The organism is Rhodococcus oryzae (assembly GCF_005049235.1).
GTDB classification, from domain to species: domain Bacteria; phylum Actinomycetota; class Actinomycetes; order Mycobacteriales; family Mycobacteriaceae; genus Rhodococcus_G; species Rhodococcus_G oryzae.
Genome location: NZ_SUMD01000005.1, coordinates 1 through 57,671 on the forward strand (window position 1 = coordinate 1; position 57,671 = coordinate 57,671).

Here is a 57,671-nt window from a genome sequence, read left to right on the forward strand (position 1 = left end):
TCGAGGCGGAGGTCGCCTCGTTGCTGGCCGACGTCGCTGCTCTCGACGAGGTTGCCTGGTCGTGTCGGGCGGAGAATCGGTTGGCGGCGCGGAAGGTGTTGGCGGCGGGCCGGTTCTGGGAGTCGTGGATCGAGCGCGACGTCCGGTTGGGGTCGGGTGACATCGTGGACTGCGGCAATGGTGCGGTCGCGGAGTTGGCGGTGCGGATGGGCTGCTCGAAGACGGTGGCGGAATCGTATGCCTCGCTGGGCATGGACCTGCGGTTGCGGCTGCCCCTGGCCCGTGCCGCGTTCGTGGCCGGTGAGTTGGATCTGCCCCGGGTGCGGGCGATCAGCCGCGAGACGACGGGACTGAAGCCGGAGACGGTGGCGGCGTTGGAGCCGGGGATCGTGGCGGCGGCACGGCGGCTGACGCCGGGCCCACTGGCCGGTGAGATCGGCCGGCTGGTTGCGGAGTTTTCGGCGGAGGAGGCGGCCGCGCAGCGGGAAACGGCGCAGGAGTTGGGGCGCCGGATCGTCAAGCGTTCCCGCGGCAGCATCTGGACCATCGAGGTGAATGTGTCGCCGGAGGAGGCCGAGCAGGTGATGCAGCTGGTCGCGGAGTTCGCGGCCACGGTGTGTCCGCATGACAAGCGCGGTAAGCAGTGCCGGTTGGTGGATTCGGTGTTGGCGATGATGCACGGCGAGCCGTATCTGCGGTGTAGTTGCGGACGCGGTGACTGCGCGCAGGCGGGCCGGGCCGCGTTGCCGGGTCGGCGGGCGCCGCTGACGCAGATCACGATCGATGTCGCGACGCTGGTGGGGTTGTTGTCCGAGCCGGCGTATCTGCATGGGCACGGGTTGATCGATCCGGAGCTGGCGCGCAGGCTGGCGGCGGACGGAACGTGGCAGGCCCTGCTCACCGAGGCACTCAACCTGGCCGAGGAACTCGGACTGATCAGCCACGACGAGAACGAAAGCACGTCCACCAGAGCCGGTAGTGACGCTGACAAGAAGGACCGCTGCCCTGGCGACGGCACCGAGCAGGACGACAGCGGGCCCGTAGGACCGGTCGCCGACATCGCGGCGGAACCGGAAGCGGATGCGGACGCAGCTGAAGTCAAAGCGACGGCGGACAAGTCTGCCCACCCCGCGACTCACTCGCACACCGCCAGGGCGCCAGAACCTCCGCGGTTCTGCCTGCGCTCGTTCCTCGCCCGAGGCAGTCGCCGAAAAGCCGGGTATGTCCCCGAATTCGGGACACTTCCCGTGCCGCGACCCTGCATCGCATCACCCCCGCGGAACGCGCACCAGCACACGGCACCGTCGGACGGCAGTGCCTCGCCGATACCTCCCGGCCGACCGGCCCCGACCAGTATCGGGACCATCACCGACGCGATCCTCGCCACCATCGATGCCGACCCCACCCTGGCCCGAGCGCAACACCCCGACGGACACGGCGGCCTGACCGCCCCACCCGACGGCGCCCTCACCTACCGCCCCGACGCCGCCACCACCGCACTCGTCCACGCCCGCGACGGACACTGCCGATTCCCCGGCTGCACCCGCCCCGCCGCCGGGTGCCAACTCGACCACATCATCGAATACCGGGCCCACGACCCGATCACAGGTGGCTGGACCATCGTCACCAACCTGCACTGCCTCTGCCAGTTCCACCACCAACTCAAAACCCTCGGCCTCTGGACCGTCACCGCACTACCCGGCCACGCAATGCTCTGGACCTCCACCACCGGCACCACCGCCCTCACCCTCCCCACCGGCGCCCACGGCAGCCACACCCTCACCACCCCAACCCCACGCATCACCGGCCGCCGCGGCCACACCCCACCACCGCTACCTGCGACATCACCGGATCCGCCACCGTTCTGAGACCGAAAACGCGCCCGCAGCGACTGCACCACGCCGTCTGGTGCGGCATGCTGGGGCAATGGCTTCCGTGCATCGTTTCGAGGTCTGGGCACCGATCCCGCAGAAAGTGCAGCTGCATCTCGACGGGGAGCTGCATCCGATGTCGCGGGACGAAGACGGCTGGTGGCGCGCCGCTGTCCCCGCGAAACGGGACAGCCGCTACGGCTTCGTCCTGGACGACGATCCCACGGTGCTCCCCGACCCGCGTTCGCCGCGCCAACCCGACGGCGTGCACGCGCCCTCACAACTGCACGAGGTGGACCCGGACGCCTGGACTGATCGCGGCTGGACCGGTCGCAGGCTCGCGGGCAGCGTGGCCTACGAACTGCACATCGGAACCTTCACCCCCGAGGGCACCTTCGACGCCGCCATCACCCACCTCGACCACCTCGTGGACCTCGGTGTCGGGTTCGTCGAACTGATGCCGGTGAACGGGTTCAACGGCGAACACAACTGGGGCTACGACGGCGTCCTCTGGTACACCACGCACGAGCCCTATGGCGGGCCCGACGGCCTGCAGCGGTTCGTCGACGCCTGCCACCGTCGCGGACTCGGGGTGATCCTCGACGTCGTCTACAACCACCTCGGCCCGTCCGGCAACTACCTCGACCGATACGGGCCCTACCTCGCGGATACCGAGAACCCTTGGGGCGCAGCGGTCAACATCGCGGGCCCGTTCTCGGGCGAGGTACGTCGCTACATCATCGACAACGCACTGCGCTGGCTGCGTGAGTTCCACATCGACGGACTACGCCTCGACGCCGTGCACGCGCTGGTCGATCTGACCGCCACCCATCTGCTCGAAGACCTGTCCGTCGAAACCGAAACGCTGTCAACGCATCTGCGCAGGCCGCTGACCCTGATCGCCGAGAGCGATCTCAACGATCCCGCCCTCATCGCGCCCCGGTCAGCGGGCGGCCACGGCCTCGACGCGCAGTGGAACGACGACATCCACCATGCCGTTCACGCCGCGGTGTCCGGCGAACGGCAGGGGTACTACGGCGATTTCGGCTCGATCCAGTGCCTCGCCACCACCCTGCGTCAGGGTTTCTTCCACGCGGGGACCTATTCGAGCTTCCGGGGCCGTACCCACGGCCGGCCGCTCGACGTGCGGCTCACACCCGCCAGCTCGCTGCTGGCGTACACGTGTACGCACGACCAGGTGGGCAACCGCGCGACCGGTGATCGTCCGGGGCACTACCTGAACTCGGGCCAGCTGGCCGTCCGGGCGGCACTGGTGCTCGGCTCGCCGTACACGCCGATGCTGTTCATGGGCGAGGAATGGGGCGCGGGTACGCCCTTCCAGTACTTCACCTCACACCCCGAACCAGAGCTCGCCGAAGCCACCGCCACCGGTCGCAGGCGCGAGTTCGCCGAGCACGGCTGGCAGGTCGGCGCCATCCCGGACCCGCAAGACCCTCAGACGTTCCTGCAGTCGAAGCTGAACTGGGACGAGATCGCGGCGCCCGAGCACCATCGCCTTCTGGAGTGCTATCGCGCCCTGATCGCGTTGCGAGCCGCACGATCGGACCTGACCGATCCGTGGCTCGAGCACCTGATCGTCGACTACGACGAGGACGAGCGGTGGATCGTGCTGCACCGCGGCAGCATTCGGATTGCCTGCAACCTCGGTCCGGACCCGGTGACGGTCCCGGTCGGCGGCCACCCACTGTTGTGGTGGGAGCCGCCGACCCAGGATGCCACCGGGTCGGCGACCGTCGTCCCCGGACATTCCTTCGCCATCCTCGACGCGGGCAGCGCCGACTAGCGCGAGCGCATCATCCGGTACACCAGCACCGCGTTGGCGAACAGGATGATCGCGGTGGCGGCCGCCGCCACGTGCATGCCGCTGACGAAGGACAGGTGCGCGGAATCGAGCAACTGCGCTCCCACCAAGTCCGGGGCGGACTTGGCCACACTCACCGCGCCGCCGAGGGTTTCCTGAGCGGAGTGAGCGTCGTCCGTGCCGAGCGCCGACACGTCGAGCCCCTTGCGGAAGATGGCCAGCACCACGCTGCCCAGGACCGCGACACCCAGTGCGACACCGAGCTCATACGCAGTCTCGGACACCGCCGACGCCGCACCAGCGCGCTCCGGCTCCACCGAGCCGACCACCAGGTCGGAGGTCAGTGTCAGCGCGATGCCGACACCGGAGCCGGTCAGCATGAACGCGACGATGAACAGTCCCGCGCCGCCGTCGGCGTGTAGCCACAGCATCGTTGCCGCACCGATCGACGAGACCGCGAGGCCGATGCTGAGCACCACGCTCGGCTGCCAACGACGGACGAACCAGGCGGCCGCCAGCGAGAAGACGACGCTCATGGCCGTGCCCGGCAGCATCAACAGGCCCGCCTGCAACGGCGTCTTACCCAGGACCAGCTGCAGGTACTGCGACCCGAAGAACAGCACGCCGGACAGCGCGAACACCGAGAGCAGGTTCGTGACCACCGCGGTCGAGAACGCGGGACGCGCGAACAGGCTCAGGTCGAGCATCGGATCCGGGAGGGTGCGCTGCCGATGGATGAAGGCCCATCCGGCGGCCACGCCCACCGCGCCGATCGCTGCGAGGACCATGGTCGGGCCGTGCACGACCGACTCCTTGACGGCGTACACCAGCGGGATCATCGCCAGCATCGACAGACCGGCACTCACCAGGTCGAAGCGGCCCGGGTTGGGGTCCTTCGCCTCCGCGATCACCATCGGACCGACGACGATCAGCACCGCCATCACCGGGATGTTGATCAGGAACACCGAGCCCCACCAGAAGTGCTCGAGCAGCCAGCCGCCGACCAGCGGCCCCGCGGCTGCACCACCACCGGCCATCGCACCCCACACGCCGATCGCGGTGGTCCGCTGACGCGGGTTGACGAAGATGGTGCGGATCAGGCCCAGCGTCGCCGGCATCAGCGTGGCACCCGAGATGCCCTGCAGCACGCGGGCCGCGATCAGCATCTCCGGGCTCACCGACCAGGCGGCGATCATCGACGCGATGCCGAAGCCGGCGGCGCCGATCAGCAGCAGCCGACGCCTGCCGATCCGGTCGCCGAGGGTGCCCATCGTGATGAGAAGGCCGGCGAGCACGAACGAGTAGACGTCGATGATCCAGAGCAGCTGTGTGCTGCTCGGCGCGAGGTCCGCGCTGATGGACGGCATGGCGAGGTCCAGGACCGTCGCGTCCACCGAGATCAGCAGGACGGAGAAGGCGAGAACGACCAGACCGAGCCAGTCACGGGCACTCGCCCGCACCTCTGTCGGATCGAACGTCGGGCCCTTGCCCGCGATGACAGACACGATTACTCCCAAAAGTATTGATTAACGAAACTGACTGCACCGTCCAGCCGGTACAGTCGCTCACTCAGGTTAGCAGCCAACCGTCCAGCCGGTACAGTGATCCTCGTGACAGACAAGGCGGCAACTGGAACCCGCGACCGCATCCTCGACGCGCTGGAGCGCCTACTCCTCGAACGCGGCCTCTCCCAGATCACCCTCGAGGCCGTGGCCGCCGAGGCGGGCGTCTCCAAGGGCGGACTGCTCTACCATTTCCGCAGCAAAGACGCCCTGCTCGCGGGCATGGTCCGTCGCCTCGGCGAGCGCTCCGACCAGCAGCTCGCGGAGGCGGGCACCTCGGTCTCCGAGTGGTACCTGCAGACCGTGGACGCCAACACCACCAACGAGCTCGCGCTCTTCCAGTCCACGATCGCCGCGCTGCGCTCGGTGGACGGCCAGCCTGGCGAGATCCAGCAGGCCGTCATCGACATGATGCGGTCCTGGGACGAGGGCCTGCGCGCCGAGTTCGACGACCCGGTCCAGGCCGAGATCGTGCGGCTCGTCGGCGACGGCATCTACCTCGCGGCGCTCCTCGGCCTGCCCCAACCCGACCCCGAGTTGTATCGCAAGGTCGTGGACCGCCTCCTCGGCCGAGAAGGCAACGCCGAGCCTTCCTGAAGATGGCTTTCACTCACCTCTGCGCCGCGACGTCCGCCTCGCCCGACAGCGCCGGGGTGTCCCGGGTCAGGGTGCGGCCCAGGAAAAAGTCCGGCTGGCGGAGCCGCATGATCAGCATCAGCACCGCGCCCAGCAGCAGCACACCGAAGCCCATGAAGAACACCAGCCCGATGCCGCCGATCGACGCGCCGCTGCCGTTGTCCGGGTCCATGCTCTCCCCCACCGAGATCACGAACACCGTCGCCAGCATGATGCCGCCGAGGAGCGGGAACAGGAACTTGAACACGACATTCCTGGCGCTGGTGAAGAGCTCGTGCCGGAAGTACCAGACGCAGGCGAACGCCGTGATGCCGTAGTACCAGCAGATCATGATCCCCAGCGCGGCAATGGTGTCCAGCAACGCCCGCTCCGACAGCAACGAGACGACGGTGTAGAACACCGCGGTCACCACGCCCGCCACCACCGTCGCATAGGTCGGCACCAGGAAGCGCGGGTTCACCTCGGCGAGCTTGCGCGGAAACGCCCGGTACGCGCCCATCGCCAGCATCGTCCGCGCGGCAGGCAGGAACGTTGTCTGCAGGCTCGCGACCGAGGACGCGAACACGGCCAGGAACAGCATCAGGCCCGCCCAGTGGCCGAGTACCGGTTCGGCCAGCGCCCCGAACACGTTCTCGGAGTTGTCCGGATTGCCGAGACCGAGCCCCTCCTCGCCCACCCCGGCGTACATCATCACCGCGACGGCGACCAGCAGGTAGGTCACCAGGATCGACACCACGCACAGCAATCCCGCCCGGCCGGGGGTCTTCTTCGGATCCTTCGACTCCTCGCCGAGGGTGAGGCAGGTGTCCCAGCCCCAGAAGGCGAAGATCGAACCGGTGACCCCGACCACGAACGCCCCGAGGGCGAGCCCGCTGAACGGGTTGAACCAGGACGGGTCGAACGCCAGACCCGCGGGCGCCGAACCCGAGGCCACGTGCACGAACGCGGCGACGACGAAAACAAGGAGCACCACCATCTGAAAGCCGACCAGCACGAACTGGATTCGCTGACTCGTGGTGATGCCCCGACCCGAGATCCAGGTCGCCAACGCGAGGAACACGAGGGTGGTCGCGATGTTCACGGCCTTGTTGTCCGCCAGGTCCCCGATCGCCGGTGCGTCGAAGACCCGGGCCAGGAACAGGTAGAAGAACTCCACCGCGATCGCGGCCAGGTTGGACAGCACGACGATGGTCGCCATCACCATGCCCCACCCGCACATCCAGCCGACGTAGGGACCGAATGCCTTGGTGGACCAGGTGAACGACGCGCCGCAGTCGGGCGATTCCGAGTTGAGCTCGCGGTACGCGTACGCGGTGAGAAACATCGGGACGAAGCCGGCGATGAAGATGGCGGGCATCTTCAGGCCCACCGCGGCCACGATCAGGCCGATGCTCGCGGTGAGGGTGTATCCGGGTGCCACGCAGGAGATCCCGATGACCGCCCCCGAGAACGTACCGATCTTCCCCGGTGCCAGACCCTTGGCGACCAGGCCACCCGACGCGGGCCGCTCCGCTTGATCGGTCATGGTCGTCAGACCTCCTCTTTCGGCACGACGATCATCGGAACCGGGACGACCCGGAGCATCTTGGACACCGTCGATCCGAGGAACAGGTGACGCGGGTGGGCAAGACGGCTGGAACCGACCATGATCAGATCGCCGTCGCTCCATTCGAGCTTGCTCACCGCCGACTCGACGTTCGCACCGTCCGCGATCACCGAGTCGACCGTGACGTCCTCGGGCAGGCCAGATCTCGCGGACTCGAGGACCTCGGCTGCGTGCGCGATGGCCCGTTGGCGGACCGACTCCGGCGTGTCCGAGCGCCTGCGCCGGGACATGTCGAGGGCCACCAGCGACACCAGCCGCAGCGGGGCCATCGACCGCCTGCTCACCCCCACCGCCTCCCGCAACAGCAGCCCGGCGCCCGCGCGGGTGCCCACCGCGCAGGTGACGCTGCGGATCGCCTTTGCGGTCGAATGCCGCATGCCCCGCGGCGCGAGCGCCATGGGCAGGTGCGCGCAGTGCAACAGTTCGCCGGTGACCGACCCGATCGAGTGCCGCCCCAGCAGCCCGTCCCCGGAAGCCCCGATGACGATCATCTCCGCGTCGAGCTCGTCGGCGATGTCGAGCAACCCCTGGGCGAAGGACTCGTTGGAACGCAGGTGGGTCCGAACGGTGATGTCATCGGGAACGGTCGCGCGCGCCTCCACCAGCCAATCCACCGCCTGATCGGAGAGCAACTCCTCGTAGGCCGAGTCGACGGGGATCCTCGTGGGCACCGGCTCCTCGTCGGGTAGCACCAGGCAGATGTCGATCTCGGCACCGAGACTCCGGGCCAGCAGAACACCGAGCGCGAGACCGTCCGCGCCGCTGGGAGTCGCGAGATACCCCACTACCAATCGCATGTCGGCCACCAATCGTCGGTGAGCGGTCAGGAACTTCAGCAGTGCACGATCACGCCTCCCCCTCGGGATGGCCGCAGTGGTCGTCCGCGGCGGCGTGGCAGGCCTTCGCCGGCGTCGGCACCACGTCGAGCGCCGGGTTGCGGTCGAAGAAACCGACCGGCTTGAGCCAGAAGCTCACCGTGTCCGCCGGCATCACCGGCCAGTCCTCGGGCCGGGTGATGTGGTGGATCCCGAAGACGTACCAGAGCACGACATCGGTGTTCTCGATGGAGCGGTTCGCCTTGGTCCACTCGGGCAGTCCGTGGTCGACGCCACTCTGGTTGACGAATTCACCCGAGGGCCAACGCTCGTCCGGCTCGTTCGGCGTCACCCAGAGGGTGTGTCCGATCACCTGGCTGCGCTGGAAGATCGGCGACGACGGATCGAACATCGAGGGGAACGCCCCGCCGGGGACCAGCTTGTACGACGGCGCGGTGCCGAGCCCGTTGGTCGTGTTGTCGTTGACCACCTTCCAGGCCCGCTGGCTCTGCCAGTCGTAGTCCTGCTTGCCCTCGTCCTCGGTGCGCAGCGGGGTGTTGCGCTGCCGCAACGACAGCCCGTACGGATTGTCGGGGCCCATCGGGACCATCTCGGTCTCGGTGGCGTACACGGTGTTCTCGGTGCCGTCGACGTCGAGGTCCATCCGGGCGACCAGGAAATGCTGGTGGTACGGCGCATAGGTGCGCTCGTCCACGAGGGTGCCGTGCGGGTGCGCTGCCCCCTGCTCGAAGTGGCTGACCACCATGATTCCCGTTGCGCGGACCTCACATTCGATGTTTCCGTCCTGGTAGAAGCGCCAGTAGGTGAGGTACTCGTAGTTCGCCACGGTGACGTGGAAGGACACCGTGAGCCTGCGCATCCGGCGCACCTGCGCCCCGTCGTGATCTACGTGCTTCCAGAGGACCGCGTTGTCCTCCTCGTGGATACAGATCGCGTTCTTGATCGTGTACGGCTCGCCCTTGCTGTTGTGCAGCACGGCGTCGAGGTACCGGATCTCGCCGAGGCAGTCGCAGCCCAGCTCGAGTGAGGTGGTCATGAACCCGATGCCCCACTCACCGATGTCGAAGGCGGTGCGGCGGTAGTGGTCCTCGCAGTGGTCGCGATACGGCACGACCATCTCCGCGAACGAGAGCCGGTTGGCGATCGGCCGCTCGCGACCGTTGTCGTCGTAGGTGATCGCGTGCAGCGTCATTCCCTCGCGGTAGTTGAAACCCACCCGCAGCGACCAGTTCTGCCAGGTCAGCTTGTTTCCCTCGAGGGTGAAGGAGGGCCCGTCCGGCTGGGTGATCTCCAGCGGCCGCAGCGGCTCGCGGGTGCTGGCGTTCCTGATCCGCTCCGGAATGTGCCGCGGCACGTACTCCCCCATGGTCTCCGGCCGGTCCACGGAGAAGGTGTCCTCGATCTCCAGCAACTCCATGCTGTTGACGTCGATCACGCAGTGGAAGCCGTTCACCGGTCCCGCATAGGGATTCGCGCCCTCGGCGGCCTTGACCCAGGTGTCCGACCAGCCGAGCCTGCGCCCCTTGTACTTGTCGGGGATGACGGCCTCGCCGTAGGTCCAGGTGTCCATGAACACCAGGCTCATGTCCGTGATCCCCCGCTTCGCCAACGCGGCGACGACATCCGGGTGAGTGCGCAGGACCTCGTCGCACTCCTCCCACTCATCGACGGTGAAGTTGGCCTGCACCCCGGGAACATGTCGCCACGTGAGCACCGCGTCCGCGGTGAGCGAGACCAGTGCCCTGTAGGTCTTGTTCGCGGCACGCTCGAAGCACACCACGTGCGCGCGGCGGTCCGGTGCCGTCCCCGTCGCATCGAACGCGACGACATCGGCCTTCGACGGCTCGGCGAGCTCGATCGAGGCGTACCGCCAGCCCGGTCCGACCCCGTGCTCACCGGCCAGCAACCCGGCCACCGCGCGGAACTCCTCGGCCGACAGCGGGTCGAGAGGATGGAAGGCGGCCGCTGCCGGCGGCGTCGTCGATGGTTCAGCCACGGTTTCTCCCTGCCAGAGATCGGATGATGGTGTCGAGCACGTCGAGGGCCTCGCCGAGCAGTTCCTCGCCGATCACCAACGGCGGGACCAGCCGGATCACGTTGCCGTAGGTACCGCAGGTGAGCACGATGACGCCCTGCTCGAGCGCCTGTGCCGCAATGGCCTTGGTGATGTCAGGGTCCGGCTCGACGCCGCCCGGCCGGACGAACTCCATCGCCTGCATGGCCCCGCGGCCCCGTACCTCGCCGATCACGTCGACCTCGGCCGCGAGCGCCCGCAGCCGGCGCTGCGCCAGCTCCCCGATCTGCCGGGCCCGTCCGGGCAGGTCCAGCTGGCGCATCGACTCGATCGCGGCGAGCGCGGCCGCACAGGCGATCGGGTTGCCGCCGTAGGTACCGCCGAGCCCGCCGGGATGCACCGCATCGAGCAGCTCGGCCCGGCCGGTGATCGCGGCGAGGGGCAGGCCGCCCGCGATGCCCTTGGCCATCGTGATGATGTCCGGCACGATGGCCTCGTCCTCGCTGGCGAACCAGGCGCCCGTGCGGGCGAAGCCTGTCTGCACCTCGTCAGCGATGAAGACGACCCCGTTCGACCGTGCCCACTCGACCAGCGCGGGCAGGAATCCCGCTGCGGGCACGATGAATCCGCCCTCGCCCTGGATGGGTTCGATGATCATCGCCGCCACCGTGTCGGCACCGATCTGCTTCTCGATCTGGCTGATGACCCGGCGAGCCGACTCGCCGCCACCGAGTCCGGCCTCGTCGCGGAACGGGTACGACATCGGCATCCGGTAGATCTCCGGGGCGAACGGACCGAAATTCGCCTTGTAGGGCATCGCCTTCGCGGTCAACGCCATCGTCAGGTTCGTGCGTCCGTGATAGGCGTGGTCGAAGCAGACGACGGCGTTCCTGCCGGTGGCCAGCCTCGCCACCTTGACCGCGTTCTCCACCGCCTCCGCGCCGGAATTGAACAGCACCGAACGCTTGTCGTGGGTGCCGGGGGTCAGCGCGGCCAACGCCTCCGCGACCTCGATGTACCCCTCGTACGGGGTGACCATGAAACAGGTGTGCGCGAAATGCGCGGCCTGCTCGGAGACTGCCTGTGCGACCGCGGGGTTGGAGGCGCCCACGCTGTTGACCGCGATGCCGGCCCCCATGTCGATGAGCGAGTTGCCGTCCACATCGACCAGCACGCCGCCGTCGGCGTCCGCCGCGTACACGGGAACGCTCGACCCGACCCCCGCCGCCACCGCGACCCTTCGGCGCGCGGTGAGGGCCTGCGATCTCGGCCCGGGCAGCGGGGTCCGGAGGGTCCGTTCCTGCGGCAGTCGGTACCGGAGTGCGTCCATGGTGTCGGTCCTCGAGTGTGCGGGGGCGGGGGAATCGCGCTCAGTCGTGGGCACTCATGACGTGCTTGATCCGGGTGTAGTCCTCGACCCCGTAGGCCGAGAGGTCCTTGCCGTATCCGGAGTACTTGAAGCCGCCGTGGGGCATCTCCGCCACCAGCTGGATGTGGCAGTTGATCCACACCGCCCCGAAATCGAGTGCGGCGGACATCCGTTGGACCGTCCCGTGGTCTCTGGTCCACACGCTCGAGGCCAGACCGAACCGAACGTCGTTGGCGAGGTCGACAGCCTGTTGTTCGTCGGTGAAGGTCTGGACGGTCAGTACCGGCCCGAAGGTCTCCTCCTGCACGATGTCGTCGTCCTGTCGAACGCCTGTGACGACGGTCGGTTCGAGAAAGAAGCCCTGCTCCCCCAGCCGCTTTCCCCCGGTGACGATCCTCGCGTGCGCGGGCAGCGCGTCGATCTTGCGGGTCACCGCGGTGAAATGGTTGACGTTGTTGAGCGGCCCGTAGAAGGTGTCCGGGTCGGTGGGCAGCCCGGTCTTGAGGCCCGTCGCCTTGGCCACCAGCGCATCGACGAACTCGTCGTGGATCGACTCGTGCACCAACACCCTCGTGACGGCCGTGCAGTCCTGGCCCGCGTTGAAGAACGCCGCCTCCGCGATCCCACCCGCGGCCTTGTCGACGTCGACGTCCGCGAACACCACTGCCGGAGCCTTGCCGCCGAGTTCGAGGTGGGCACGCTTGACCTGCTTCGCCGCCGAGACCGCCACCGCGATACCCGCGCGGACCGACCCGGTGATCGAGACCAGACCGAGGTCGGGATGCTCGACGAGGGTCGCGCCGGTGCCGCCGTTGCCGAGCACGACGTTGAACACGCCGTCGGGCAGGATCCCCTTCGTGAGCCGGGCCAGAACCAGCGTGCTCTCGGGGGTGGTGTCGCTCGGCTTGAGCACCACCGTGTTCCCGGCGGCGACCGCGGGCCCGATCTTCCAGATCGCCATCAGGAACGGGTAGTTCCAGGGCGTGACCTGACCGACGACGCCGATCGGCTCGCGCCGGATGTACGAGGTGAACCCGTCCATGTACTCGCCCGCGGACTTGCCCTCGAGCATGCGGGCCGCGCCCGCGAAGAACCGGAGCTGATCCGCGCCGACCTTCACCTCGTCGCGCGCGATGACCGCCCTGGGCTGGCCGGTGTTGCGGCACTGAGCGTCGACGAGCTCGTCGCTGTGCGCCTCGATCGCATCGGCGAGGGCAAGCAACGCGGCCTGCCGGACGCCAGGAGTGGTCCGCCCCCACGACGTGAACGCCTCGCCGGCCGCGGCGACGGCGGCGTCGATATCGGCCTTGGTGGAGATCGGCGCCCTCGCCACCACCGTCTCGTCCACCGGATTGACCACTTCGATCGATTCCGTTGCCGTGGAGGCGACGAAGCGGCCGTTGACGTAGTTCTCGAGCAGTTCGACTGCCATGGATTCCCACACCTCCGGAGACGGTTGCGAGTTCACGAGATGGGACAAGTGTGCGCCACATCACCGTGTCCGCGCAGGCGTACCGGGCCTGGCCGGCAACGCTGTCCGCCGGCGGGTGCACTACCGGGCGATGGCGAATGTCCCCGGGTCAGCTGAGACGGGTTGCCCTCTGCCCGTTCATCTTCGGTGAGCACGCGGAGTTCCGGGCCGGCGGCGCACCCTCGCCGGCAGTTATGACAGGAGCCCGTTCGGGCATCAGATGCCGCCTCCTGAGTCCCATCACAGTAGCCGGGATTGCACTGCTCAGAGGCGGTTTCGGCAGATAACGTCGCCGGCCGCGATCGCGATCGTGGTCATCTGGAGGATGGCTATTCGGGCAGGTCGGCGGTTATCATTCGAAGCGATGTTCCGGACGGTCTTAGACCAGATCGGGGCCGTCTCCTTGGAATGAGAGGAGCCCCCAAGTGAAACTTCACAAAGGTACGACGCTCTCCGTATTGGTCATCGCGACGATGGGGATCGGCGCCGGTACTTCCTACGCCGCACCGCCACCCCCGGATGACACGACCATCACCTACCAGGCCCCCGAGAGCCCGGATCCATTGACCGGTGTGCTCGAACCCCACGAGGTGTACAGCCAGGAAGCCTACGACAACCTGGTCACGCAGTTCGAGATCGGCTGGATGGGTGGCGGAAACATCAACGCGAACATCGGGGCAGGCATCGGAGCCGTGGTCGGCTGCGTGCTGTTCCTGTTCGTTGGATGCATCCCCGGGGCCGTGATCGGCGGCGCGGCAGGCGCCATCAGCGGTTCGAGTAACGCGAACCCCGCTTTGGCACCCGCCTTCTTCGACTTCGTGCGAACCCTCCCCTGACCCGACCGTCAGCCCGACTCACGCCCTGCCTACGTGAGGTAGCGGTAGGCAGGCGAGCCGGGCTCGAGCTGCTCGACGTGCATGCCGGATCCGTGCATTCGCTCCAGGAGCGAGTCCAGGCCCGATGCCGAGCCGAGCTCGATGCCCACCAGGGCCTCACCGGTCTCGCGGTTGTTCCGCTTGACGTATTCGAAGAGGGTGATGTCGTCCTCAGGACCGAGGACCTCGTCGAGGAACCGACGCAGCGAACCCGGCTCCTGCGGGAAGTCCACAAGAAAATAATGCTTGAGCCCGAGGTGGACCAGCGAACGCTCGAGGATCTCGCCATACCGCGACACGTCGTTGTTGCCGCCTGAGATCAGGCAGACCACCGTGCTCCCCGGCTCGACCTTCACCAGTTCCAGTGCCGCCACCGACAGCGCACCCGACGGTTCGGCGATGATGCCCTCGTTCTGGTAGAGGCCCAGCAGCGCAGTACAGACCGCACCCTCGTCGGTGTGGATCATCGCGAAGGTACCTTCGCCCGGGATGCCGGAACGCGGCTGGGCCATCAGCGGCAGCGAGCCGTGCGAGACGATGCCCGCGCCCAGCGCGGCCATCACCTCGAACGGCAGGTCGCCGATCCGACGGACGGCCGTTCCGTCCACGAAGGGGTCGATCTCGGGCAGCGTCACCGGCCCGCCCGCGACGAGCGCGGCCGTCATCGATGCGGCGCCGCTCGGCTCGACGCCGACGATCGCGGTGTGCGGCGAACGCTCGTGCAGGTAGGTGGCGATTCCCGCGATCAGTCCACCGCCGCCGACCGGGACGATCACCGTGCCCGGCTGCTCGCCGAGCTGTTCGACGATCTCGGCGGCGATGGTGCCCTGACCGGCCGCTGTCCGCGGGTCGTCGAAGGGCGGCACCATCGTCGCGCCGGTCCGCGCGACATCGTCCTTGGCCGCTGCCGCGGCGGCGTCATAGGTCTTGCCGGTGGCGATCAACTCGACGAACGAGCCGCCGTGCGCCTTGATCCGGTCCCGCTTCTGCCGCGGCGTGTTCGCGGGCACGTAGATCCGGCCGCGGATCTGCATCGTCCGGCACGCGTAAGCCACGCCCTGTGCGTGGTTACCCGCGCTGGCACACACCACGCCCGACTCCCGCTCCTGCGCCGTGAGCTGGACCATCAGGTTGTAGGCGCCGCGCAGCTTGAACGACCGGACGACCTGCAGGTCCTCGCGCTTGAGGTACACCTTGGCGCCCGTGGCCGCCGAGAGCCGCTCACTGAACTGCAAAGGGGTCACCGCGACGACGTCGGAAATTCGCCTCTGGGCAGCATCGATCTCATCCGCATCGAGCGGCAGAGTGGCCATCAGGTCGGCGAGTTCCGGGGATTTCGACACCTCAATATGCTGCCACCTGCGCCCGCGGGTCGGCGACCCGACCCGGCATCTCAGCCCCGGGGGTCGAACTGGGAGGGCCTCGGGATGTTCCGCAGATTGGATTTCGCCATCTGAACGGCCTCACCGACCCCGCCGTTCATCACCATCTTCGACATCGCGAGGGCGAAGCCCTTGACCTGCCCGCCGGTGATCGTCGGCGGCAGTGACAGCGCGTTCGGATCGGTCACGAGGTCGACCAACGCAGGCCCCGGATGCGCCAGCGCCTCCCGCAGTCCGGTCTCGATGTCCCCCGGGTCCTCGATCCGCCGGGAGAAAATGCCAAGGGCGTTCGCGACGGCGGCGTAGTCGACCGAAGGCACGTCGACACCGAAATCGGGCAGCCCGTCGACCAGCATCTCGAGCTTGACCATCCCGAGGGTCGAATTGTTGAACACCACGATCTTGACGGGGATCCGGAACGACGCGACGGTGACCAGCTCGCCGAGCAGCATCGACAGCCCCCCGTCACCCGACACCGAGATCACCTGCCGATCCGGCGCGGCGAGCTGCGCTCCGATCGCGTGTGGGAGCGCGTTGGCCATCGAGCCGTGCAGCGCCGACGACAGGAAACGCCGCGACCCGTTCGGGTTCAGATAGCGCGCCGTCCACACGTTGCACATCCCGGTGTCGGCGGTGAACACCGCGTCCTCCGCCGCGAGGTCGTCGAGGATCGACGCCGCGTACTCCGGATGGATCGGCGTGCGCTGCTTGACCGGGCTGGTGTACGCCCCGACCACCTTCTCCATCAGGGTGCGGTGCCGATCGAGCGACCGTTCGAGGAACTCCCGGTCGGTCTTGCGGTGCACCAGTGGGTTCAGCGCCCGCAGCGTGCTGACCGTGTCGCCGTGCACCGCGAGATCGAGGCTCGTGCGCCTGCCGAGCTTCTCCCTGGCGACATCGATCTGAGCGGTGCGGACGTCGTCGGGCAGGAACTGGTCGTACGGGAAGTCGGTGCCCACCAGGAGCAGCAGGTCCGCCCCGTGCATCCCGTCGTGCGCGGCGCCGTAGCCGAGCAGTCCGGTCATGCCGACGTCGAACGGGTTCTCGTACTGGATCCACTCCTTGCCGCGCAGCGTGTGGCCCATCGGCGCGGCAACGGTGTCGGCGAGCGCCAGCAGCTCGTTCCTGGCCTCGCGAACTCCCGCGCCTGCGAAGATCGCGACCCGCTCGGCGTCGTTGATCGCGGCGGCGAGCGCCCGGACGTCGGCGTCGGCGGGCACGACCGCGGGTGGCCCCGTCATGACCAGCGTCGGCGGGGTGCCCGCGGCCGGATAGTCGGCGACGTCGCCGGGCACCGTGATCACCGCGACTCCCGACCGGCCGAGCGCGTGCTGCATCGCGGTGTGCACGATCCGCGGCGACTGTGCGGGGGTGCTGATCATCTCCGCGTACTGGGAGCAGTCGACGAACAGCCGGTCCGGGTGGGTCTCCTGGAAGTAGCCCGTACCGATCTGGGTGCTCGGGATGTGCGAGGCGATGGCGAGCACCGGCGCCCCCGACCTGTTCGCGTCGTACAGCCCGTTGATCAGGTGCAGGTTGCCGGGCCCGCAGGATCCCGCGCAGACAGCCAGCTCGCCGGTGATCTGCGCCTCGGCTGACGCCGCGAAGGCCGCCGCCTCCTCGTGCCGGACGTGGATCCAGTCGATTCCGCCCGAGCCCGCGCCGCCGGTGCGGCGGACCGCGTCGACGATCGGATTGAGGCTGTCACCCACGATGCCGTAGATCCGGCGGACGCCCGCCGCGACGAGCTGGGACACGATCTGGTCTGCAACGGTCTCCGCGGCCACGGCGGCCCTCCTGTTACTGAGGGGTGAGCACGAATACGGGGATCTGGCGGTCGGTCTTCTTCTGGTACTCCGCGTAGTCGGGCCAGACCGCGACGGCACGCTCCCACCACACGGCCTTCTCGTCGCCGGTCACCTCGCGGGCGATCATGTCCCGCGTGACCGGGCCGTCCTGCAGTTCGACGTGCGGATCCGCGATCACGTTGTGGTACCAGACCGGATGCTTCGGTGCGCCGCCGAGCGAGGCGACGATCGCGTACTCCCCCTCGTGCTCGACGCGCATCAGAGGCGCCTTGCGGAGCTTGCCCGATCTGGCACCCTTGGTGGTGAGCAGGACCACCGGTTTGCCCTGCATGGTGGTGCCTTTGGTTCCGCCGGAGCTCTCGTACAGCGCGGCCTGATCGGCGGACCACTTCGTCGGACTGGGCTCGTATTCTCCTGTCAGCGGCATGCAATCCAGTGAACACCTCCGGCCACCGCGGTGCAGCCCGACCGGCCGAAATCAGCATGTCGAACTCAAGTGTTCGTTGGACCGAACTTCGATCTCCCGGTAGCCTGAACTCATGACCACCGCCGACTTCGCCACCACGCCGCACCGAAGCGCGCGCGGCCGTGGCGCCTCGGTGAATCTTGCGGGTACCGAATGGCCGCTCTACAAGCTCGAGGCGCTCGCCGCGGGCCTGCTGGTGTTCGTCGCCCTGCTCGTCATCACCCAGGCGATGCAGCCCGCCGTGCTGGCGGCAGCCGCAGCCACCGTCGTCGTGTGGTGGGCGCGCCGCGTGTACTGGGTTAGCGACCGGGTCACGCGGTCCGGCCGCTAACCACCGCCACCTCGGCCGAGCGATTGCGCTCGATGCCGTCCAGCAGCACGTCGAGCCCGACGGCGAAGTTCTCGGTCGCCTCGTCCTCGAGATCCGGCGCCCGACCGCCTTCCAGGAATGCGTCCCGCTCCTCCGCGGCGGCCTCGACCCCGAGCCGCACCAGCATCGGAAAGCGCTCGGCGAAGTCAGGGGCCACCTGCTGCAGGAGGGCGGACCGCGTCGACCACCACTGCTCGTCCGACATCCCGGTCGCGACGGCCGCCCTCCGCGAATCGGCGACGGCCGCGGCGGCGCCGCGCACGAAGTGGAACAGCGCGCCGACGACGCGGCGCAGGACCCGGGCGGACAGTCCGGCCTCGAACAGGATCCGCACCAGCGCCTCGAGGACGGCCTGCTCGTCTGGCCCGAGCACCGGGCGCGCATAGGAGACCGTGAGTGTCCACGGATGCCGGATGTAGAAGGCCCACAGGTCCCTGGCCCACGATGTGACGGCCGGCCGCCAACCAGCCGCGAGGTCGTAGTGGGTCGGCAGCTCGCCGTGCGCCCGGTCGTACATCAGGTCCACCAACTCGGCCTTGCTCGGCACGTAGGTGTAGAGCGCCATCGCCGTGCGCCCCAGCCGGGCGCCGACCGCCCGCATGGACAGACCGGCCATCCCGGCCTCGTCCGCCACCTCGATCGCGGCCGCGACGATCTCGTCCACGGTGAGCGCCTGCCTCGGACCCGGCACCGACCTCGGGGCCTCTGGCGCCCGCCACAACAGCGCCATCGATCGAGCGGCATCGCCGTGACCTGCAACCACACTCATCGAACTCAACTCCTTACGGGGTAAGCAATCGCGATCATTATTGCCTTACGCCGTAAAGGGATACGGAACGGCCCGCCGAAATGCGACGTTCCCCCGGTCCGGCTCAGCCGGCCAGGCAGCCCGGTCCGAGCAATGCCTTCAGGTCACCCATCAACGCGGAGGACGGCTCCACTCGCAGGCTGTCGTCCAGCTTGAGGGTGGTGATGCGGTCGCCACTGATCAATCGCAGGTGTACGTCCGAGGTGCCCGGGTGCCGGGTCAGCACCTGCTTGAGTGCGCCGACCTTGTCCTCGGTGCACAGCCGCGTCGGCAGGCTCACCGCCACCGGCTTGGCCACCCCGACCGCGGACAGGTCCGGCACCGCGAGGTCGTTGCCGATCAGCGACATCCGATCGTCACGGATCGAGACCCTCGCCTTCACCAACACGATGGCGTCTTCCGAGATGTCCATGCCGTACACCGAGTAGGCCTGCGGGAAGAACAGCACCTCGATGCCGCCGACGAGGTCCTCGAGCTGGATGATGGCCCAGGTCAGACCATTCTTGTTCACCCGCCGGTCCACGGAGGCGATGATGCCGCCCAGAGTCACCTGGGCGCCGTCCTTGACCTCGCCCTCGAGGATCGAGGCGATCGAGGTGTCGGACTGCTGCCGGAGGATGTGCTCGACCCCGTTGAGCGGGTGCCCGGAGACATAGAGCCCCAGCATCTCCCGCTCCAACGCGAGGCGGTGCTTGGTTTCCCACTCCTCCTCCGGGACCCGGATCGCGAACACCGACGACAGCGACTCATCGGCACCGCCCGCGTCCCCGAACAGGTCGAACTGCCCGACCGCCTCGGCCTTCTTGGTGCCGAGGACCGACTCGATGGCGTCGGTGTGGATCAGGAACAGGCCCTTGCGGGGATGCTCGAGCGAGTCGAACGCCCCCGACTTGATCAGCGACTCGGTGACCTTCTTGTTGCAGGCGATCACATCGATCTTGTTGAGATAGTCGGAGAAATCGGTGAATTTCCCCTTCTCGGTGCGCGCGTTGATGATCGAGGCCACCACGTTGGCGCCGACATTGCGCACCGCGCCCATGCCGAACCGGATGTCGCTGCCTACCGAGGCGAAGTTGACCGCCGACTCGTTCACGTCCGGCGGCAGCACCGTGATGCCCATCTTCCGGCAGTCCGCCAGGTAGATCGCGGACTTGTCCTTGTCGTCGCCGACCGAGGTGAGCAGACCGGCCATGTACTCGGCCGGGTAGTTGGCCTTGAGGTACGCCGTCCAGTAGGAGACGAGGCCGTAGCCCGCGGAGTGCGACTTGTTGAACGCGTAGCCGGCGAACGGCAGCACCGTGTCCCACAGCGCCTTGATGGCGGCCTCACCGAAACCGTTGTCGAGCATGCCCTGACGGAATCCGGCGTACGCCTTCTCCAGTTCCGAGAGCTTCTTCTTACCCATCGCGCGGCGCAGCAGGTCGGCCTGGCCCAGCGAGTACCCCGCCACCTTCTGCGCCAGGTGCATGATCTGCTCCTGGTAGATGATCAGGCCGTACGTCTCCGAGAGGATGTCCTTGAGCGGCTCCTCCAGCTCCGGGTGAATCGGGCTGACCTCCTCAAGCGCGTTCTTGCGCTTGGCGTAGGAGGTGTGCGCGTTCATGCCCATCGGCCCGGGACGATAAAGCGCGAGGGCAGCGACGATGTCGCCGAAGCCGGTCGGCTGCATCAGCTTCAGCAGCTCGCGCATGCCGCCGCCGTCGAGCTGGAAGACGCCGAGGGTGTCCCCGCGCGAGAGCAGCTCGAAGGTCGCCGGGTCGTCCATCGGGATGGTGTCCAGGTCGAGGTCGATGCCCCGGTTCGCCTTGATGTTCTCGAGCGCGTCACCGATGACCGTCAGGTTCCGCAGACCCAGGAAGTCCATCTTGAGCAGGCCGATGTCCTCACACGACGGGTAGTCCCAGCCCGTGATGATCGCGCCGTCCTGCGCGCGCTTCCACACGGGGATCGCGTCGGTGAGCGGCTCGGACGACATGATCACCGCGCAGGCGTGCACGCCCGCGTTGCGGATCAGGCCCTCCAGTCCCTTGGCGGTCTGATAGATCTTCGCGACATCCGGGTTGGAGTCGATCAGCGCGCGGACCTCGACGGCCTCCTTGTAGCGCTCGTGCTCCGGGTCGGTGATGCCCGAGACCGAGATGTCCTTGGCCATGATCGGCGGCGGCAGCGCCTTGGTGATCTGATCGGCGATCGCGAAGCCCGGCTGGCCGAACTGGACTCGGGCCGAGTCCTTGATCGCGGCCTTCGTCTTGATGGTGCCGAAGGTGATCACCTGGGCGACGCGGTCGCTGCCCCACTTCTCGGTGGCGTAGCGGACCATCTCACCGCGGCGGCGATCATCGAAGTCGATATCGATATCGGGCATCGAGACGCGCTCGGGGTTGAGGAACCGCTCGAACAGCAGCCCGTACGGGATCGGGTCGATGTTGGTGATGCCCATCGCGTAGGCGACGAGCGAGCCGGCCGCACTGCCACGGCCGGGGCCGACCCGGATGCCGACCTCCTTGGCATGGTTGATCAGGTCGCCGACCACCAGGAAGTAGGCAGGGAAGCCCATCTCGTTGATGACGTCGATCTCGTAATCGGCGCGAGCCAGATACTCCTGCGGCGGGCCGCCGGGGAAGCGGCGGTCCAGTCCGGTCAGCACCTCCTTCCGCAGCCAGCTAGCCTGGGTTTCACCCTCGGGCACCGGGAAGATCGGCATCCGGTCGCGGTGCTGCCAGACATCGTCGTAGGGCTGGATGCGCTCGGCGATCAGCAGAGTCGAGTCGCAGGCGCCCGGGACCTCGTCGTCCCAGATCGCCCGCATCTCCTCGGCCGACTTGAGGTAGTAGCCGTCACCGTCGAACTTGAACCGGGTGGGATCGCTGAGCGTCTTGCCGGTCTGGATGCAGAGCAGCGCCTCGTGGTTCTCGGCGGCGTCCTTGGTGACGTAGTGGCAGTCGTTGGTCGCGAGCGGCGGGATGCCCAGCTGACGGCCGATGTCGAGCAGCCCCTCACGCACGCGGCGCTCGATGGACAGGCCGTGGTCCATCAGCTCGAGGAAGAAATTGTCCTTGCCCCAGATCTCCTGCCACTTCGCAGCGGCCTCGAGGGCCTCGCGGTCGTGGCCGAGACGCAGCCGGGTCTGTACCTCGCCGGAGGGGCAACCGGTGGTCGCGATGATCCCCTCGTGGTGCTCGGCGATGATCTCCTCGTCCATCCGGGCCCATTTGCCGAGCTGGCCCTCGATCGAGGCGCGGGAGGAGAGCTTGAACAGGTTCCGCACGCCGGTCGCGTTCTCCGCGAGCATGGTCATGTGGGTGTAGGCGCCGCTACCGGAGACGTCGTCGGACTTCTGGCTCCGGTCACCCCACAGCACGCGCTTGGTGTTGAAGCGGGACTCAGGGGCGATGTACGCCTCGATCCCGATGATCGGGGTGATGTCGTGCTTCTTGGCCTCGTTGTAGAACTCGCTCGCTCCGAACATGTTGCCGTGGTCGGTCATCCCCACCGCGGTCATGCCCAGCCGCTGAGCTTCCTTGAACATCGGACCGACCTTGGCCGCACCGTCGAGCATCGAGTACTCAGTGTGATTGTGCAGATGCACGAACGAGTCAGCCACGCGCGCCTCTCTAGCTCTCGAAGGACTGGAGCGCCCCGATGTTTTCAGCGACCTGAGTGTAGGCGCTGGGGCCGACAGCTTCGGTCACCCGCGCCGGGACGGAGCGCGGCGGACGGTGTGTTGGTCACGACCCCTCACCTGGATCGGAGATACTGGCGCCCGGCGCGCCCGACCACCACCGAGGAGAGCCTGTGACCATCGACACCCAGAGCGAATCGCCCTCCCCGAGCGCCCGACCGCGCTCGCGATGGAGGCGACGGATCCTCTGGGTCGTCGGCATCCTCGTCGCGCTCGTCCTGGCCGCGGTCCTCGCCTTCGCGCTCAGCCCGTGGCCCGGCGCCATGGTCGTCCGCTTCGTCTTCGACCGCGGCGCGGCGAGCACCACCAGCGCCCTCGAGAAGCACGCCCCGCAGGGCATCGCCTCGATCACCGATCAGCAGTACCGGGACGGCGACTCCGACGCCCTCCTCGACGTCTACTTCCCCGAGACGGCCACCGAGTCGCTGCCGACCGTGATCTGGACCCACGGCGGCGCCTGGATCTCCGGCAACAAGTCGCACTACGCGGCGTACTACCAGCTGCTGGCGGAGCGCGGGTTCACCGTCGTCTCCCTCGACTACTCGCTCGGGCCCGAGCGCACCTACCCGACCCCCGTGCACCAGCTCAACGACGCACACGCCTATGTCGTCGCGAACGCCGAGCGGCTGCACGTCGATCCGAGCCGCATCGTGCTCGCGGGAGATTCGGCAGGCGCGCAACTCTCCAGCCAGCTGGCCGTCCTCGTCACCGACCCCGAGTACGCGCACGAGCTCGACATCACCCCGGCGCTGCGCCCCGAGCAGCTGCGCGGTGTCGTGCTGAACTGCGGGATCTACGACGTCGAGAAGATGACGGGCGGGTCGGGCATCGTCGGCTGGGGCGCGGACCAATCACTCTGGGCGTACACCGGCACCCGCGATTTCGAGGACTCGACGGCGATCGGCCAGATGTCGACGATGCGCCACGTCACCGACCGGTTCCCACCCACCTACATCAGCGGCGGCAACGGCGATCCGCTGACCGACGAGCAGTCCAAGCCGCTGGCGGCCGAGCTCGGCGGGCTCGGCATCGAGGTCACCACTGTCTTCTATCCCGAGGACCACGAGCCCGCGCTTCCGCACGAGTACCAGTTCGATCTGGACAACGAGGACGGCACGCGGGCGCTGGAGCGGACCGTCGAGTTCCTGAAGGCGCACACCGCGCCGTAGCCCCCGGCCGAGCTGCCAGACTGTCCGTGCGGCCACCGTCGGGGTGACGCCGTACACCGGAAGGAACCATGATGACCGAGGTCGGCGACATTTCGACTGCGCAGCGCACCCGCGGGCGATGGAAGCGGCTCGCGTTGTTCGGGCTCGCCGTCCCTGCGGTGACGGCGGCGGCAGGCGTCCTCGTCGCCCGGGTCACCCCGCGACCCTTCACGAGGGCGGTGCGCTGGGGCTTCGAGTGGGACGCGGCGCGCGTCACCGCGGCGCTCGGCGCGCACGAGCCCGCCGGGGTCGCGCGAGTCACGGACCAGCAGTACCGGGAAGGCGACCCCGACGCCCACCTCGACGTCTACTTCCCCGAGTCGGCGGCGGGCCCGCTGCCGACGGTGATCTGGACCCACGGCGGCGGCTGGATCTCCTGCCACAAGACCGACTTCGCGCCCTACTACCGGCTGCTCGCGGCCGCGGGCTTCACCGTGGTCTCGCTCGACTACTCGCTCGGCCCCGACCAGACCTACCCCACCCCGGTGCACCAGCTGAACGACGCGCACGCCTACCTGGTCGCGAACGCCGAACGGCTGCACGTGGATCCGCAACGGATCGTCTTGGCGGGCGACTCCGCCGGGGCCCAGCTCTCGAGCCAGCTCGCGGCCCTGATCACCAACCCCGACTACGCCCGCGAGGTCGGCGTCACCCCCGCGCTGCGCCCCGACCAGCTTCGCGGCGTGGTGCTCAACTGCGGCGTCTTCGACGTGAGGAAGGTCGTCGGCCTGCCCGGAATCCTCGGTTGGGCCATGGACCAGTTGGTCTGGTCCTCCCTCGGCACCAAGGACTTCGACGATTCGGCCGCGGTGGCGCAGATGTCCACGATCCTTCACGTGACCGGGCAGTTCCCGCCCACCTACATCAGCGGGGGCAACGCCGACCCGCTCACCGACAGCCAGTCGGTGCCGCTCGCCGAGCAGCTGCGCGGGCTCGACGTGGACGTGACGACCGTCTTCTACCCGGCCGACCACAAGCCGGCGCTCGGGCACGAATACCAGTTCAAGCTCGACAACGAGGACGGCCGGTTGGCGCTGGAGCGGACCATCGAGTTCCTGCGCAAGCACACCGAGCAGGACTGACCGGCCGGGCAGTTCTCACCGGGCTGGCACGTCGCCGTCGTCCGGGCCGGGGGCAACGGTGGAAGTCTGCTCGGGCAGCAGCGGGGTGACCGCGAACCGTCCGTACGCGGCGTCCGCGGGCAGCGCCTCCACCGCCCGGACGCCCGGCCGTGCCGCCAGGGCGCGGAGCTGCGCGAGGTCGCCGCGCACGGTCATCCCGACCACGCAGGCGCACCCGTCCGCGAGGCGCCCGGCCGACACCGCATCGATGCGGGCCTGCCGATCCCACTCCCCCGCCGAGCCCTGCAAACGGCCGGCCGCGACCAGCGGAGAGCGGCGCACCGCCGCCTCGTCCGCGGGCACGTCCACGACGATCAGCGGAGTCTGCACCCGATCGATCGGCACCCGGAACAGCACCTGGGAGATCCGGACGCCGTCGGCGAGGCGGTACGCCTGGTCGACGGTCGCCGCGGGGCCGAGCGAGACCAATGCCCAGTGCTGATCGGTGTCGGAGCCGCCGACCGAGTCGGCCGCTCGGTCGAGATACTCGCTGACCGCCTCGCCGCCGTCGGGACCGAGCCGGTCGGTCGCGATCGACACCGGCCGCGGCGGGTTGGCGAGGCCGAGCACCACGACCAGCGCCGCCAGGGCGAGAGCGCAGCAGACCGCCACGACCGCCCCGGCCCGGTCACGCACTCCTGAGGACCTCGAGGGCGTACTGGAGATCCTTCGGGTAGTCGCTGGTGATCTCCATCCAGCGGCCGTCCGCGGGGTGCGCGAACCCGAGCGCGCGGGCGTGCAGCCACTGCCGTTCCAGGCCGAGCCGCTCCGCGAGGCGGGGGTCGGCGCCGTAGGTCAGGTCGCCGCAGCAGGGGTGCCGGAGCGCGGCGAAGTGCACCCGGATCTGGTGCGTGCGCCCGGTCTCCAGGTGGATGTCGAGCAGGCTTGCCGCCTGGAACGCCTCCACCGTGTCGTAGTGGGTGACGCTGGGCTTGCCGTCCGAGGTGACCGCGAACTTCCAGTCGTTGCTGCGGTGCCGTCCGATCGGGGCGTCGATCGTGCCGCTGCTCGGGTCGGGGTGGCCCTGCACCAGCGCGTGGTACCGCTTGTCGATGGTGCGCTGCTTGAACGCGCGCTTGAGCAGGGTGTACGCGCGCTCACTCGTCGCGACCACCATCACGCCGGACGTACCGACGTCGAGCCGGTGCACGATGCCCTGCCGCTCGTGAGCACCGGAAGTCGAGATGCGGAAGCCCGCCGCGGCGAGCCCGCCGATGACCGTCGGTCCGGTCCAGCCGACACTCGCGTGTGCGGCGACGCCGACCGGCTTGTCCACCACCACGACATCGTCGTCGGAGTACAGGATCTCCATGCCCTCGACCGGCTGCGCCTCCACCGTCAGCGGCCGCGCGGGTTCGGGCAGCTCGACCTCGAGCCAGGCACCGGCAGGCAGCCGGTCCGACTTGCCGACCGCGGTGCCGTCGAGCAGGACCGCGCCCTCCTCGGTGAGCACGGCGACCGCGGTCCGCGACAGGCCGAGCAGCCGGGCCAGGCCCGCATCGACGCGCATGCCCTCGAGCCCGTCGGGTACGGGCATCGACCGTGTCTCCCTCATGCGCCCGCCGCCTTGCCTGCATCGAGGTCGGAGTCGGCGGTGGCGTCGGAGTCGGCGCCCGCCCGGGTGCCGTCGGGTTCGAACCCGAACAGGGTGAGCGCGACCAGCAGGATCGCGCCGCAGACGATGGCCGAGTCGGCGACATTGAACACCGGCCACCAGCCGACCGACACGAAGTCGACGACGTGGCCCTGCAGCGGGCCGGGGGCCCGGAAGATCCGGTCGATCAGGTTGCCGAGCGCACCGCCGAGCACCAGGCCGAGGCCGAGCGCCCACCACGGGGACCGGAGGGTCCGGCCGATCTTGATGACGCCGATCACCACGCCGATCGCGACCAGGGTCAGCACCCAGGTCATCCCGGTGGCCATCGAGAAGGCGGCGCCGGGGTTGCGGACCAGGGTCAGCGTCACCACGTCACCGATCAGCTCGATCGGCTCGCCGGGCTTGATGTGCCGCACCGCGAGGATCTTGGTGACCAGGTCCAGTCCCAGGATCAGTGCCGCGATCGAGACCAGCATCGGCATCCTCAGCGGCGCCTGCGCGGCGACCACCGCGGTTCCACCTCCCGTTGCCTCGCTCGCCCCGGCGCCGGGGTTCTCCGCATTTTCCGCTTCACTCACCCCGCCATCATCCCTTACGGTGGCACGCCGGGCCCCACCACACCCAACCGTGGCTAACCTGGTCGGGTGCCTGTGTTCTCTCCTCGGTCCGCCCTCCCGGCAACGGCGACGGCCCGGACCGCTCTGGTCGCCGCAACCCTTGCCCTCACCTCCCTCGTCTCCGCGTGCGGATCCGGCGGTGACGCCGCCCCCACCGATGTCGCCACCGCGTCCGCCACCGAGGTCACCGTCCCGGTCTCGGCGGTGACGGCCACGATCCTCGATCCGGGCGCAGAGCCGCGTCAGCGGGTCACCGTGCACCCGCCGATCGGTTCCGAGCAGCACGCCACGCTGACGACCGGTTCGCAGGTCTATCAGCAGATCGACGATCAGCCCCAGCAGGACTTCTCGACCCCGGAGCTGCGCACCCCGCTCTCCGCGACCGTGCGCGGCGAGCAGTCCGATCCGGCGATCCAGGTGGACCTGACACTCGGCTCGATCGGCACCCCGGATCCGCGGCTGTCCGACGCCCTGAGGGAGTCGGAGGGGTCGGGCGCGGGCTTCACCGTCCAGCCGACCGGGGCCATCACCTCGCTCCGGATCGCCCCCGACCCCGAGTCGAGGGATATCGCCCGCTCCGCCGTCGAGCAGGCCTTCTACCAGTCCGTCTATCGCACGGTGTCCTTCCCGGACGCGGAGATCGGGATCGGCGCGGTCTGGACCCTCCGTCAGCAGGTCATGAGCGGGATCGCGCTCGACCAGGTGACGACGGCGACCCTGCGGGAGCGGGACGGGGACCGGCTCACGGTCGACGTCACGGTGACGCAGACGCCCGAGTCGCCGGTGTGGGACCTGCCGGACAAGTCGAGCAGGCTCAACATCGACACGTACGTCATGACGGGGACCGGCACCATGGTCGTCGACCTGAATCAGCCGCTGCCCGTCGGCGGGGACGTCACCGTCGGCGGTCACCAGAGCTACCGCGACCCGAACGGCACCACGACGCTTCGGCAGACGATCACCAACCGCGTGCAGTGGGCGGGTTGATGCGCGGCACGCGCGTCCTGGCCTGCGCGGCGGCCGCGCTTCCCCTGCTCGCGGGGTGCGGCGGATCCGGCGGCGAGGAGGCATCCTCGTCGTTGCCGCCGCTGCCCGCTCAGGTGACCGCCTCCGCAACGGCGGGCGCAGGCCCGATCACCGACCCGGCCCGGCTGAAAGCCGCCCTGCTCACCACCGCCGATCTGCCTGCCGGTTTTGCGCCCCTTGCGGATCCGGTGCAGGACCTGGGTCTGCCGCCGGCTCCGGAGTACGACGCCGCCGACCGGTCGAGCACCGATCCGCAGGCGTGTGCGGCCGTCCTGCGGGAGGTGGCCGACCAGGTGCCCGGGTCGACGGCGCGTGCCGTGGCGCGGTACGGCGGGCCGGACTTCACCAGCGTCGACATCGACGCCGCGAGTTACCCCGACGGTGGCGCCGCCGGCGCGCTGGCCCGCGTCCAGGAGACCCTCTCCGGGTGTACCGAGTACCGGGGCACGGACGCCGACGGTTTCGAGGTCCAGTACCGCGTCGGCGGCCTCGAGCAGCCCGCCGTGGGTGACGCCTCGGTCGCGGTCCGGCTGCTGACGTCCAGCGACGGGGTCACGATGACCTCGGACGTGATCATCGCTCAGGTCGGCTCGACCCTCGTGCAGCTGGTGGCCTCCGGCCAGCAGCCGATCGGCCAGGACCTGCTCGCGCGGCTGGCACGCACCGCAGCGGACCGGGTCGGCGCCGCCGCTCCCATGTGAAACGCCGAATGCCGGCACCCCTTGCGGGACACCGGCATTCGGTCGGGTTCTAGCTGAGAATCAGACGCAGGCAGGCGAGGTGAGGTTCGCCAGCTTGACGATGTTGCAGGCGTACTCCTTCGACAGCTTCCACTGGCCGTTCTCGACCACGAAGCCGGCGGTGCCGGCGCTGACCTGGCCGCCGATGTCCATGTTGACGGTGGCGGTGAGGGTGCCGTCGCCGTTGTCGAGGATCGGGTCGACGACGGTGACGGTGGCGTTGGACTGCTTGGCGGCCGCGGCCACGGCGTCGAACAGGCCCGGGTCCGACTCGCCGTCCTGGACGAGGGTGACCTTCTCGGCGGCCGGGGTGGCCGGGTCGAGGCCCTTGACCAGCATCGCGTTCAGCTCGACCGCGGAGGGCGCGGGCGGGTAGTCGAGGCTGCTGTCGGCAGCAGTGGTGGTGGCCTTGGCCGTCGAGGTCGTCTCGGCCGTGTTGGTGTCGTCACCACAGGCGGCGAGCGAGAGGGCGGCCGCCACGGCGACACCGGCGATGAGGGTCTTGCGGAGCATCAATGCTTTTCCTTTTCTCGGGTGAACATGTTCTCGGTGCTCGTTGGTGCTCAGAGCGATTCAGGGGTTGCGTCCACTATGACATCCACCGAAGTCTGTCTGTGACAGTAGTGAACACCATAAAAATAAGGCGATCCTTAACGAAGGCTCGCCTCGGGGTCCGCGCGGGCAAGTCCGTCGTCGTCCTCGGCAAAGGTACGCGCGAGGCCCGGCCCGGTCGAGCGGGTCTCGAAACGGACCGTGACCACGCCATGTCCGCAGCCCTGCACCCATCCGTGACCGAACTCACTATGCGCGACGTCCTGACCGGGGCGCCAGCGAGCCGCGTCCGCGACCACCGGGATCACCGGCGCGGACATCAGCTCCGGCCGCTCCTCTTCTGTGATGAGCATCACATCGCCCTGGTCCAGGTCGGGGAACAGTGAGCCCTGCCGAACGGAGGTGAGTCCCCCGAGCGAGACCCCGACCAGTCGCACCGGGCCGAGCTCGAGCGGATCGATCACCTGCCGCTGCGCGGTGGCCACCAGGGTCTGCAGGTCCGCCGTGGCGTACGGCAGGGTGGCGGACCGGGTGACGATGCTCATGTCGGACTTCTTCAGCTTCAACACCACGGTCCTGGCCGCTCGGCCGTCGCCGAGCAGCCGGGCGTGCGCGGCGGCACCGGTGCGTTCGACCGCCGCACGCAGCTGGTCCAGGGTCACCAGGTCGGCGGCGAAGGTGGTCTCGGCGCTCACCTGCTTCGCATCGGCCCGCTCGGCCACCGGACGGTCGTCGATCCCCTGCGCCAGGCGATGCAGGCTCGGCCCCAGCGTGGCGCCGAGCACCGAGACGATCTCGGTCGAGGAGGTGGCGGCCAGCCCGCCGATGGTCTCGATCCCGAGCCTGCGCAGCTTCTCGTCCGCGACCGGGCCGATCCCCCACAGCTTTCGGACGGGCAGGGCCTCGAACAGCCCGCGCTGCTCGGCCGGGGTGACCACCCGGACGCCATCCGGTTTCGCGAGCCCGGAGGCGATCTTCGCGATCTGCTTGCCCGACCCGGCACCGATCGACGCCACCAGACCGGTCCGCTCCCGGATCAGCGCACGTAACTCCTCCGCAAACACCAGGACCGCCTCCGCATCGGCCCCGGCCAGCTCCGGAGGCTCACCGAAGGCCTCGTCCATGGAGATCATCTCGAGCACCGGCATCCGGGTGCGCAGGGCGTCGAAGACCGTCTTGCTCAGCATCGAGTAGAGGCCGCCGCGCGGCGGCAGCACCACAGCGCCCGCGCCGACCATGCGCCTGGCCTGGTGCATCGGCATCGCCGACCGCGCCCCGTAGGCGCGCGCCTCGTAGCTGGCACCCGCGACCACCCCGCGCCCGCCCAGCCCGCCGACGAGCACCGGGCGCCCACGCAGCGTCGGCCGGGTGAGCTGCTCGACGGAGGCGAAGAACGCGTCCATGTCGAGGTGCAGCACCCAGCGGCGCGAGGTGGTCGGCCCGGTCATCGTGGTGCGAGCGTCATCGCGATCGGGGCTTCTTCTTCCTCGGCTGGGGCAGCGCATCGGCGGTGCGCCGGATGAACTCGTGCAGCCAGTCGGTGTCGGCCAGTCGCTCCGGCGGGATCGCCAGGTAGTCCTTCGCACCCGGATACGGCGGGGCCAGGCTCACCTCGTCGAGGTACTCCTCCGCCGCCTCGCTCGGTTTGACGAAGACGGTGTCGTCACAGATCAGCGCGACGATCTTCTCGTCGCAGTACAACCCGTACTCGCCGAACATCGCGCGGGCGCGCACGTCCAGGGGCTCGAGCTGCCCGAGGACGTGCGCGACCGTCTCCTTGCTGGTGCTCATAGGTGGGAAGCTACGCCGGTACCCCGACAACGGGGCACCGACACTCCTCACGCCTTGGTGATCACGACCCGGGCGCCCTCGCCCAGGTCGACGGCACCGGGACCGCTGGCCTCGCCGAGCTCGAGGCTGGTCGCGAGGATCTCCCCCGCGATCAGCTCACGGTGCCTGGCGGCCCAGTCGAGCCGGTCCTCGGGCACCTGCAGCGTGACGACGATCCGGTCCGAGACCTCCAGGCCTGCCGCGCGGCGGGCGTCCTGCAGCTCGCGGATGCGGTCCTTCGCCCAGCCCTCGGCCTCCAGCTCCTCGGTGACCGCAGAGTCGAGGACCACCAGGCCCGCGTTCTCCGGCAGGGCCGCGGTGGACTCCGGCTCGGCTGCGACCAGGCGCTGGGTGTACTCGGACGGCAGCAGAGCGATACCAGCAGGAGCGGAGCCTGCGGAGCGACCCGGGTCCTCAGCAGGAGCGGAGCCTGCGGAGCGACCCGGCCACACAGTGACGACCCCGTCGACCTCCGACCAATCCCCCGCCTTGACCGCCTTGATGACCGTCTGCACGTCCTTGCCGAGACGCGGGCCCGCGGCCCGCGCGTTGACCACGAGCTCGAACTTGCCGTGGACGTCCACGTCCTCGGTCAGGTCCACCTTCTTGACGTTGACCTCATCGGCGATGATGCCGAGGAACGGGCGCAGCCGCTCCGCGTCCTCGGCCGCAACGGTCACCTCGGGCAGCGGCAACCGCACCCGCAGGTTCTGCGCCTTGCGCAGGCCGAGCACGGTCGAGCAGACCGAGCGGACCTCGTCCATCGCGCTGACCAGCTCCGGATCGGACGGCAGATCGGTCGCCTCCGGCCAGTCGGTCAGGTGCACCGAACGCCCGCCGGTGAGGCCGCGCCAGATGACCTCGGTGACCAACGGCAGCAGCGGCGCCGCGAGGCGGGTCACGACCTCGAGCACGGTGTGCAGGGTGTCGATGGCGTCGCGGTCCTCGTCCCAGAACCGCGTCCGGGACCGGCGCACGTACCAGTTGGTCAGCGCGTCGCAGAAGGTCCGCAGCTCGTCGCAGGCACCGGCGATGTCGTTGACCTCGAGCGCCTCCGTGATCGCGTCCCTGGTGCCCGACAGCTTCGCCAGGATGTACTTGTCGAGCACGTTCGGCGAATCGGTGCGCCACTGTCCGGGCTTGCCTGCGTACAGCTGCAAGAAGCTCCACGCGTTCCACAGCGGCATCAGGGCCTGCCGGGAACCCTCGCGGATGCCCTGCTCGGTGACGACCAGGTTGCCGCCGCGAAGGATCGGCGAGGACATCAGGAACCACCGCATGGCGTCCGAGCCGTCCCGGTCGAACACCTCGTTGACATCGGGGTAGTTGCCCTTGGACTTGCTCATCTTCAGGCCGTCGTCGCCGAGCACGATCCCGTGGGCGGCGACGGTCTTGAACGCCGGGCGGTCGAAGAGCGCGGTCGCCAGCACGTGCAGCGTGTAGAACCAGCCGCGGGTCTGGCCGTTGTACTCGACGATGAAGTCGCCGGGGTTGTGGCCTTCCACGACGGCGGTGCCGTCAGTCGACTCGGTGTTGCCACCGTCGAACCAGTCCTTGTTCTCGAACGGGTAGTGCACCTGCGCGTACGGCATCGAGCCGGACTCGAACCAGCAGTCCAGCACCTCCGGGACGCGGCGCATCATCGACTTGCCCGTCGGGTCGTCCGGGTTCGGACGGACCAGGTCGTCGATCATCGGCCGGTGCAGGTCGGTCGGCCGCACGCCGAAGTCGGCCTCCAGCTGGTCGAGTGAGCCGTACACGTCGGTCCGCGGGTACGCCGGATCGTCGGAGATCCAGACCGGGATCGGGCTCCCCCAGTAGCGGTTGCGACTGATGTTCCAGTCGCGGGCACCCTCGAGCCACTTGCCGAACTGCCCGTCCCGGATGTGCTCGGGCACCCAGGTGATCTCCTGGTTCAGCTCGACCATCCGGTCCCGGAACTTGGTCACGGCAACGAACCACGAGGGCACCGCCATGTAGATCAGCGGCTGGCCGCTGCGCCAGCTGTGCGGGTACGAGTGCTCGATCGTCTCGTGCCGTAGCAGCTTGCCCGCCGCCTTGAGGTCCTTGGCGATGAGCGGGTTGGCATCAAAGACCTGCACACCTTCGTAATCCGGCACCATCGAGGTGAACTTGCCGCCCGCGTCCAGCGGCTGCACGATCTCGATGCCGTTGGCCGTCGCGCAGTCCATGTCCTCCTCACCGAAAGCCGGTGCGAGGTGGACGATTCCGGTGCCGGAATCCGTGGTGACGTAGTCGGCGGCGAGCGTGCGGTGCGCGTTGGCGTGCCCCTTGTCGGGGCCGTGGAAGAAGTCGAACGGCGGCTCGTAGGACAGGCCGACCAACTCGGCGCCCTTGTGCTCGGACAGCACGGCGGGCTCCTCGCCGAGTTCACGGGCGTAATGGGATACCCGGTCCTTGGCGAGCACGTACCGCTTGCCGTCCTTGCCCTCGACCTGGACGTAGTCGATCTCGGGATGCACGGCGATCGCCAGGTTGGACGGCAGCGTCCAGGGCGTAGTGGTCCAGATCAGCGCGTTCGCGCCGTCCAGCGGCGATCCGGGCGCGACGAGCGGCATGTCGACGGTGACCGCCGGATCCTGCCGCATCTTGTAGGCGTCGTCGAGCTTGGTCTCCTGGTTGGACAGCGGCGTCTGCTCGTACCAGCTGTACGGCAGCACCCGGAAGCCCTGATAGATCAGCCCCTTGTCGTGGAGCTCCTTGAACGCCCACATGACCGACTCCATGAAGTCCAGGTCGAGGGTCTTGTAGTCGTTGTCGAAGTCGACCCAGCGCGCCTGGCGGGTGACGTACTCACGCCACTCGTCGGTGTAGCGCAGCACCGAGGCCTTGCAGGCGGCATTGAACTCCGCGAGGCCCATTTGTTCGATCTCGGACTTGTCCTTGATGCCGAGCTGCTTCTCGGCCTCGAGCTCGGCGGGCAGCCCGTGGCAGTCCCAGCCGAACCGGCGCTCGACCTTCTTGCCGCGCATCGTCTGGAAGCGCGGGATGAGGTCCTTGACGTACCCGGTGAGCAGGTGACCGTAGTGCGGCAGGCCGTTGGCGAACGGCGGGCCGTCGTAGAAGACGAACTCGGGCGCATCAGCCCGGTTGGCGATGGAGGCGCGGAACGTGTCGTCCGAGGCCCACTCGGCCAGCACCCGCTGCTCGAGCTCGGGGAAACGCACGTTCGTGTTGGCCTTGCCGCCGCCGAGATCAACTCGCGGATAGCCGGCGCCCGTCTGATCGGATCCGTTGCCGGTCGAGTTGTTCGTCAACCCAGTACTCCCTCGTGCCGTGTCTGGCACGGGGACGACGGCAGCGCCTCTGCGCTGCGACCGCGGTACCACCCCGCTTGCCCGGACGCGGCGACGCCGCCGCCCGGACCTCTCGTGCTGGGCTGTGACGGGCCCACCCGTTCGGTTCTACTGGGCGACCCGTTCGTCTCGAACGCGTGCCGTTCTTCCGAAGGCTCCCCGGTGATGGCCGGATCAACGCCACATACTGACTGCGATTCTAGTCGCCGGCGTCAAATCGCCTGTCCGACGACTCCCGGCTCGCGTCGGCCCGCCCGCCCGCTGGCGGGGCACCGGGTTCGGCCGCGTCCGGTGCGGTGTTGCCGCGGAGCGAACTCACCAGCAGCAACACCGCACCGATCACGCAGACCGCGATGCATCCCCATGCCCAGACGACCGATCCGGTCATCAGGGCGATCACCAGCAGCGCGAACCCAACCGCTGCCATTACGAGCGTCAGGACCAGCACGACGGGCGTTACCGGGTTAGTTGTTGCCCTTGGCGAACGTCTGGCTCAGGCCGGGCTTGGAAGCCTCGCCACCGAACGCCTCCTGGCCACCGTCCACGGGGACCGCGGAACCGCGCTGCTCGAGCTCCTCGAGCTGCGACTCCAGGTAGGACTTCAGCCGCACCCGGTACTCGCGCTCGAACGTCTTGAGCTGCTCGATCCGGCCTTCCAGCACGCTGCGCTGCTGGTTGATGGTGGCCATGATCTCGGTGTGCTTGCGCTCGGCGTCGGCCTGGAGCGCATCCGCCTTCTCCTTGGCCTGGCGCAGCTGCGTCTCGGAACGCGTCTGGGCGTCGGAGAGCAGGGCCTCGGACTTCTGCCTTGCGTCGGAGATCATCGCCTCGGAGCGGGTCCGCGCGTCGCTGACCAGCTGCTCGGAATTGGTCCTGGCCGTGGTGACCAGCTGCTCCGACTCCGTCTTCGCATCGCCGGTCAGGCGATCCGCCATCTCCTGGGCGAGGCCCAGGATCTTCGCGGCCTGCAGGTTCGCCTCTTCGGTGTTGCCCGGGCGGGCGACGGGAGCAGCGGGCGCGGGGGCGGGGGCGGCGACCGGGGCGACCGGCTTGGGCGGCTCTACAACCCGAACGGGCTCAGGCGCGGCACCTGCCGGCCGAGGAGCCTTCTTCGCATCCGCGAGCTCCTGATCGAGCTCACCCACGCGCTGGCGGAGATCCGCGTTCTCCTCGATCAGTCGCGAGAGCTCCTGCTCGACGAGGTCGAGAAACGCATCGACCTCGTCTTCGTTGTAGCCCCGCTTGCCGATAGGCGGCTTGCTGAACGCGACATTGTGCACATCAGCTGGTGTCAGCGGCATGGAAGGATCCCTTCACGCGTCTGTTGGCGGTCGAGCAAGCATTCAGTTATAGCGCATACAGCGGGAAACCAAGCAATCCCACTGTAACTGGCGTCCATTCTGTCACACCAGACCCGTAGGTCGCGCCACGACTCAACCATCGACATCACGCGGCCAGTCCTTGAACGACCGACATCAAGATGAAGACGATGAACAGCAAGACCATGATTGATAGGTCCAACCGAACCCCGCCGAGATTTATCGACGGAATTAGCCGCCGGAGCAGCTTGATCGGTGGATCTGTGACCGTAAATATCGCTTCGAGAATGACAACCACAATGCCGGTGGGTCGCCAATCGCGAGCAAATGTCCGGATGAACTCGACGATGATCCGTCCGATGAGTAACAACCAAAAGACGAAGAGCAGGAAGTAGATCACCGCGAACAAGGTCACTCCATCACTTTGCCTGACTCGGCCGGACCAATCAAAACGAGATCGGTCCGCACCGGCCTCAGGACATCCGGCCGGGCCAGCCTACTTCCGGCCCGTCCAGACCGCCTATTTCTGGTTGTAGAAGCCGGTTTCGGCGATCCGACGCCGCTCCTCGGCGGAGACATCGATATCGGCAGGTGAGAGGAGAAACACTTTTGTGGCCACCTTGTCGAAGGAGCCGCGCAGCGCGAACGCCAGGCCTGCCGCGAAGTCGACGAGCCGCTTGGCGTCGGCGTTGCTCATCTCCACCAGGTCCATGATGACCGGGGTGCCGTCGCGGAAACGCTCGCCGATGATGCGGGCCTCGCCGTAGTCACGGGGGCGGAGCGTGGTGATCTTGGACAGCGGTCCGCCCTCGTCGAAGATGGGCGCGCGTCGGCTCTCGACGCGCGGCTGGGTGTCGACCGCGAGCGCGCCGCGGGTCGCGGGCGTGCGGGCACCGACGGGAGCACCGGGACGGGTGCTGCGCGCGGGCAGCGGCTCCATCCGACGGGGCGCGGCCGGGCGGTCGAGCTCATCGAGCTCGTCGCGGGGCACGTAGCCGACATCGTCGTACTCACGGTCCAGTTCACCCTCGTAACGTCCACCGCGGGGTGCGCGACGCGGCTCCTCGAGGTAGTCGTCTTCGTAATCCTCGAGGGGGACCATGCCGAAGTAAGCCTTGAACTTGTGCAGAGTGCTCATCGTCGACCTTCCTTGGCGCGGCGGACAATCGGGCGGTGCGCCGATCAGTTCGAGGCTATCGGCCGGGAACCCAACAGTGCGGTTCCGACACGCACGCAGGTGGAACCGTACCGTACGGCGACCTCCAGATCACCGGTCATCCCCGCCGACAATTCCGTCGCCGCCGGATGGCCGCGGAGCAGATCCGTGTGCGCGGCCTGCAGGGCCGCGAACGCCCGCTCCGGATCGGCCCCCAACGGAGGAACCGCCATCAACCCCGAAAGCTCAAGCCCGGCCGCCGATTCGGTGCGCTCGGCGAGCTCGGCCAGCTCGTCGAGCGGGACGCCACCACGGAGCGGGTCGCCGTCAAGACTGACCTGGAGCAGCACCCGCAGCGGCTGCTCCCTGCCGCCCTCCCCCAACGCGGCGGTCGCGGCCTTCGCGAGGGCGTCGACCAGCCTCGGACTGTCCACGGAGTGAATTGCGTACGCCCACTGTGCGATAGAGCGGGCCTTGTTCCGCTGCACGCTGCCGATCATGTGCCACCGGACATCGCCGATACCGGCAGCGTCGAGCTCGCCGAGCTCGGCGACCTTCGACGAGGCCTCCTGCTCGCGCGACTCACCGAACTCGCGGCAGCCCAACCCGTACAGGATCGCGACATCGGACGCCGGGAAGAACTTGGTCACCGGCAGCAACTGGACGTCATCCGGGTCGCGGCCTGCATCCAGGCAGGCCCGCGTCAGCCGCTCACCGACGCTGGTGAGGGCGGACGCGATCTCGGCTGCCCGCGGCGACGGTGCGTCATTCACCGGGCGTCGACTCCATCCAGATCACACCAGCCAACCGGCCGGTCGGCGCGCCCCGACGGTGACTGAACAGGGTGCGGTCCTCGATCGTGCAGCGCGGATCCTCCGCCACCCCGGACAAACCCGCCTGCAGCAACTGGCGGCGCAGTCCCGCCCGCAGGTCGATCCCCGGGGTGCCCCGCACCGTCGTGGTCGCGCTGCCCGGCAGGTGCTTCTCGACGTCCGCGCGCATCGCCGCCGGCACCTCGTACTGCCTGCCGCTCGCCGCCGGTCCGAGGAAGGCGCCGATCCGTTCGACCGACGCTCCCTTCGCCACCATCACGTCCAGCACCCGCGGCACGATCCCGATTCGGGCACCGACCCGGCCGGCGTGCACCGCGGCGATCACCCCGGCCTGGTCGTCCGCGAGCAGCAGCGGCACGCAGTCCGCGGACAGCGTCACCAAAGCCAGATCGGGCACGTCCGTGACCAGCGCGTCGGTCGCCTCGACGACACCCTTGACGGGCCCGTCCACCACGGTGACGTTCCGACTGTGGATCTGCTCCATCCAGACCAACCGCTCGAACGGCAACCCGATGCCGTCCGCGAGCCTGCGACGGTTCGCGGCCACCGCGGCCGGGTCGTCGCCGACGTGGTCGCCGAGATTGAAGGAGTCATACGGGGGCGCCGAGACGCCCCCGGTTCGAGAGGTGACTACCCGACGAACCCGGAAGCCCCCCGTCACCGACGCATGAAGTCGGGCACGTCCACGTCGTCGACGTCGTCATCGGTGACGGGCACGGTTCGACTCGGTGCGCTCACGGGGACCGGCGGCAGACCGGAACCGGTGTTCTCGCGACCGTCACGACGCTCACGTCCGTCGCGTCCGTTCGGTGCGGGAGTCGGATCAGGGGCCTGGTGCTGCGGCGGCCGACCGATCTCACCGGCGCGGCCGGCTCCGATCGCACCGTTGCCCGCAGCCGCAGCCGTTGCCGCGGCGGCGGCCGGCTCGACCGGGCGACGCGTCGGCGTGCCGCCGTCGAAGCCCGCCGCGATGACCGTGACCCGGACCTCGTCGCCGAGTGAATCGTCGATGACCGTGCCGAAGATGATGTTCGCATCGATGTGGGCGGCTTCCTGCACCAGCGAGGCCGCCTCGTTGATCTCGAAAAGACCCAGGTCCGAGCCGCCGGCGATGGACAGCAGCACGCCGCGCGCACCCTCCATCGAGGCCTCGAGGAGCGGCGAGTTGATCGCCGACTCGGCGGCCTTGATCGCCCGGCCCTCGCCGCGCGAGGATCCGATGCCCATCAGCGCGCTGCCCGCTCCGGACATGACGCCCTTGACGTCCGCGAAGTCCACGTTGATCAGGCCGGGTGTGGTGATCAGGTCGGTGATGCCCTGGACGCCGTTGAGGAGGACCTCGTCGGCACTGCGGAACGCATCCATCAGGCTCACGGCGGCGTCGCCCAGCTGGAGCAGCCGGTCGTTGGGGATCACGATCAGCGTGTCGCAGGACTCCCGCAGGGCCTGGATCCCGTTGTCCGCCTGGCCGCCGCGCCGCTTGCCCTCGAAGGAGAACGGCCGGGTGACCACGCCGACGGTCAGCGCGCCGAGCTTGCGGGCGATGCTCGCCACCACGGGTGCGCCACCGGTGCCGGTGCCACCGCCCTCGCCTGCGGTCACGAAGACCATGTCCGCGCCCTTGAGGACCTCTTCGATCTCGTCCTTGTGATCCTCGGCGGCCTTGCGGCCCACCTCGGGGTCGGCGCCTGCGCCGAGACCGCGGGTGAGTTCTCGGCCGACATCCAACTTGACGTCGGCGTCGCTCATCAGCAGCGCCTGCGCGTCGGTGTTGACGGCGATGAACTCGACTCCCTTGAGTCCCTGCTCGATCATGCGGTTGACCGCATTTACGCCGCCGCCGCCGATGCCGACGACCTTGATAACGGCGAGGTAGTTGTGCGGGGGCGTCATGGGCTCTCGCCTTCCGTGTGTGTGAACGCGCTCGGGGTGATGCTCGTATAACTGAAATTACGTCGTGCAGGTGGGGCGGATGTTGCTGGTGATGCGGTACTTCTTGGATAAACCCTAAACCTCAACCATAGGCTTAGAGTTATGTCAAGTAGCTGACTGAAACGAAACGCTATGCACGACAGGTCCGATCCGCCAGCAGGCGCGCCGACGGGCGACACGATTTGTCGTCGCGCTCATTTGACGGTGACCAGATCGGGACTGGAGATGTCGTACACCTTGCCCGGTTGGCCGAGCAGCGGCAGCGCGATGGCGGACTTGCGTTCGGTGTTCTCGACGCTCCCCCACACCAGCTGCCGCCCGTCGAGCAGGGTGACCCGGATATCGGAGATGGAGCCCGCGGCGATCTCCCCGACCTGGGCCCGCAGCGGCGGCGGCATCGAGGTGAGCACCTCGAGCGCATCGACCGTCACCGGATCCTCCAGACCGGGCCGCTCGACCTTCAGGCGCGGCACCCCCGGCGGCGGCGGTTCGATCGCATAGGCGACCGCGCCCGCGTCCATCAGGTGGGTGCCCTCGGGGGTGTCGTAGAAGACGGCGGGCGCGCGCTCGACGACCGTGACCCTCACCGTGGACGGATAACGGCGTTCGACCCGCGCATGATCGACCTTGGGAATCGAGGCCACCCTCCTGGCGGCCGCGTCGACGTCGACCTGCAGCAGCGGCTTCCCGGTCTGGATGGCGAGGGTCGTCAGCACCTCGTCGCTGGGGACGCCGACGTTGCCGACCACCGAGACCTTGCGCACCGAGAGCACCGGGGTGAACCAGGCCGCCGCGACGAGGCCGACCAGCGCGATCACCGACAGCGCGATGATCAACGGCCGCTTCCGATTACGCGGACGACCGCCCCCTCGAGGTTTCCTGGCGGCTCGCTTGCTCCCCTTGCGGTCTCGCTTGCTCCCCTTGCGCTCGGGGCGTGCGGATCGTGCCTCGGGCCCGGCGGGGCCTGCGGGGCGATCCTCGCCTCCGGCAGCGGGGCGCGCGGCGCGACCCGGGCTGTCCGTCGTCACCGCGGTCGGCCCGCGGCGGGTGTGGCCCCGAGGGCGCCGAGGATCTCCTTGCCGAGCATCGTCACGTCGCCCGCACCCATGGTGATCACGATGTCGCCGGACCGCGCGAGCGCGGCGATCTGGCGAGGCGCGGCCGAGAGATCCGGCTGGTAGTGCACCGGCTTGGTGACGGCCTGCGCGACGAGCGCGCCGCTGACCCCGGGCAGGGGCTCCTCCCGCGCGCCGTACACGTCGAGCACCACCACCTCGTCCGCGAGGTCGAGCGCGGCACCGAACTCCTCGGCGAACGCCAGCGTTCGCGAGTACAGGTGCGGCTGGAAGACCACGATCACCCGCCCGTTCGCCGATTCCGTTCCCGGCCGGACCAATTCACGGGCCGCCCCGAGCACGACGCGAACCTCGGTGGGGTGATGGGCGTAGTCGTCGAACACCCGCACGCCGTTCTCGCGGCCGGTGGACTGGAAACGCCGATGCACGCCGCCGAACCCGGCGATGCCCTCGATGACCTCCTCGACCGTCGCGCCCACCTCGCGGGCCGCGAGGATCGCGCCCATCGCGTTGAGCGCCATGTGCCGGCCCGGCACCGCCAATCGCAGTGTGCGCGCGCCTTTTTCGCCGGAGAGTTCGAACTCTGCGATGCCCCCGATGTCGCGGGCCTGCCAGCTCACCAGGCGGGCGCCGAGCTCGATACCGTCCACCGAGACGTCACCACTGCCGTAGCCGAGGACCCGGATGCCGGGTAGCCCGCGGGCCACCACCCGCTGCGCCAGTGCCGCCGAGCCCGGGTCGTCGAGGCACACCACGAGCAGGCCCCCTTGGGCGATCCGCTCCGCGAAATCGTCGAAGACCTGGACGTAGGCCTCGGTGGTCCCGAAATAGTCGAGGTGATCGGCCTCGACATTCGTCACGATGACCACGTCGGGGTCGTACTGCAGCAGCGAGCCGTCGCTCTCGTCGGCCTCCGCCACGAAGACGTCGCCGGTTCCGTGGTGGGCATTGGTACCGGCCTCGTTGAGCTCGCCGCCGACCGCGAACGACGGGTCGACGCCGCAGTGCTGCAGTGCGACCACGAGCATGGAGGTGGTGGAGGTCTTGCCGTGCGTACCCGCGACCAGCAACGTGCGGTTGCCCTGCATCAGCGAGGCGAGCACGGCCGGGCGAAGGATCACCGGGATGCCGCGCTCGCGCGCCGCCACCAGCTCCGGGTTGTCCTTCGGAATGGCCGCGTGCGTGGTCACCACGACCGTCGGGCCGCCGGGCAGCAGGTCGAGCGCGCCCGCGTCGTGCCCGATCCGGACCTGGGCACCGCGGGCCCGCAGCGCGAGCACCCCGCGGCTCTCCTTGGCATCCGAGCCGGACACCTGACCGCCCCTGGCCAGCAGGATCCGGGCGATGCCGGACATGCCTGCGCCGCCGATACCGACCATGTGGACCCGTTGCAACTCGGGGGGCAACTGAGCCCCGCGCACCTCGGTCATCGCCCGCCCTCCGACCTCTCCGACTGCTTGGACACCCCGAGTCCCTTCGCCACGTCGAGCACGATCCGGGCCACCGCATCGGCCGCATCCCGGTGCCCGGCATCGGCGGCGGACCTGCCCATCTCGCTCAGCCGGGCGGCATCGCCCAGCAACGGCACCACCGTATCCGCCACGAACTGCGGCGTGAGGTCCGCGTCGGCGACGATCATGCCACCGCCCGCCCGCACCAGTGGCTTGGCGTTGAGCTCCTGCTCACCGTTGCCGTGCGGCAGCGGCACGTAGACCGCGGGCATGCCGACCGCGGAGACCTCCGCGACGGTCATGGCCCCGGATCGGCAGATCGCCGCGTCGGCGGCCGCATACGCCAGATCCATCCGGGACAGATACGGCACCGCCACGTACGGCGCGGCCGGATTCAGCTGGGCCACCTCGAGCGTGTTCTTCGGGCCGTGCGCGTGCAGCACCGAGATCCCGGCCGCGGCCAGCGCCTCGGCGGCACCGGAGACGGCCTCGTTCAGCGAGCGCGCGCCCTGGGATCCACCGAACACCAGCAGCACCGGGCCGTCCGCGGGCAGACCGAAATGCGCCCTGGCCTCGGCGCGCAGCGCGGCGCGGTCGAGCCCGGTGATCGAGGCGCGGACGGGGATCCCCACGACCTCCGCGTCCGAGGCGCCTCGTGCGGCGACTCCCGAACCCGGCACGGCGGCGAGCACGCGGGCCGCGACCCGGGCACCGATCTTGTTCGCGATACCGGCGCTGGCGTTGGCCTCGTGCACGACCACCGGGACCCGTCGTCGGCGCCGGGTGAGTCCCTTGCCTGCCGCCAGGTACGCGGGCAGGGCGACATAGCCACCGAACCCGACGATCACGTCGGCGTTCGTCTCCTCGAGCACCTCGCGGGTGCGCCGCACCGAGCGGACGACCCGGCCCGGTAGCCGCAGCAGATCCTTGGACGGCTTACGCGGTAGCGGCACCGGCGGGATCAGTTCGAGGCGGTAGCCACGCTCGGGAACCAGGGTCGTCTCGAGCCCACGCTCGGTGCCGAGCGCGGTGACCGTCACGGAGGGGTCGAGCCTGCGCAGCGCGTCGGCCACCGCCATCGCGGGCTCGATGTGCCCGGCGGTACCCCCGCCCGCGACGACGACGGACGGACCGGTTGAGGCGCGCGACGTGACCGGGAAAGTCTCTGAAGTGCCGCTCACCTACGAAATCCTCGCTCTCCTGTGCGGCCGTTCGACCGTCGTGTCCGCTCGTCTGATGCTAGTGCCCTTCCGCGTCGCGGATCCGCCCGCCGCGGGTCGGGGGCAGGCCTGCCTGCCACCGCCCGCCTGCGTGGCGGCGGGGCGGCGGCCCGCTGCTGCTGGGCGGCGCGCTGCTGGGCCGCCCGCTTCTGGGCCGCCTTCGCCTGTGCAGCCTTGCGTGCGGCCTCCGCCCTCGCCGGCGAGTACTGCTCCGGCATGGGCAGCCGCAGCATCCTGCCGAACCGCCCGACCTGACCGGCGTGCAGGGCGGCAACCGCCTCCGGCTCGTGCCTGGCTGCGTTGGCGATGACGCCGAACATGAACAGGGTGATCGCGATCGAACTGCCACCCGCCGAGACGAGCGGCAACTGCAGTCCGGTGACCGGGAGCAGGCCGATCACGTAGCCGATGTTGATCAGCGCCTGGGCCAGGATCCAGGTGGTCGCGGTCGCGGTGAGCAGGCGCAGGAACGGGTCGATCGAGCGCATCGCGATCCGCAGCCCCGCGTAGACGAACAGCGCGAACAGCCCGATCACCAGCATGCAGCCCAGGAAGCCCAGTTCCTCGCCGATGATCGCGAAGATGAAGTCGTTGTGCGAGTTGGGCAGGTAACTCCACTTGGCCCGGCTCTGCCCGAGCCCGCGACCGAACAGGCCGCCGTCGGCGAGGGAGAACTTGGCCTGTCTGCCCTGATAGCCGATGCCCTGTGGGTCGGCGCCGGGGTTCAGGTAGGCCTTGACCCGGTCGGACCGGTAGCCGGCGGTCAGCGCCAGCACCAGCGCTGCCGCGGCGCCTGCCGCGACGATGCCGAGGAACAGGCGCAGGGGCAGTCCCGCGAACCAGAGCAGCGACGCCAGGATGATGCCGAAGGCGATGGTGGTCGACAGGTTCGGCTGCAGCACGATGAGCACACAGACCAGGAGCGCCGCGGGCACCAGCGGCACCACCATCTCCTTGACGGAGGCGTTCTGCCTGCGGGAGGCCAGCAGATGCGCGCCCCAGACCACCAGGGTCACCTTCGCCAGCTCGGACGGCTGGAACGACAGCGGGCCAAGGGTGAACCAGCGACGGGCGCCGCCCGACAGGGTGCCGATGCCGGGGATCAGCACCAGGGCCAGCAGCACCACCGACACGCCGAACGCCGGCAACGCCATCGTGCGCATCAACCGCACCGGCAGCAGCAGCGCCACGTAGAACAGCACGGCGCCGACCGCGACGAAGATCAGCTGCGTGGTGAAGGTGCCGTAGGCGGAGCCGGTGTCGGCGTAGGCCTCCACGCTCGAGGACGACAGGACCATCACGAGCCCGAGCACGGTGAGCAGGCCGGTGATCGTGACGATCAGGTGGAAGGAGGCCAGCGGGCGCGCCAGCCAGGCGCCGAAGCGGGTGCGGGGTCCCGCGGCCTGCTTCATCGCGACCGACCCGCCACTTCCGCCACGGCCTGCGCGAAGCTCCGGCCGCGGTGCCCGTAGTCGGTGAACATGTCAAGCGATGCCGCGGCAGGCGCCAGCAGGACCGTGTCACCCGGCCTGGCCATCGACGCGGCGGTGCGGACCGCGCGCGCCATCACGGCATCGGGCGATTCCGGGCTCGGCGCGGGACTCACCCCTGCATCGTCTCCCGCATCCACCCGCACGACCGGCACCTGGGGTGCGTGTCGCGCGAGTGCCTGTGCGATCTGCGTCGCATCGCGGCCGAGCAGGACCGCGCCGACGAGCCGATCGGCCACCTCGGTGACGAGTTCGTCGACGCTTGCGCCCTTGAGCAGACCGCCCGCGACCCACACCACCCGTGGGTGTGCCAGCAGCGACGAGCGCGCGGCGTGTGGGTTCGTCGCCTTCGAGTCGTCGATGTACGTGACGCCGTCCACCTCGGCGACGAGCGCCGCGCGGTGCGGGCCGACCTGGTAGCTGCGCAGACCCTCCCGGACCGTGGTGGCGGCGACGCCGATCGACCTGGCCAACGCGGCCGCGGCCAACGCGTCCATCTGACCCGCGGGTCCCGGCGGGGTGATCTCGTCGACCAGTGCGAGGGTCTCGTCGTCCGCGAAGGCGCGGTCGACGAGGCGGTCGCCGTCCACGCCGAGCTCGCCTGGCGCGGGCATGCCCAGCCGGAACCCGGTGGTCCGCCCGGCGGTGGACACCCGCGACAGTCCGGCGGTGACCGGGTCGTCGAGCCCGAGCACCGCGACGTCCCCGGTCAGCACCTGCGCCTTCGCGTCGATGTAGCCCTTCATGCCGCCGTGCCAGTCCAGGTGGTCCTCGGCGATGTTGAGGATCACCCCGGCCGTCGGGTGCACCGACGGCGCCCAGTGCAGCTGGAACGAGGAGAGCTCGACCGCCAGCACGTCGTTGCGGGGGCGCTCGGCCCGGAGCGCGTCGACGATCGGCAGGCCGATGTTCCCGCAGGCGACCGTCGCGATCCCTGCGGCCCGCAGGATCGACTCCAACATCGAGGTGGTGGTCGTCTTGCCGTTGGTGCCGGTCACCACCAGCCACTTCCGGACCGGTCCATAGACCTGCGCGCGGTCGAGCCGCCAGGTGAACTCCACGTCGCCCCAGATCGCGACGCCGGCGCCCGCGGCCGCGGACAGCACGGGCGCGTCAGGGCGCCAGCCGGGGCTCGTGACGACCAGCGCGAACGCGCCGATCTCAGCCGCTGCCTGCTCCGGCGCCGTGACCTCCGCCCCGGTCGAGGCGGCCAGGGCGTCGAGCGAGGCCTGGTTGCCGTCGGTGACCGTGACATCCGCGCCCAGCTCGCGGAGCGGTTCGATCAGGGCCCGCCCGGAGATCCCGGATCCCGCGACCAGGACCCGGCTGCCGTGCAGGCGGGCGAACTCGGGCGGCAGAACCGAGGGAGGCCCGGAGGGAACTGCAGCGCTGTGGAGTGACAAGCTCAGCCCCCGATGTCGGCGAGGTACTCGCTGTAGAACAGCGCGAGTCCGATGGCCGAGGCGATCGCGGCGAGCAACCAGAATCTGATGATCACCGTGGTTTCCGCCCACCCGGCCAGCTCGAAGTGATGATGGAACGGCGCCATTCGGAACACCCGCCGCCTGCTCGAGCGGAACACCGCGACCTGCACGACCACCGAGGCGGCCTCGGCGACGAACAGCGCGCCGACGACCACCATCAGCAGCTCGGTGCGGGTGACGATGGACAGCCCGGCGAGCAGGCCACCGAGGGCAAGCGAGCCGGTGTCGCCCATGAAGATCTTCGCGGGTGCGGCGTTCCACCACAGGAAGCCGATGCACGCGCCCGCCGCCGCGGCACAGATCAGCGCCAGGTCCAGCGGGTCGCGGACGTCGTAGCAGCCCGTGACGGGATCGCGCTCGCACGAGTTGCGGTACTGCCAGAAGGTGATGATGGTGTAGGCGCCGAGCACCAGGGTCATCGAGCCGGCCGCGAGACCGTCGAGCCCGTCGGTCAGGTTCACGGCGTTCGACCAGGCGCTGACCAGCAGGTAGCAGAACAGGATGAACACGACCGAGCCCATCGAGACCGTGGCGATGTCTCGGACATAGGACAGGTTCGTGCTGCCCGGCGTCAGGCCGGTCGCGCCGGGGAACTGCAGCGCCAGGATTCCGAACAGGACAGCCGCGATCAGCTGGCCGACCAGTTTCGCGGTCTTGTTCAGCCCGAGGTTGCGCTGCTTGCGGATCTTGATGAAGTCGTCGAGGAAGCCGACGCCGCCGAGCATGGTCGTCAAACCGAGGACCAGGAGCGCGGAGGCGCTCGGGCCGTCCGCGTCGTAGCCGATCCCGATCAGGTGCGAGCCCCAGTATCCGGCCCACAGGCCGGCGATGATCGCCACGCCGCCCATGGTGGGGGTGCCGCGCTTGGACTGGTGGCTGGCCGGACCCTCGACCCGGATCTCCTGACCGAAGCCCTGGCGCGAGAACGCCTTGATCAGCACGGGGGTGAGCAGGATCGCCACGGCGAGCGCGATACCTCCCGCGAAGAGGATCTGTCTCACTGGTCTTCCTCCGTGTTAGTCCGCTGCTCGCCCTGCGGGCCCTCCAGCAGTGTGTCCGCCACCGCCCACAATCCGACCGACTGCGAGGCCTTGACCAGGACGATGTCATCGCCTGCCAGCTCCGCCTCGAGCACGGAGATCGCGGCCGCCTGGTCGGGGACCAGGATCGACTCGTCGCCCCATGAACCCTCCATGACCGCGCCCTGATGCATCGCGCGGGAGGGCCTGCCGGTGCCGACCACGATCAGCCTGCTGACGTCCAGTCGTACGGCCAGCCGCCCGATGGCGTCGTGTTCGATCACTGATTCTGGACCGAGCTCGGCCATTTCCCCGAGCACCGCCCAGGTTCGGCGCGGCGTGCCCTCACCCGAACGCCCCATCGACACCAGGGCCTTGAGCGCCGCGCGCATCGAATCGGGGTTGGCGTTGTACGAATCGTTGATCACCGTGACGCCGTCGGCTCGGTGCCGCACGTCCATCCGGCGTACCGATGCGGCCGTCGCGGCGCCGAGCGCCGCGGCGATCTGGGCGACGGTGGCGCCGCATTCCAACGCCACCGCGGCCGCGGCCAGCGCGTTGCCGATCTGGTGCTCACCGTGCACGCCGAGCTGGATCGGCACCGTCGCGATGTCGCCCTCATGGGCGGAACCCGCCGGGTAGCGGCACTCCAGCGTGAAGGCGGGACGCGCCTCCGCATCGAGGTGCACGTCCACGGCCCGCACGTCCGCACGCTCGGACTGCCCGACCAGCACAACCCGGGCCCGGGTCCGCTCCGCCATCGCCACGACGAGCTGATCGTCGGCGTTGAGCACCGCGACCCCGCCGTCCTCCGCCGCGGGCAGCGCCTCGGCGAGCTCGCCCTTGGCCTGCGCGATCGCGTCCCGCGAGCCGAACTCACCGAGGTGCGCGGTGCCGACGTTGAGGATGACGCCAATCCGCGGCGGGACCGTCTCCGCCAGCGCCGCGACATGTCCGGTGCCCCGCGCGGAGAGCTCGAGGACCAGGAAGTCGGTGTCCGCGTCGGCGCGCAGCGCCGTCCAGGGATGGCCGAGCTCGTTGTTGAACGATCCGGGCGGTGCGACCACCGAACCGAGCGGGGTGAGCACCGCCGCCAGCAGGTCCTTGGTCGAGGTCTTGCCCGACGACCCGGTGACGCCGACGACCGTCAGGCCCCGCGCCGCCAGGTCATCGGTGCTCGCCCTCGCCAGGGCGGCCAGTGCCTTGAGCACCGCTGCCCCGGAGCCGTCGGTGTCGTGTTCGAGGGCCATCGCGTTGGTCTGTGCGGGCGGCAACGGGGCCACCACGATCGCGGGGACGCCGACCGGGCGGGCGGCGAGCACCGCCACCGCCCCCGAGGCGACGGCCGCGGCCGCATGGTCGTGCCCGTCCACGCGGGCGCCGGGCAGCGCGAGGAACAGGCCGCCCTCGGCGACCTTGCGGGAGTCGAACTCCACAGTGCCGGTCACCATGGTGTCGGGATCCGGCACGTCGTGGAGGGTGCCGCCGACGATCTCGGCGATCCGGGCCAGGCTCATCGGGATCATCGGACCTGCCCTTCCTCGCTACGGCCGACCGCGTCTATCGCAGCGGCGAGGACCTCGCGGTCGTCGAATGGGTGCTTCACCCCGTTGATCTCCTGTCCGATCTCGTGTCCCTTGCCCGCGACGAGGACCACGTCCCCCGGCCCGGCCCAGCGGACGGCATCGGCGATGGCCTCCGCTCGCTCCGCGAACTCGCGGACCTCCGCGCGCGCCGCCTCGGGCACGCCGAGCGCGCCCTCGCGGACCGCCGTGCGGATCGCGGCCGGGTCCTCGGTGCGCGGGTTGTCGTCCGTGATGATCACCAGGTCTGCTCCCCTGGCGCTCACCTCGCCCATCATCGGCCTCTTGCCCTGGTCGCGGTCGCCGCCTGCGCCGACCACCACGGCCAGCCGGCCCGCCGACTGGCCGCGCAGTGTCGCGATGACCGCCTCGAGCGCGGCCGGCTTGTGCGCGTAGTCGACGACCGCCAGGAAATCCTGTCCGCGGTCGACCCGTTGCACCCGACCCGGCACGTCCACCGACCCGATGCCGGCGGCGGCCCGCTCCGGGTCGACGCCTGCCGTGGCCAGTGTCGCCAGTGCCAGCAACGCGTTGGCCACGTTGTAGTGGCCGGGCAAGCGCAGCGCGACCGGCAGCGACCCGGTGGGTCCGTGCGCGAGGAACTGCTGCGAACCGTCCTCGGCCGAGACGACATCGGAGGCGGTCCAGTCCGCTCCACCGGTGGTGGTCGAGACAGTCGTCGGTGGTGCCTCGGCCGAGGCGATCTCCGCCATCCGGCTGCCCCACTCGTCATCGACGCACACCACGGCGCGGCGGGCGCGAACGGTGGAGTCCCGGGCGAACAGCCTGGACTTGGCCGCGAAGTAGTCGTCGAGTCCGTCGTGGAAGTCCAGGTGGTCCTGGGAGAGGTTGGTGAACGCGCCGATCGCGAAGTCGGTTCCGTCCACCCGGCCGAGCGCGAGCGCGTGGCTCGAGACCTCCATCACCACGGTGTCCAGCCCGCGCTCGAGCATCACCGCGAAGAGCGCGTGCAGCTGGGGCGCCTCGGGTGTGGTCAGCGCGCTCGGCACGCGGCGCCCCTCGATCCGGGTCTCGATGGTCCCGACCAGCCCGGCCCGGCGGCCGGACGCGGTCAGCCCGGCCTCGATCAGGTACGCGGTTGTCGTCTTGCCCGAGGTTCCGGTGATCCCGATGACCTGCAACCGATCCGCGGGCCGCCCGTAGACGGTGGCCGAGACCTCACCGAGGACGGACCTCGGATCCGGGTGCACCAGCACCGGCAGCGCGGTCGCCGGGGCGAGCGCCTCCAGCGCGGCCAGGCCCGCGGGGTCGGTCAGCACGGCAACGGCACCGCGTTCGAGGGCGGACGCGGCGAACTCGGCTCCGTGCGCGCGGGCTCCTGGCAGTGCGGCGAACAGGTCCCCCGGCTCGATGCTCTGGGCGCGCAGCTCGACCCCGGTCACGGAAACGGGGGCGGCGCCCGCGGCGGGAGCGGTGGCAGCGGTGTCTGCGACCCACTGGACCCGCGCGCCGATCAGCTCGGCCAGCGCGGTCACCGGCGTCTGCGGTGGGTGTTCGGGGCGCAGGTCGCCAGGCACGGAGCCTGCGGAGCCTGCCACCTCTCCCGTCGAGTGCTGCGGAGTGTTCGTCCCTTGCACGGGCAGGTGGCTCCTCTCGGGTTCGAATCGGTGGCTGGGCTGCTGGCCGACGTGTCAGGTTACCGGCGAACTGTCACAGACTGGACTCGGTCATCGACTACGCCGTCGACAACGCGGTGTGGCCTGCCCCGCGGCCCGTCTCGCCGACAGTCAGTCGGCCTGGAGCACCAATTGTCGTCCGGGATCGGCTGACAGCGGGACCCGGTCCCGCTGCAGCATCCAGGAGGCGATGTTGTGGAACAGAGGCGCAGCGGACTGGCCACCCGAACCGTCGGCGCTGCGGACGGGGGCGTCGAGCATGATGCCGACCACAAAACGTGGGTTGTCCGACGGAGCGATCCCCGCGAAGGTGATCCAATAATTCGAGTTCGAGTAGCACTTGCAGGCGGGATCCACCTGCTGCGCGGTTCCGGTCTTGCCGCTGATCTGGTAACCGTCGACTGCTGCCGGTGCGCCGGTGCCCTGCTGGTATCCCATGGGATCACGCTGGGTGACCGACCGGAACATGTCTCGCACCGTCGTCGCGGTCTGCGCGCTGACCACCTGGATGCCCTCCGGGCGCTCGGTCTCGGACCGGTTCCCGTCGGCGTCGACCGTCGCGCGGACGACCCGTGGCGGGATCCGGACCCCGTCGTTCGCCATCGCCTGGTACATGCCGGTCATCTGCAGCAGCGTCATCGACAGGCCCTGACCGATGGGCAGGTTGGCGAAGGTGCCGCCCGACCACTGGTCGCGGCTGGGGACGTCGCCCGCGCTCTCGCCCGGCAGACCGACGTCGGTGCGCTGGCCGAGCCCGAAGCGGGTCAGCATGTCCGCGAAGCGGTCCTCCCCCACCCGCTGCGCGAGCATCAGCGTGCCGACGTTGGAGGACTTCCCGAAGACTCCGGTCGAGGTGTACGGCGCGACACCGTGCGACCAGGCGTCCTTCACCGACACGCCGGACATCTGGATCGAGCCCGGAACCTGAAGCACCTCATCGGGTTTGGTGAGCCCGTATTCGATCGCCGCGGCCGCGGTGACGATCTTGTTCACCGAGCCGGGTTCGAACGGCGTGCTCACCGGCAGGTTGCCCAGCTCGGCCTTGCCGCTGTTGCCGAGCCCCAGCGACGGGTTGAAGGTGTTGTCGTTCGACATCGCGAGCACCTCGCCGGTGTGCGCGTCGAGAACCACCGCGGAGGCGTTCTTCGCGCCGGAGAGGTTCTTGGCCTGCTGCACCTGCTGCTGCACGTAGTACTGGAGATCCGAGTCGATCGTGAGCTCGACGGTCGAGCCGTCGACCGCGGGCTGCTTGTCGCGCCAGCTGCCGGGGATGACGGCGCCGTCCGAACCCTGGTCGTAGGTCTGGGAGCCGTCGGTCCCTGCGAGCGTGGAGTCGAGCGAATCCTCCAGCCCGAGCAGACCGTGGCCGTCCCAACCGGTCGCGCCCACCAGGTTCGCGGCGAGCGAGCCACCGGGGTACTCACGGATGTCCTGACGCTCGAGGCCGATCTCCGGGAAGTCCTCGCTGAGCTTCGCGGCCACAGCCGGATCCACACTGCGGGCCAGGTAGACGAAGGTCTCGTTGCTCTTGAGCTGTGCGAGCAGGTCCTTCTTCGGCGCGGCGTCGCCGAGCTTGGCGTTGACACCCTTGGCGATGGCCTCGAGCCGCTCGTCGACCGTCGGCGCCTTCTCACTCTTCGCGCGGGCGGCCTCGAGTTCCTTGCGCACCTTGGTCGGCTGGAAGGTCAGCGCCTTCGCCTCCATCGTGAAGGAGATGGGGTTGCCGCGGCGATCGGTGATCGAGCCCCTTGTCGCAGGGTCGATCACGGTCACCGAACGCTGATTCGCGGCCTCGGCCGAAAGCTTGGGCGCCTCGATGCCCTGGATCCAGAGCAGCTGCACCGAGGCGACCCCTAGCGCGATGAACATGGTGACGCGGCCCGTCCGGTACCGGAACCGGAACGAGGAGGTGTCGTCCTGGCGGGCACCGCGTCGAACCGGCGCACGACGCGGTGCGGGTGCGGGCGCGGTACCTCGGGTCACCCGCGACCGCCCGCGTTACCTGCCTGTCCGGTGTCCGGGGTGGGCCTGCTCATGGGTACCAATTGTTCACCCTGTGCCTGCAGCTGCGGCTGATTGGCCGCCAACGGCGCGCCGGGTCGGGGGGCCGTCGCGGTCGGGGCTGCCGGCCGGGTGGTCGGCACCGGGGCCGCGGTGTTGCCGGTCCGCGGCGTCCCGCTCGACTGCGCGGGCGACGGGGGGTTCAGCGGCGCCGCGGGTGCGCCCTGCGCCGGCGTCGGCTTGCCGACGATGTCCACCGAGCCGTCCGGGTTCACGACGAGCCGAGCGACGTCCTTCGCCGGGATCATGCCGAGCTCGGTTGCCTTGCGGGCCAGCTCCGGCGCGGAGTTGCCCTCGCGGACATCGCGCTCGAGTGCGGAGCGCTGCTCCATCAGGTCCTGGTTGTGCGCCTTGGCCGCACTGAGCTCGTAGGAGTCCTCCGCGGCCCGGGTGGTCAGCACCAGGGTCAGCGCCAGTCCCACGGACAGCATGCCGATGATGGTGGCGACGAACGGGATTCGCGCCGCGAAGTGACCGCGGCGACGGTCCGCCACCTCGCCGACCGGCTGGATCGCGGCACGCTGCTGCCGCCGCTCGTATGCGCGTTGCGCGGCGGTGGAACGCTTGCCCGCGGCAACCGCGGCGCGACCGCGCCCCCTGGGCCTGACGACACCGGCATCAGTGGATCGAGAACCGCCCGGCCTCACGGGAACTGTCATGCCGTCACCCTCCTGGAAATCCGTTCGGCACTACGCAATCGGACCGGGGCCGACCGCGGGTTTTCCTCTATCTCCTGCTCGCTCGCCCGTTCCGCCCCACGGGTGAGCAATGCGAACTCCGCACCCATGCCCGGCAGCTCCATCGGGAGCCCCTCCGGACTGCGGGACTTGGTGCGGGGTGTCAGTTCCTGCTTGACGATTCGGTCCTCCAGCGACTGGTAGGACATGAAGACCACACGCCCGCCGACCGCCAGTGCATCGAGCGCAGCCGGGATCGCCGCGCGTAGCGAATCGAGCTCTCCGTTGACCTCCACCCGAAGAGCCTGGAAGGTCCGCTTCGCGGGGTGGCCACCGGTGCGCCGCGTGGCCGCTGGGATCGAGGCGTACAGCACCTCGACCAACTGCGCACTGGTGGTGAACGGCTCGATCTGCCTGCGGCGCAGGATCTCTGATGCGATCCGGCCGGCGAAGCGCTCCTCGCCGTAGGTGCTGAGCACCCTGGCGAGATCACCGTGGCTGTAGGTGTTGAGCACATCGGCCGCGGTCAGTCCCTTGGTGGGGTCCATCCGCATGTCCAGCGGCGCGTCCACCGAGTAGGCGAAGCCTCGCTCGGCCTCGTCCAGCTGCATCGACGAGACGCCGAGGTCGAACAGGATTGCGTGCACCGACTCCACCGGCGGCAGTCCCGCCTGCTCGAGCGCCGGGACGATTCCGTCATACCTGGTGTGCACCAACGTGACTCGATCGCCGAACGGCGCCAGCCGCTTGCCTGCGATCTCGAGAGCGTTGGGATCGCGGTCGAGTCCGATCAGGTGCAGACCCGGGTAGGTCCGCAGGAAGTGTTCGGAGTGGCCGCCGAGGCCGAGTGTCGCGTCGATCATCACCGCGCCCGCGGCGTCCGGCGCAACCGCCGTCAGCGCCGGTCCGAGCAGTTCGTCCGCGCGACCGAGCAGCACCGGGACGTGCCCGAACTCGCCGGTGGAGGCGGGGCCGTTTGCCTCATCGTCCACCATTGCTGCCTCCGGGTCTTGAGTGCTTCGGGAATTTCCGATCGCGAAGGGGGAAGAGTGGCGAATGCCTCGAGGTCCCTGTCCGATTGACCGAACCTGGCGCTGGGGAAGTGCGTCAGGGTCGGCGTTCGGGCAGAGGCCTCGCGGCACTCGCCGTACGGCTCTGGCTGGGCTAGAAGATCTCGCCCAGTGACTCGGCTCTGGCTTGTGAGTAGCTCTCTTCGTGCTCCTCGAGGTAGCTCTGCCACGCCTGCGCGTCCCAGATCTCGAGGAAATCGACCGATCCGATGACCACGCACTCCTTCGACAACCCCGCGTAGCGGCGGTGGTCGACGGAGAGGGTGATCCGTCCCTGGGCGTCGGGATGCTGCTCATCGGTGCCTGCCGCCAGGCCGCGCACAAACGCGCGGGCCTCGGGGTTGCTGCGTGATGCTGCGGCGGCTCGGCGTGCGAGAGCGGCAAACTCTTCTCGGGGATACACCGCGAGGCTGTGGTCCTGCCCTTTCGTGACCATCAACCCTCCCGCCAGTGCATCTCGAAACTTCGCGGGCAACGTCAGCCGCCCCTTGTCGTCGAGCTTCGGCGTGTAGGTACCGAGAAACATCTCGACACCTCCACCCTGCGTCCGATTCGAACGTCCTAGGCCCTTGCGGTCCGTCTGCACGTTCCGCTGCGCACCACGTTACCCCACTTTCCTCCACATTCAATGCCAATTTAGGGTTCCACGCCCGCAATCTGCATCAAAAGACCAGTTCACAGCGGTGGTGCGATGTGGGGAAAAACTGTGCGATCTTCCCCACTGCCGGGGCGTCACGGCGAGGTGCGCCACCAGCCCGTACTGAAATCCCAGGTCAGACGGGTGCGGCGAGACGCTCACACCGAGCTCGACCGGCCCGGGGAGGAATGTGGGGGAAAAGTGGGGGGGGACGGTGGGGATCGCGGCGACACCACCGACACGACCAATGCAAAAGCGGCGTGACACCTAGGTGTCACGCCGCTCCGCTGTTGCCTGCCGCCCGGACTCTTGCCTACGCTGCGGCGTTTCAGCTACTCCTGTTCGAATCTCCGCTTGAACCGGTCTTCCATGCGCGAGGAGAATCCCCCGCTGCTGCCGCCCTTGCGGCCGTCAGCACGCTTGCCTGCGACCGACCCCTTCGCGGGGCTGCCGGCCTCGTCAGGCACTGCCGAGAGGCCCTTCTTCGATCCCCGCATGAGGAACAGGACCCCGGCTCCAAACATCACTACGAAACCGAGCAGGCTGATGATCGGGAAACCGCCCGGCTTGAACGGGAGCGCAACGCCCGCGACCAAGAGGACGAGTCCGAGAAAGAAGAGAGCTCCAGCCTGAAGTCGACGCTTGCTCGAAGCCGCACGCATACGGCCTCCCCTCACGGAGGAAGCAAATTTCGGATCTTCGGCGTAGAGCGCGCTCTCGATCTGATCGAGCATCCGCTGCTCGTGCTCGGAGAGTGGCACGGTACCTCCCCCGGCACTAAAGGTGGCGACCGATCCGTTGGGACGAAGCGGCGGGTTTCCGACGTTGGCGGCTACCTGTCGTCAATGATACGAGTACACGTGGCGGCGTACCACCTAGTCCATCGACGAGATGCCAACTTATTTCGCTCGCACCGCAGATCCCCTGCTAGGCAGACCTCCCCACCAACGTGTGCGGCGCGCCATCGAGGTGATTGTCGCCACCGAGATGATCCTCGACCGCGGTGAGGAATCGAGAGACCTCGCGGTGGAAATCATCGGCCTCGCCCAGCGTGATCGTGCGCGAGATGCCGGCCTCGATGGCCGCCCTGGTGGCCGAGTACCCGGCGAAGAACTCCGACCACCCCGCGAGTGACGGTTCGGCGCGCGCGAGCAGCACCCACGCGCTACGCGATCCGGTGCGTTGCCGTTGCTCGCCCCCGAGCGCGGCCCCGGCACCACGGAGCGCGGCGAGGTACGCGGAGCGGAACCGTTCGGACGCGTCCCGCGCCCCTGCCGCCTCGGCCAGCAGCGTGTCCGCACGGTCGAGCAGCGCCCGCGCGCGGCGCGACACCGGGGCCTCCACCCGCGACACCGAGTGTCGTGCCGATGACGCCGGAGCCCCCACCCGGAGGGCCGCCCTTGCCTGAATTGCCATCTTCCGAACACCTCCTGCGCAACCACGCCACCCGCCGGTACGACCGGTCAGGCCTTAGGGTCGGAATCCGGCGAAGCCCGCTTCCCTCGCGCTTCGCCGGATTGCCGACATCGAACATTCGTTCGACATATTCAATATAGCTGCCCCCACCGACACGTCGTCAAGAGAGAGGGTGAGTCCGGTCGGTATCAACACGACACCCCTGCTGGTCGAGCTGTCCGCGCAGGAACTACGGCGCCGCATGGCCGAGGCTCTGGCCATCTACGTCGAGGCCATGGACTACCCGAAGGGGACCGAGTTCCACCGGGCCCCGATGTGGGCCGAACACACCCATCGGCCCGGCTGGCGCGCGGTCGCCGCGATCGTCCCCCACGACGGCGACGGCGACGATCCCGGCTCGAGCGAGGGCACCATGGTCGGCATCGCCTACGGCTACCGTGGCGCCCCGCACCAGTGGTGGCACCAGCAGGTGCGCGAGGGGATGCACCGTTCCGGCGCCGACGAACGGCGGATCCACGAGGTCCTCGGCGACTACTTCGAGCTGACCGAACTCCATGTGGCACGTGCCGCACAGGGACACCGCACCGGCGAGGCGTTGCTCCGCAGGCTCCTCGAAGACCGGCAGGAGAGTCACGTACTGCTGTCCACCCCCGAGGTCGACGGCGAGGACAACCGCGCCTGGCGTCTCTATCGCAGGCTCGGATTCACCGATGTGGTGCGGCATTTCACCTTCACCGGCGACAACAGGCCGTTCGCGGTGTTGGGGCGACTGCTGCCGCTCGCCGCCGAAGGGACCGAGAACGCGCACTCCCCCAGCCGATAGCCTGGACAGATGATCGACGCGGTGGTGGTGGGATCCGGACACAATGCGCTGGTGTCGGCGTGCTATCTCGCCCGGTCCGGCTGGTCGGTCGAGGTGCTCGAGAGCGACACCGTACTGGGCGGGGCGGTGTCCACCGTCGAACGGTTCCCCGGCCATCAGGTGGACCGCGGTTCGTCCGCGCACATCATGATCCGGCACACC

The 57,671-nt window shown here is 69.2% G+C and carries 50 protein-coding genes (1 of these 50 running past the window's edge); 11 read left to right on the plus strand and 39 right to left on the minus strand.

Annotated elements, in window-relative coordinates:
- Positions 1–1,868: HNH endonuclease signature motif containing protein (locus tag FCG67_RS11480; RefSeq protein ID WP_136909954.1), on the plus strand; the 1,868-nt coding region annotated here is incomplete at its 5' end.
- A gap of 67 nt (positions 1,869–1,935) precedes the next feature.
- The gene (gene treZ, locus FCG67_RS11485; protein WP_136910267.1) at positions 1,936–3,675 is read left to right on the plus strand and encodes a malto-oligosyltrehalose trehalohydrolase; all 1,740 of its coding nucleotides are present in this window, start codon (positions 1,936–1,938) and stop codon (positions 3,673–3,675) included.
- Here the strand turns inward: treZ and FCG67_RS11490 are convergent.
- Complete coding sequence (locus tag FCG67_RS11490) at positions 3,672–5,198, minus strand: MFS transporter (protein ID WP_211243177.1); 1,527 nt, start codon at positions 5,196–5,198, stop codon at positions 3,672–3,674. The genes treZ and FCG67_RS11490 overlap by 4 nt on opposite strands.
- A 105-nt stretch (positions 5,199–5,303) precedes the next feature.
- Here FCG67_RS11490 and FCG67_RS11495 point away from each other — a divergent pair, with 105 nt between their 5' ends.
- A complete protein-coding gene (locus FCG67_RS11495) occupies positions 5,304–5,852 on the plus strand; it encodes a TetR/AcrR family transcriptional regulator (RefSeq protein ID WP_136909955.1) in 549 nt (182 codons plus the stop codon).
- 13 nt (positions 5,853–5,865) lie between these two features.
- On the opposite strand, the gene FCG67_RS11500 is transcribed toward FCG67_RS11495, so the two are convergent.
- Genes FCG67_RS11500 through FCG67_RS11520 form a run of 5 tightly spaced genes read right to left on the minus strand, consistent with a single transcriptional unit; the run spans position 5,866 to position 13,148 of the window.
- A complete protein-coding gene (locus tag FCG67_RS11500; protein WP_136909956.1) occupies positions 5,866–7,416 on the minus strand; it encodes an APC family permease in 1,551 nt (516 codons plus the stop codon).
- 5 nt (positions 7,417–7,421) lie between these two features.
- Positions 7,422–8,294 (minus strand): universal stress protein, encoded by an 873-nt coding sequence (locus tag FCG67_RS11505; RefSeq protein WP_136909957.1) that lies wholly within the window; start codon positions 8,292–8,294, stop codon positions 7,422–7,424.
- A 49-nt stretch (positions 8,295–8,343) separates the two neighbouring features.
- Positions 8,344–10,329, minus strand: a complete 1,986-nt coding sequence (locus tag FCG67_RS11510) for a primary-amine oxidase (protein WP_136909958.1) — start codon at positions 10,327–10,329, stop codon at positions 8,344–8,346.
- A complete protein-coding gene (gabT, locus tag FCG67_RS11515) occupies positions 10,322–11,677 on the minus strand; it encodes a 4-aminobutyrate--2-oxoglutarate transaminase (protein ID WP_136909959.1) in 1,356 nt (451 codons plus the stop codon). Before gabT ends, FCG67_RS11510 begins: the two co-directional genes overlap by 8 nt.
- Before the next feature lie 40 nt (positions 11,678–11,717).
- Positions 11,718–13,148: a gamma-aminobutyraldehyde dehydrogenase gene (locus FCG67_RS11520; RefSeq protein ID WP_136909960.1), complete on the minus strand. Its 1,431-nt coding sequence runs from the start codon at positions 13,146–13,148 to the stop codon at positions 11,718–11,720.
- 464 nt (positions 13,149–13,612) lie between these two features.
- Here FCG67_RS11520 and FCG67_RS11525 point away from each other — a divergent pair, with 464 nt between their 5' ends.
- A complete protein-coding gene (locus tag FCG67_RS11525; RefSeq protein ID WP_246045015.1) occupies positions 13,613–14,023 on the plus strand; it encodes a hypothetical protein in 411 nt (136 codons plus the stop codon).
- A gap of 29 nt (positions 14,024–14,052) precedes the next feature.
- Here FCG67_RS11525 and ilvA read toward each other — a convergent pair whose 3' ends face one another.
- Genes ilvA through FCG67_RS11540 form a run of 3 tightly spaced genes read right to left on the minus strand, consistent with a single transcriptional unit; the run spans position 14,053 to position 17,679 of the window.
- The gene (gene ilvA, locus FCG67_RS11530; RefSeq protein WP_136909961.1) at positions 14,053–15,405 is read right to left on the minus strand and encodes a threonine ammonia-lyase IlvA; all 1,353 of its coding nucleotides are present in this window, start codon (positions 15,403–15,405) and stop codon (positions 14,053–14,055) included.
- Between the two features lie 50 nt (positions 15,406–15,455).
- Positions 15,456–17,231: a pyruvate dehydrogenase gene (locus FCG67_RS11535; RefSeq protein WP_136909962.1), complete on the minus strand. Its 1,776-nt coding sequence runs from the start codon at positions 17,229–17,231 to the stop codon at positions 15,456–15,458.
- Positions 17,232–17,244: 13 nt separating this feature from the next.
- On the minus strand, positions 17,245–17,679 hold the full coding sequence (locus FCG67_RS11540) for a nitroreductase family deazaflavin-dependent oxidoreductase (protein ID WP_136909963.1): 435 nt from the start codon (positions 17,677–17,679) through the stop codon (positions 17,245–17,247).
- A gap of 112 nt (positions 17,680–17,791) precedes the next feature.
- On the opposite strand from FCG67_RS11540, the gene FCG67_RS11545 reads away from it, so the two are divergent.
- The gene (locus tag FCG67_RS11545) at positions 17,792–18,049 is read left to right on the plus strand and encodes a hypothetical protein (protein ID WP_136909964.1); all 258 of its coding nucleotides are present in this window, start codon (positions 17,792–17,794) and stop codon (positions 18,047–18,049) included.
- Here the strand turns inward: FCG67_RS11545 and FCG67_RS11550 are convergent.
- Positions 18,030–18,857: a TetR/AcrR family transcriptional regulator gene (locus tag FCG67_RS11550; RefSeq protein WP_136909965.1), complete on the minus strand. Its 828-nt coding sequence runs from the start codon at positions 18,855–18,857 to the stop codon at positions 18,030–18,032. The two genes, FCG67_RS11545 and FCG67_RS11550, sit on opposite strands and share 20 nt — an antisense overlap.
- Positions 18,858–18,960: 103 nt before the next feature.
- The gene (dnaE, locus tag FCG67_RS11555) at positions 18,961–22,500 is read right to left on the minus strand and encodes a DNA polymerase III subunit alpha (protein WP_136909966.1); all 3,540 of its coding nucleotides are present in this window, start codon (positions 22,498–22,500) and stop codon (positions 18,961–18,963) included.
- Positions 22,501–22,691: 191 nt separating this feature from the next.
- Between dnaE and FCG67_RS11560 the strand changes: the two genes are divergently transcribed.
- Positions 22,692–23,747 (plus strand): alpha/beta hydrolase, encoded by a 1,056-nt coding sequence (locus FCG67_RS11560; RefSeq protein WP_246045016.1) that lies wholly within the window; start codon positions 22,692–22,694, stop codon positions 23,745–23,747.
- Between the two features lie 71 nt (positions 23,748–23,818).
- Positions 23,819–24,868, plus strand: a complete 1,050-nt coding sequence (locus FCG67_RS11565; RefSeq protein ID WP_136909967.1) for an alpha/beta hydrolase — start codon at positions 23,819–23,821, stop codon at positions 24,866–24,868.
- 15 nt (positions 24,869–24,883) lie between these two features.
- On the opposite strand, the gene FCG67_RS11570 is transcribed toward FCG67_RS11565, so the two are convergent.
- Genes FCG67_RS11570 through lspA form a run of 3 tightly spaced genes read right to left on the minus strand, consistent with a single transcriptional unit; the run spans position 24,884 to position 26,986 of the window.
- Positions 24,884–25,543, minus strand: coding sequence for a hypothetical protein (locus FCG67_RS11570; protein WP_136909968.1), 660 nt, complete (start codon positions 25,541–25,543; stop codon positions 24,884–24,886).
- Complete coding sequence (locus FCG67_RS11575; protein ID WP_136909969.1) at positions 25,536–26,462, minus strand: RluA family pseudouridine synthase; 927 nt, start codon at positions 26,460–26,462, stop codon at positions 25,536–25,538. Before FCG67_RS11575 ends, FCG67_RS11570 begins: the two co-directional genes overlap by 8 nt.
- Positions 26,459–26,986, minus strand: coding sequence for a signal peptidase II (gene lspA, locus FCG67_RS11580; protein WP_246045047.1), 528 nt, complete (start codon positions 26,984–26,986; stop codon positions 26,459–26,461). The genes FCG67_RS11575 and lspA overlap by 4 nt, the downstream gene beginning before the upstream one ends.
- A 219-nt stretch (positions 26,987–27,205) precedes the next feature.
- Between lspA and FCG67_RS11585 the strand changes: the two genes are divergently transcribed.
- Together FCG67_RS11585 and FCG67_RS11590 are read left to right on the plus strand one after the other, a co-directional pair.
- Complete coding sequence (locus FCG67_RS11585) at positions 27,206–28,108, plus strand: hypothetical protein (RefSeq protein WP_136910271.1); 903 nt, start codon at positions 27,206–27,208, stop codon at positions 28,106–28,108.
- Positions 28,108–28,848 (plus strand): sensor domain-containing protein, encoded by a 741-nt coding sequence (locus FCG67_RS11590; protein ID WP_246045017.1) that lies wholly within the window; start codon positions 28,108–28,110, stop codon positions 28,846–28,848. Before FCG67_RS11585 ends, FCG67_RS11590 begins: the two co-directional genes overlap by 1 nt.
- A 60-nt stretch (positions 28,849–28,908) precedes the next feature.
- Here the strand turns inward: FCG67_RS11590 and FCG67_RS11595 are convergent, their stop codons facing one another.
- The 25 genes from FCG67_RS11595 to FCG67_RS11715 all read right to left on the minus strand — a co-directional run bounded on the left by FCG67_RS11595 (position 28,909) and on the right by FCG67_RS11715 (position 56,647).
- Entirely contained in the window at positions 28,909–29,400 is a 492-nt protein-coding gene (locus FCG67_RS11595; protein WP_425467824.1) for a WKL family lipoprotein, read from the minus strand.
- Positions 29,401–29,537: 137 nt separating this feature from the next.
- Positions 29,538–30,887, minus strand: a complete 1,350-nt coding sequence (locus FCG67_RS11600) for a DNA polymerase IV (RefSeq protein ID WP_136909973.1) — start codon at positions 30,885–30,887, stop codon at positions 29,538–29,540.
- A 13-nt stretch (positions 30,888–30,900) separates the two neighbouring features.
- Entirely contained in the window at positions 30,901–31,230 is a 330-nt protein-coding gene (locus tag FCG67_RS11605) for a TfoX/Sxy family protein (RefSeq protein ID WP_136909974.1), read from the minus strand.
- 47 nt (positions 31,231–31,277) lie between these two features.
- Positions 31,278–34,547, minus strand: a complete 3,270-nt coding sequence (gene ileS, locus FCG67_RS11610) for an isoleucine--tRNA ligase (RefSeq protein ID WP_136909975.1) — start codon at positions 34,545–34,547, stop codon at positions 31,278–31,280.
- Between the two features lie 238 nt (positions 34,548–34,785).
- Positions 34,786–35,034, minus strand: a complete 249-nt coding sequence (locus tag FCG67_RS11615) for a hypothetical protein (RefSeq protein WP_136909976.1) — start codon at positions 35,032–35,034, stop codon at positions 34,786–34,788.
- 16 nt (positions 35,035–35,050) lie between these two features.
- A complete protein-coding gene (gene wag31, locus FCG67_RS11620; RefSeq protein ID WP_136909977.1) occupies positions 35,051–35,887 on the minus strand; it encodes a DivIVA-like cell division protein Wag31 in 837 nt (278 codons plus the stop codon).
- Between the two features lie 145 nt (positions 35,888–36,032).
- Positions 36,033–36,320 carry a YggT family protein gene (locus FCG67_RS11625; protein ID WP_097212184.1) on the minus strand — a complete coding sequence of 96 codons (288 nt, stop codon included), beginning with the start codon at positions 36,318–36,320 and terminating at the stop codon, positions 36,033–36,035.
- Between the two features lie 105 nt (positions 36,321–36,425).
- Positions 36,426–37,043 (minus strand): cell division protein SepF, encoded by a 618-nt coding sequence (locus tag FCG67_RS11630; protein WP_136909978.1) that lies wholly within the window; start codon positions 37,041–37,043, stop codon positions 36,426–36,428.
- 44 nt (positions 37,044–37,087) lie between these two features.
- Complete coding sequence (locus FCG67_RS11635) at positions 37,088–37,834, minus strand: YggS family pyridoxal phosphate-dependent enzyme (protein WP_136909979.1); 747 nt, start codon at positions 37,832–37,834, stop codon at positions 37,088–37,090.
- Positions 37,827–38,555, minus strand: coding sequence for a peptidoglycan editing factor PgeF (pgeF, locus tag FCG67_RS11640; RefSeq protein ID WP_136909980.1), 729 nt, complete (start codon positions 38,553–38,555; stop codon positions 37,827–37,829). The genes FCG67_RS11635 and pgeF overlap by 8 nt, the downstream gene beginning before the upstream one ends.
- The gene (gene ftsZ / locus FCG67_RS11645) at positions 38,552–39,787 is read right to left on the minus strand and encodes a cell division protein FtsZ (RefSeq protein WP_136909981.1); all 1,236 of its coding nucleotides are present in this window, start codon (positions 39,785–39,787) and stop codon (positions 38,552–38,554) included. The genes pgeF and ftsZ overlap by 4 nt, the downstream gene beginning before the upstream one ends.
- A gap of 233 nt (positions 39,788–40,020) precedes the next feature.
- A complete protein-coding gene (locus FCG67_RS11650) occupies positions 40,021–40,659 on the minus strand; it encodes a cell division protein FtsQ/DivIB (protein WP_136910272.1) in 639 nt (212 codons plus the stop codon).
- Positions 40,660–40,850: 191 nt separating this feature from the next.
- A complete protein-coding gene (murC, locus tag FCG67_RS11655; protein WP_136909982.1) occupies positions 40,851–42,332 on the minus strand; it encodes a UDP-N-acetylmuramate--L-alanine ligase in 1,482 nt (493 codons plus the stop codon).
- Positions 42,329–43,534, minus strand: a complete 1,206-nt coding sequence (gene murG, locus FCG67_RS11660) for an undecaprenyldiphospho-muramoylpentapeptide beta-N-acetylglucosaminyltransferase (protein ID WP_136909983.1) — start codon at positions 43,532–43,534, stop codon at positions 42,329–42,331. The genes murC and murG overlap by 4 nt, the downstream gene beginning before the upstream one ends.
- Entirely contained in the window at positions 43,531–44,985 is a 1,455-nt protein-coding gene (gene ftsW / locus FCG67_RS11665; RefSeq protein WP_136909984.1) for a putative lipid II flippase FtsW, read from the minus strand. The genes murG and ftsW overlap by 4 nt, the downstream gene beginning before the upstream one ends.
- A complete protein-coding gene (murD, locus tag FCG67_RS11670; RefSeq protein ID WP_425467829.1) occupies positions 44,982–46,421 on the minus strand; it encodes a UDP-N-acetylmuramoyl-L-alanine--D-glutamate ligase in 1,440 nt (479 codons plus the stop codon). Before murD ends, ftsW begins: the two co-directional genes overlap by 4 nt.
- Before the next feature lie 47 nt (positions 46,422–46,468).
- Entirely contained in the window at positions 46,469–47,548 is a 1,080-nt protein-coding gene (mraY, locus tag FCG67_RS11675; RefSeq protein ID WP_027502257.1) for a phospho-N-acetylmuramoyl-pentapeptide-transferase, read from the minus strand.
- Positions 47,545–49,092 (minus strand): UDP-N-acetylmuramoyl-tripeptide--D-alanyl-D-alanine ligase, encoded by a 1,548-nt coding sequence (locus FCG67_RS11680; protein WP_136909985.1) that lies wholly within the window; start codon positions 49,090–49,092, stop codon positions 47,545–47,547. The genes mraY and FCG67_RS11680 overlap by 4 nt, the downstream gene beginning before the upstream one ends.
- Complete coding sequence (locus FCG67_RS11685) at positions 49,089–50,747, minus strand: UDP-N-acetylmuramoyl-L-alanyl-D-glutamate--2,6-diaminopimelate ligase (protein ID WP_425467825.1); 1,659 nt, start codon at positions 50,745–50,747, stop codon at positions 49,089–49,091. Before FCG67_RS11685 ends, FCG67_RS11680 begins: the two co-directional genes overlap by 4 nt.
- Positions 50,748–50,897: 150 nt before the next feature.
- Complete coding sequence (locus FCG67_RS11690) at positions 50,898–52,769, minus strand: peptidoglycan D,D-transpeptidase FtsI family protein (RefSeq protein WP_246045019.1); 1,872 nt, start codon at positions 52,767–52,769, stop codon at positions 50,898–50,900.
- Positions 52,766–53,506, minus strand: a complete 741-nt coding sequence (gene ftsL / locus FCG67_RS11695; RefSeq protein WP_246045020.1) for a cell division protein FtsL — start codon at positions 53,504–53,506, stop codon at positions 52,766–52,768. Before ftsL ends, FCG67_RS11690 begins: the two co-directional genes overlap by 4 nt.
- Positions 53,503–54,519 (minus strand): 16S rRNA (cytosine(1402)-N(4))-methyltransferase RsmH, encoded by a 1,017-nt coding sequence (gene rsmH, locus FCG67_RS11700; RefSeq protein WP_136909987.1) that lies wholly within the window; start codon positions 54,517–54,519, stop codon positions 53,503–53,505. Before rsmH ends, ftsL begins: the two co-directional genes overlap by 4 nt.
- Before the next feature lie 169 nt (positions 54,520–54,688).
- Complete coding sequence (mraZ, locus tag FCG67_RS11705) at positions 54,689–55,120, minus strand: division/cell wall cluster transcriptional repressor MraZ (RefSeq protein WP_077041933.1); 432 nt, start codon at positions 55,118–55,120, stop codon at positions 54,689–54,691.
- A gap of 443 nt (positions 55,121–55,563) precedes the next feature.
- Positions 55,564–55,992, minus strand: coding sequence for a DUF3040 domain-containing protein (locus tag FCG67_RS11710; protein ID WP_136909988.1), 429 nt, complete (start codon positions 55,990–55,992; stop codon positions 55,564–55,566).
- A gap of 166 nt (positions 55,993–56,158) precedes the next feature.
- A complete protein-coding gene (locus tag FCG67_RS11715; RefSeq protein ID WP_169310502.1) occupies positions 56,159–56,647 on the minus strand; it encodes an SAV_6107 family HEPN domain-containing protein in 489 nt (162 codons plus the stop codon).
- 172 nt (positions 56,648–56,819) lie between these two features.
- Here FCG67_RS11715 and FCG67_RS11720 point away from each other — a divergent pair, with 172 nt between their 5' ends.
- Both FCG67_RS11720 and FCG67_RS11725 read left to right on the plus strand, forming a co-directional pair.
- Positions 56,820–57,470 (plus strand): GNAT family N-acetyltransferase, encoded by a 651-nt coding sequence (locus FCG67_RS11720; protein ID WP_136909989.1) that lies wholly within the window; start codon positions 56,820–56,822, stop codon positions 57,468–57,470.
- 9 nt (positions 57,471–57,479) lie between these two features.
- Positions 57,480–57,671, plus strand: partial view of a phytoene desaturase family protein gene (locus FCG67_RS11725; RefSeq protein WP_136909990.1) — the start only. It continues 1,386 nt past the right edge of the window; the window shows 192 of its 1,578 coding nt (coding positions 1–192); it begins with the start codon at positions 57,480–57,482; its stop codon lies beyond the right edge, outside the window.

Coding starts and splice junctions, on each gene's coding strand:
- FCG67_RS11500 (WP_136909956.1), bottom strand. CDS start 7,416: ATGACCGATCAAGCGGAGCGGCCCGCGTCGGGTGGCCTGGTCGCCAAG.
- FCG67_RS11505 (WP_136909957.1), bottom strand. CDS start 8,294: ATGCGATTGGTAGTGGGGTATCTCGCGACTCCCAGCGGCGCGGACGGT.
- gabT (WP_136909959.1), bottom strand. CDS start 11,677: ATGGACGCACTCCGGTACCGACTGCCGCAGGAACGGACCCTCCGGACC.
- FCG67_RS11520 (WP_136909960.1), bottom strand. CDS start 13,148: ATGGCAGTCGAACTGCTCGAGAACTACGTCAACGGCCGCTTCGTCGCC.
- FCG67_RS11540 (WP_136909963.1), bottom strand. CDS start 17,679: ATGCCGCTGACAGGAGAATACGAGCCCAGTCCGACGAAGTGGTCCGCC.
- FCG67_RS11545 (WP_136909964.1), top strand. CDS start 17,792: ATGACCACCGCCGACTTCGCCACCACGCCGCACCGAAGCGCGCGCGGC.
- FCG67_RS11550 (WP_136909965.1), bottom strand. CDS start 18,857: ATGAGTGTGGTTGCAGGTCACGGCGATGCCGCTCGATCGATGGCGCTG.
- FCG67_RS11565 (WP_136909967.1), top strand. CDS start 23,819: ATGACCGAGGTCGGCGACATTTCGACTGCGCAGCGCACCCGCGGGCGA.
- FCG67_RS11575 (WP_136909969.1), bottom strand. CDS start 26,462: ATGAGGGAGACACGGTCGATGCCCGTACCCGACGGGCTCGAGGGCATG.
- lspA (WP_246045047.1), bottom strand. CDS start 26,986: ATGCCGATGCTGGTCTCGATCGCGGCACTGATCCTGGGACTGGACCTG.
- FCG67_RS11590 (WP_246045017.1), top strand. CDS start 28,108: ATGCGCGGCACGCGCGTCCTGGCCTGCGCGGCGGCCGCGCTTCCCCTG.
- FCG67_RS11595 (WP_425467824.1), bottom strand. CDS start 29,400: ATGCTCCGCAAGACCCTCATCGCCGGTGTCGCCGTGGCGGCCGCCCTC.
- FCG67_RS11600 (WP_136909973.1), bottom strand. CDS start 30,887: ATGACCGGGCCGACCACCTCGCGCCGCTGGGTGCTGCACCTCGACATG.
- FCG67_RS11605 (WP_136909974.1), bottom strand. CDS start 31,230: ATGAGCACCAGCAAGGAGACGGTCGCGCACGTCCTCGGGCAGCTCGAG.
- wag31 (WP_136909977.1), bottom strand. CDS start 35,887: ATGCCGCTGACACCAGCTGATGTGCACAATGTCGCGTTCAGCAAGCCG.
- FCG67_RS11630 (WP_136909978.1), bottom strand. CDS start 37,043: ATGAGCACTCTGCACAAGTTCAAGGCTTACTTCGGCATGGTCCCCCTC.
- ftsZ (WP_136909981.1), bottom strand. CDS start 39,787: ATGACGCCCCCGCACAACTACCTCGCCGTTATCAAGGTCGTCGGCATC.
- murC (WP_136909982.1), bottom strand. CDS start 42,332: ATGACCGAGGTGCGCGGGGCTCAGTTGCCCCCCGAGTTGCAACGGGTC.
- ftsW (WP_136909984.1), bottom strand. CDS start 44,985: ATGAAGCAGGCCGCGGGACCCCGCACCCGCTTCGGCGCCTGGCTGGCG.
- FCG67_RS11680 (WP_136909985.1), bottom strand. CDS start 49,092: ATGATCCCGATGAGCCTGGCCCGGATCGCCGAGATCGTCGGCGGCACC.
- ftsL (WP_246045020.1), bottom strand. CDS start 53,506: ATGACAGTTCCCGTGAGGCCGGGCGGTTCTCGATCCACTGATGCCGGT.
- rsmH (WP_136909987.1), bottom strand. CDS start 54,519: ATGGTGGACGATGAGGCAAACGGCCCCGCCTCCACCGGCGAGTTCGGG.
- mraZ (WP_077041933.1), bottom strand. CDS start 55,120: ATGTTTCTCGGTACCTACACGCCGAAGCTCGACGACAAGGGGCGGCTG.
- FCG67_RS11715 (WP_169310502.1), bottom strand. CDS start 56,647: ATGGCAATTCAGGCAAGGGCGGCCCTCCGGGTGGGGGCTCCGGCGTCA.